We start from the raw sequence: 57,671 nt of genomic DNA, 5'->3' as shown, positions 1-57,671 counted from the left end.
GGGGGCTAACTAGCCATTATGGCTTTGATTGTGTTCGTCTTACTGATTGAACTATTTAAAGATAATAAGATTCAATTTTGGCTAGAAAATGGATATTTGGGCAAGCGAAGTTACAAAAACCCAGAAGAAGAACAAAAGCAACTAGAACTGGCCATGGCAGGGCAATATGGAATTTACTGGACAATTTACACCCTACTCAGTTAATCGACCACTCTCAGATGATGAACGCCACCGTCAACTAAAGCAAAAAGAGAAGCTAGACATAGAGATTTATCATCAACTCTCAGTTATAGAGATCAACTCAAACTGGCTGGAGGTGGTCGATAAGTATTTCTTTGACAAAGGGTCATTCACAACCGTTTGGTTAGTCCAGATGGCATTTACTACGTTTCTATTTTCGATTGGACTATACTACGGACTCTCTGCAATTTCATCAGGAAATGCAGAGGGCTGGTACGTATTCATAGTAAACCCATTGCTATTAATTCTTGTATGGCACACTTGGAAAATAGCTAAGAAAGAAATCAACCACACCCATTACCCCATCCGCTTTAATCGTAAAACCCGCATGGTGCATGTTTTTCGTCAGGATGGCACCGTATTGAGTGCGAAGTGGGACAAGGTATTCTTTACCCAGATTCCGGTTACTTATGGCATGTGGGACACGGTGGGCCATATTCTGGATGAAGATGGAGTAACCGTGCGTGAAACATTTGGCCTGCCGACATGCGGGCTGGGCAGAGAAGGGCGAGAGGTCGGAAAAGGCTATTGGGATTTTATCCGCCGCTATATGGAAGAAGGCCCGGCCAGCGTGGTGGACGTTATTAGCGGCTGCCTGCCGATCAAAGATAAAAAGGAAACACTGGCCTTCAGCTTTAAACGTATTGCAGCCGCGCTGGGCAGCTATCTGAATCCATTCATTCTTATTTTCTACATATTCTATCCTGGCCGCATGATTGCGATGCATTTCAGCAAGATTCCGCAATGGCCAGCAGAGATTGAAGCGCAATGCCCATGCATGGAAGGACATGACCCATATTTCAGGGATGCCAGCATGAATCCATAGTTTATTCAAGCTCCAGTCATTCGATATTTTGTACAATTCAAGCCAGTGAGAATAGTCACTCCAAAGAGCGAACTGGCAAACATCATAAAATGAACAATAATGATTAGAACTTACCATCACAGAGTAATATGGAATTTACTGGACTTATTACACCTTACTCAGTTAATCGACCACTCTCGGATGATGAGCACTACCACCAGCTAAAGCAAAAAGAAAAATTGAATATAGAGATGTATCATCAACTCTCAGTTATAGAGATCAACTCAAACTGGCTGGAAGTAGTGGACAAGTATTTTTTTGACAAAGGAACTTTGACATTTGGAGGGTTGATTTGCATTTCAGGTGAAATATGTTTATCCATCTTCACAATGGCAATTGGTTTAATTAACATATACAAAGGGGAGTGGGGAGCTTTTGTCGCCTTACTACTCTCTCCATTTTGTGCAGCAGCAGCATACTTATGCTGGACATGGAAAAAAAGAGAAATCAACTACACCCATTACCCCATCCGCTTTAATCGTAAAACCCGCATGGTGCATGTTTTTCGTCAGGATGGCACCGTATTGAGTGCGAAGTGGGACAAGGTATTCTTTACCCAGATTCCGGTTACTTATGGCATGTGGGACACGGTGGGCCATATTCTGGATGAAGATGGAGTAACCGTGCGTGAAACATTTGGCCTGCCGACATGCGGGCTGGGCAGAGAAGGGCGAGAGGTCGGAAAAGGCTATTGGGATTTTATCCCCCGCTATATGGAAGAAGGCCCGGCCAGCGTGGTGGACGTTATTAGCGGCTGCCTGCCGATCAAAGATAAAAAGGAAACACTGGCCTTCAGCTTTAAACGTATTGCAGCCGCGCTGGGCAGCTATCTGAATCCATTCATTCTTGTTTTCTACATATTCTATCCTGGCCGCGCCCGGCTGGTGCGTATAGGCAAATATCCCGACCGCGATGCGGTACGGGCGGCGGACAGGGAGAGGGGGAGTAATTTGGGGTGGGATGATTGAATGTGGGTAACGACAATAGCTTGCTGTAGAGCATCACGTAAAAAAAGCCACATCCCTTTTTAGGATGGGGCATGTCCGGAACTCTGTGTAAACCAGTCGTACAATAGCCATGCGACGACCGACCGCTTTCGCCGACGAACTGCCCGTTGTGAATGCACAGCATGATCCTCCGGCTCCTTCCTCCTGCATGCAGGCGTATCCGTAGAACTACGCATTCATGCCATTCAGCCTTGTTTGCACCATGCTGAAGGCATAAACTGTTGAACTTTCAACAGAATGTGATGATTCACGTCAGCCGACGTGATAGCCCGCACCATGGACTTCTCCTCCCTGCTCGCCAGCTTCGCCGCCGCCTTTTCCCAGCACCAGCGTCTGCTCACCCTGCAGCTGGATGGCGGGCAGATCGCCGCCGAGCAGTTATTGCCACACACGCTGGATGGCAGCGAGGGGGTGTCGCAAGCCTATCGCTATCAGCTCAGTTGTTTGTCGCCGGATGGCAATATCGAGCTCAAGTCGCTGCTCGGTGTGGCCGCCCGCCTGGGGGTGCTGGATGCCGATGGCAGCCAGGTGGTGCGTTGCGGGGTGGTGTCACGGGCCGAGTTGCTGGGTTCGGATGGCGGTTTTGCCAAGTACGGCCTCACCATCGAGCCGCCGTTTGCGCTGCTGCGGCTGCGTCGTACGTCGCGGGTGTTTCAGGACTTGTCGGTGCCGGACATCGTCAAGCAGATCCTGGCCGAGCATCAGGCCAATAATCCGGTGTTTGCCCAGGTACAGACGCTGGAGTTTCACACTGCCTCCGCCAACCCGCGCAGTTACTGTTTGCAATACCGCGAGAGCGATTTCGACTTCATCGTGCGCCTGCTGCACGAAGAGGGTTACGCCTGGCGTTTCGAGCATGTCGATGGTGAGCATCCGCAGGTCAAGCTGGTGGTGTTTGATGATGCGTACAGCCTGCCGCCCGCCGCCAGTGAGCGGGTGCGCTTTCACCGCAGCGATGCCACCGAGGAAGAAGACGGCCTGACGGATTGGAGCGCCGCCCGTCAGGTGGTGTCCGGTGCGGTGGCGCTGGCCAGTTTCGATTACCAGCCGGTGAGCACCCAGCACAGCGGCGATCAGAGCCGCATCCAGCAAGGCCGCAGTGGCGATGCCTTGCAATCCACCCTGCAGGATTACGACCCGCAGTCGCTGTACTACGCCAGCGATGCCGAGCAACTGAGTCAGTATGCGCAGCGGCGTCAGCAGGCGCACGATGTGCAGGCCAAGCAATTCTCTGGCAGCGGCTCAGTACGCAGCCTGCTCGCTGGCCAATGGTTCCGCCTGGATGAACATCCGCTGCACGAGGGCGACAGCAGCGAGCAGCGTGAATTCGTGGTCACCGGCCAAACCTTCCGTGCCAACAACAATCTGCCGGGTGATCTGGCCAGCAGCCTGCGCGGCTTGCTGGGAGATAGCAGCACATCAAACGACAGCCAGAACAGCAGCCCCTTCCAGACCCAGATCACCGCCCAGCGCCGCGGCATTCCGCTCACCCCGGCTTATGCCCACAGCACGCAGGCCAAGCCGACATCTAAAGGTGTACAGACCGCCACCGTGGTGGGGCCCGAGGGGGAAGAAGTCCACACCGACGAGTTGGGCCGCATCAAGGTGCAGTTCCACTGGCAGCGGCCAGACGAACACCCCGGCAGCGGCGCCAATCTGGACGACCGCTCCTCCTGCTGGCTGCGCGTGGCCATGCCCAGCGCCGGGGCCGGCTGGGGCCACCAGTTCATCCCGCGCATCGGCCAGGAAGTGCTGGTCGACTTTATCGAAGGCGATATCGACCGCCCGGTGATTGTTGGCGTGCTGTACAACGGCAGCCACGCCACCCCGGCCTTCAGCGGTGCCGGCGCTTTGCCCGCCAACAAGACCCTGTCCGGCATCAAATCCAAAGAACACCAGGGCGGCCAGTACAACGAACTGCTGTTCGACGACACGCCCGGTGAAGTCCGCGCCAAGCTCAGTAGCGAAGCGGGCAAGACCCAGCTCAACCAGGGCTACCTCACCCACCCGCGCAGCAATGGCAAAGCCCAGCCGCGCGGCGAAGGCTTCGAACTACGCACCGACCAGCACGGCGCCATCCGCGCCGGCCACGGCCTGCTCATCAGCACCGAAGCGCAAAACGGCGCATCCGGCAAACAACTGGCGCGCGAGCATGCGCAAAGCCAGCTCGACGCCGCGCTCAGCCTCAGCCAAAGCCTGGGCGACACCGCCGCCGCGCAACTGGCCGACAGCATGGAAACCGGGCCGGACGCCATCAACCCTGACAACGGCAAAGACGGCAACAAGGACAGCGGCCACCTGCAACACCACGCCGCCGCGCTCAAAGCCTGGGAAGCCGGCAGCAATACCGACAAGGACGGCAAGACGGCAAAAGACCAGGCCGGCCAACAGCCGCTGCTCATCCTGTCCGCCCCGGCCGGCATCGCCAGCCTGACCGAACAAAGCCACACAATCTCTGCCGGAACCAACCTCAACCTCATCGCCCAACGCGACAGCAACCACACCACCGGCCGCCGCTGGCTGCACAACGTCGGCCAGCACATCAGCCTGTTTGTGGCCGGGGTGAAAGACAAAGTGGCGCTGAAGCTGATTGCGGCGAAGGGCAAGGTGCAGGTGCAAGCGCAGAGTGATGCGCTGGAACTGACGGCGGATAAGGAGCTGACTGTTACCTCGGTCGAGGGCAAGGTCACCATTGCCGCCAGCCAGGAAGTGCTGCTCACCAGCGGCGGTGCTTATATCCGACTTAAAGACGGAAATATCGAAGTACATGCACCCGGTACCGTTAGCATCAAAGGTGCTAGTCATGAGTTTAGTGGTCCGGCACGCCTAACAACGCCTATAGGGCTACCTATTTTTCCAGAACATGATGAAAGTCTGACATTTATTGATGAGGTGACTAAGAAACCCTTGGCGGGTAAGCCTTATGAAGTGCATATGGTAAATGGTTGGATCTTTAAGGGAGTAACCAATGCAGAAGGCAGGACGGAGCGCATCAATACGGCCAAACCTTTAAAAATTATCAAAGCAATTATTAGAGATTAATAATTATGGCAACTGTAAAATTATCTAAAGAAGACATTAAAACAAATAAAGATAATCTCGAAAAATCAACAGTAGTTGTGCCTGTTTGCCATGATTGTGGATGTGATTATGGTGAGATTATAGGAATAGGAAAATACGGTGCGACCTATGGACCAATTTACAATGGGTCAATTCCCGTAGATCATTTTACCGGCTGGCCTGAAATGATAAAAAATGGATCAGTAACAGCAATGGAGAAAAAAATAATAATTATTATGTCAGCAAATGAAGGTAATATGGATGCAGTGCAATCATATGATGATCAGGCTCTTACGGCTGGCGCTATGCAAAAAACCGTGAATCCCACTGGTGGTGGAGAATTTGCTGCACAAGTTTCCGAATTCAAGGATGAACAACCCGACTTGTATAAGGCACTTTTTGAAAATTGTGGCTGGACCGTTGAGGGGAAAGGTGTAAATGGCGCAAAAATGTATTATCAAGATAAAGATCTAACCGAAAATAAAAAACTAACAGGTAATGCGCTAAAGAGTTTTCTCCGAAATCCTAGTAAATTCAACAAAGTTAACCGTCAGAAGAAAAAAATGCAAGAATTCCAACCTTTGGCGTCAATGATAAAAGCAATTAAGCATGAGAAATTTCTAGAAAAACAAATACGGGATTTCATTAAGCGATTGAGATTTGTAATGAATCTGGAAATTCAGGATGGTAAAAATAAGTACAAAGTTTCAGAAATTTTCAAATCCGAGCTTGGTATTGCAACAGCCTTGGATCAGCACGTTAATAAACCTGCACATGTAACTAGTGATATAAAAGCAGCAATCTATGCCTACATCGAAAAACATCCAACCATTAAGCCTGATCCCTCATCCTGGGGGTCTAGCCATGCCAAAATTGAAGCTGAAATATTAGAAATTTACGGCGTTAGTCGACGAGGAACGGACATGGCAAGTAGATTCGATAAGTTAAAGGCAAGATAAATGAAAAAAACATTATTTTTTATTGCCATCCTGGCAAAGACTGCAACTGCAACTGCAACTGCAACTGCAACTGCAACTGCAACTGCAACTGCAACTGCAACTGCAACTGCAACTGCAACTGCAACTGCAACTGCAACTGCAACTGAATCAACATTAAGCAATAATTTGTTAATAAAAAATGTAAGAATTGCCGACAAAAAAATTACTCGATTGGCCAATAGAGTATTTGATCGTCAATTATTCATCAGGAGCAATGGACGCATTAAAAATATATTGAGCCACATAAGTAAAGAATATTACACTGATGACTATTTGCAAGAAATTCTCAATCAAAAAAATAAGATCGCTGCTGTTAATATTACAACGTATGGAATGCTAAGCCAATCTAATGGAGCAAAAAACTATCACGAGGTTGCTAGTTGTGTTTTTATAAACGTTGTGACAGGATGCATAATTAGCAGGGAAAGTTCCATAGCCTGTTCAGGAAAATGGATAGGCGAAGAAATGTGGGAGACTGATCAAGGTGAAAAAATAGACATGGCTGTACTGAAAAATTCAATATTAAGCAAGACTACTGCAGATACCGATTTGCTAAAAAACGAGAACTTTGATCTGTGCAAAAAACAATTTTAACTTAAAAATATCAAATAAAATCCAGTGTGGTGTATTTTTCTTTTAATGAAGAGGGTGGGAATGAAACACCTAGACTATCTAAAATAATAAAAAGTCCACTCAATAGAAATTGCAAAGAAATTTGAAATTTAAAATACTATAAAGCAAAAAATATCTACGCTCCAAAGTAAAAAACCAGTTATTGCCGGCCCAGCCGTTATGGTGGTGCCGCCAAGATTGCAGCCTATCAAAACAAGCTCAAGGCATTACAGCAAAAGCAAGCCGCACTCAAGGCGCAAAACGAATCGCTGCGCCGACAAGTAGAAGCCGCACGCAAACCCGATGCGCCCGTGTTACCGGAAGAACGCCCAGGCTTGAAAGTGCATGTCTGCACTCTGGTCGCCCCAGACTCACCTCCACGAGTTGCTGTTGGTGTGCAGGCCAGCCCGAGTGGCCAAACCTACCCAGCCGCCAAGGTCACCAAAACGCCGGGACGTGACTGGACACCGGTTTACGTCCACGCCAAGCTGATGATCGTCAACGACACCTTTATGACGCTGGGCAGTGCCAACATCAATACCCGCAGCATGCAGGTGGATAGCGAACTGAATATTGCGCACCATCGCCCGGAAATCACCGTGCCGCTGCGCAGGCAGTTGTGGAATATGCATACCAAAGGTATGGGGGCGCAGGATAGGCCAGATGAGGCTTTTAAAATGTGGGGAAAAATAATTGTAAATAACAAAAATGCAAGAGCTGATTTGCACACCCCGATTGCCTCACTAATCGAATTCTCTCGACAAAGTGCTACCCGTACCAATAAGGATTAAGTTGTGAAATGGCTTACGCTGTTACCTTTATGCCTTTTACTTGCTGCTTGTGGCAATAAGGAAAGAACTGTGCAAAACCTTGATGAAGTAAAAGCAAATCTAGCCTTTACCTGCGTACATGAACAAGATCATCTACCCAAGCTGGATGCCGAGGCCGACCAGCTCTATCGCTATGCGCGCTATATACAGAAAAACAATCAGCTGCAAGAAGATGTCAGCGTCTATCCCGAACTGGAACGCTATTACCGCATTGCCACTGCCCATGGCCATTACAAGGCCAATCTTGAATTACGACAGATGATAGGTAAAGGACAGGCCTGGACCGCAGACCCAGTAAAGGAAACACTGGATCTGACTCAGGAACTGATTGATCGCGGCATTCCCGGTGGCTATTACGACATGGCACGCTATCTTGAAGCCGGCTATGGCGTTAAACAGGACGCAGAACTGGCCTTGCGTTATTACCGTAAGTCTGCTGACATGGGTAGCCCTGAGGGCCAATACTTAGTGGGCGATAAACTGATAAATATAGGTGGCCCGCAAAGTGAATCTTTTAAAGTTGCATTGCAAATGTGGAATTGTGCCGCTCAGCAAGTCCATGCAAAAGCTTCCTCTATGCTTGGAACGAATCTAAGAGGTGATGGAAAATATAAAGAGGCTGTTCATGCTTTTCAGTTGGCAGTCAAGGCTGGTGATGAAACAGCAGCATATGTTTTGAGTAAAGCATTTGTAGCAAAAGACAATTATGACTATCTTGCATTACATAATGACCCTGAGCGAAGCCATCGCTACAGAGAAATTAGCGACATCCTCGGACGCTACTCCTACGCCCACCCCACGGTTCCTGAACTGGATGACATCGTCCCCCTGCCACCAGCCAAACTGCCGCCCTGGGATGGCAAGATTCAATGGCTGAAAGATCACGAAGCCAATATTGCGCCACCCAAGCCCAGCGAAGCCTTGCTGGAAAAACTGGCCAAGGCCAAGGGGCTGGATCCCAAAACAGGAAGGCCGCTGGGTGCCGAGCATTCCTAAAGCGTGGCTATTGCTGTTAAGCCTGCTCGCCGCTTGCGGTGAGCAGCACAGAACACTGCCCGATCTGCCCGAGGTCAAAACCAATCTGGCTTTTACCTGCGTACATGAACAAGATCATCTACCCAAGCTGGATGCCGAGGCCGATCAGGTGTATCGCTATGCACGTTATCTACAGAAAAACAACCAGCTGCAAGAAGATGTCAGCATCTATCCCGAATTGGAACGCTATTACCGCATTGCCACTGCCCATGGCCATTACAAGGCCAATCTTGAATTACGGCAGATGATAGGTAAGGGACAAGCCTGGAGCGCAGATCCGGTAAAAGAAACGCTGGATCTGACTCAGGAACTGATTGATCGCGGCATTCCCGGTGGCTATTACGACATGGCACGCTATCTTGAAGCCGGTTATGGCGTTAAACAGGATGCGGAACTAGCTTTGCGTTATTACCGTAAGTCTGCTGACATGGGTAGTCCTGAGGGGCAGTATTTAGTAGCAAATAAGCTAGCCCCTATGGAAAATGCACCAGAGGTTGCCCGGCAGATGCGAAAGTGTGCAGCTAGACAGGGGCATGGTGATGCTGCTACGGATTTAGGCATTGATCTTAAGGATGATGTCAAAGTACTTTCTCAGGCGTGGGAAGCATTTCAGCTTGGAGTCAAAGCCGGAAATGAAAGTGCAGCTTCATTTCTTGAGCATGGTTTTCTCGCTCCTTCCAATGAGGATCCACTTTATTACATGGGCCTAGAAAAAGACCCCGAACGTAGCCGCCGCTACAAGGAAATTGGGGATATCCTGCACCGCTACTCCTACGCCCACCCCACAGTCCCCGAACTGGACGAGATCGTGCCGCTACCACCAGCCAAACTGCCGCCCTGGGATGTCAAGATTCAATGGCTGAAAGATCACGAAGCCAATATTGCACCACCCAAGCCTAGCGAAGCCTTGCTGGAAAAACTGGCCAAGGCCAAGGGGCTGGATCCCAAAACAGGAAGGCCACTGGGTGCCGAGCATTCCTAAAGCGTGGCTATTGCTGTTAAGCCTGCTCGCCGCTTGCGGTGAGCAGCACAGAACGCTGCCCGATCTGCGCGAGGTCAAAACCAATCTGGCCTTTAGCTGCGTATACGAAAAAGACCATCTGCCCAAGCTGGATGAACAGGCAGATCAGCTCTACCGCTATGCGCGCTGGTTGTATAAAAACCAGCTGGAAAAGGAAGACCCGTTACGTTACCCGGAAATGGAGCGTTATTACCGTATTGCCACTGCCTACGGTCACTACAAGGCCAATCTGGATTTGCGTGAAATGATCGGCCGCGGCACGGCGTGGAGTGCAGATCTGGTCAAAGAGACACTGGACCTGACGCAAGACTTAATCGACAGAGGTATTCCCGGTGGCTATTACGATATGGGCCGCTACCTCAAAGCTGGCTACGGCGTTAAGCAAGATGAGGAATTAGCCAATCGCTATTACCGTAAAGCTGCAGATCTGGGTAATCCAGAGGCCCAGTATCTGGTTGGAGACAAACTAACCAATCTGACAATTGCACGGCCGGGGCCATTTGCTATTGGCAATGAAATGAAAAAATGTGCCGCAGAGCAAGGGCATGGAAAAGCAGCGGTAGAATATGGTTACCACATGATTTATGAGAAAAATCTGACCGAAGCAGTCAGATTTTTTCAGCTCGCAACGAAATGGGGAGATGAATCAGCTCCCTACGGCTTACAGAATGGATTTGCTGCGGTAGCGGACCCCAGCAAGGAGCGGTTTGATCTTGGTCTGAAGCAAGATGATGAGCGTAGCCGTCGATACAAGATCATTAGCGATGTACTAAGTGACTACTCCTATGCTCATCCCTCTGTTCCTGAGGTCGATGATATCGTCCCCCTGCCGCCAGCCAAACTGCCGCCTTGGGATGGCAAGATTCAATGGCTGAAAGATCACGAAGCCAATATTGCGCCACCCAAACCCAGCGAAGCCTTGTTGGAAAAACTGGCCAAAGCCAAGGGGCTGGATCCCAAAACAGGAAGGCCGCTGGGTGCCGCGCATTCCTAAAGCATGGCCATCGTGCGCGCTGCTATAGTTGCTTTCCTCTTTCGGGAAGCAAGAGGGACGATGTAAGGCCATTCACATTGCGTGATTGTTGAGAGTGAGGCGAGTGGCACCATTGATGGCATCCTCGTTGCGTATGAGGGCCATAAAACCAGCTGTGGTCCTGTATTGATGACTGGCGCGCCCAATCAACCACCGGGAATCTGCGCTGCCCACGTTGTCCGGGACAGCCCAGAATGTCGTACTAGTGAATGGATATGGGGGCTTGCTGCTGTCTGCGCAGATCATTCGCAATCAGTCGGTTCAGGCTTCCATCCTTGCTCATGCGGGTCATGGCCTGGTCGAAGAGGGCGGCAAGCTTGGCCGCCTCCGGGCCGGGTGCGAACACCAGATAGCTGGCCACCTTTTCTATGCTGGGTCCGGTTTGTACGGCTTTATTTCCACCAGGCATTGTTTGCAGCAATTGCAGCCCTACCGCACGGCTGCAAGGCACGATGTCCACCCGGCCGGCCAGCAATTTACGCAAATTCAATTCATGGCTATCCGTGCTATCCACGGCTGCAAATAGTCCTGCTTTTAATGCCTGGTCCAGACGGGGGCTGTAGAACACATTGCGGGTGATGCCAATGCGCGCGCCTGCAATGGATTCCAATTTACCGTTGAACTGCCATGGCGAATCCTTGCGGACGAAAAATACATAGTCCTGGATGAGCAATGGTTGATTGGGATAAACCATGGTCAATTCCCGCTCCGGGGTCTTTTTTAGCGGGAATAAACCATCCACCTGGCGGTTGTTGACCAGGCTGAACGCCCGGTTCATCGGATAGAGTTTGATCTGTGCATGTTTGCCGATGCGGGCAAAGACTTCACGCACTATGTTGGTGGCTAGCCCTTGGGGGCCCTGATCGCCCTCCGTGACATAAGGTGGATAGTCGAATGTCACCAGCCGCAGCGGGGCGGCATGACAGACCTGGGAGAATAGCGGCAGCATCAGCAGCCAGTATGGGAATCGCATGCGTCGGGGTGGCGGGGCATTTAATGGCCATAATTTACGATTTGTTTATAGTAGACGCTTTTTTTATGAATTTCTCTTAGTTGTGTGTTTAAAGAAGCTGGCTATTGCTCCGCGCCCGGCCGCGGACCCAGGCCAGCTTGCCCGCCGGGGGAAGAGGCGCTGTGCAAGCATGCTGGCCCGGCTGTTGTCTGCGCCTGCTTTTGCGCCTACAGCGCGGTGGCAGCCTGCACCCGTAGTGGCTGCGGGGTGGCCTTGGTGGCCTGCCAGACTGCATTGAAGTGGTCGATCACCTGTTCGCCGCTTAAGGCAAAGGCGGGCAGGGTGGTGTGGCCATCACGGATGACCGTGACCTGAAAACCGCGTGACACCGCATTGCGCAAGGTGCTGTCCACGCAGAAGTCGGTGGCGCAGCCACCCAGCCACAGCCGGCTGACCTCCAGCGATTGCAGCAGACCGGCCAGCTCGGTGTCACAAAAGCTGTCGCCATGGCGTTTGCCAATGAAATGGTCCGCCGCCGTGGCGGGCAAGGCCGGGTGCAGTTGCCAGGCGGCGCTGCTGCGTTCCAGCCCGGCTTCTTCATGCTGCACAAAGATCACCGGAAAACCACGCTGCCTGGCCTTGGCAATGGCCAGTTGCAGACTGTCCAGTACCTGCTCCAGCCGGACGGCGGCTGGCTGTGCGGCCACCACGCCGCACTGCATGTCCACAATCAGTAAAGCGGTACCCGGCATGGTGTTCTCCCATGAGATGAAGCGGCAAGCATAGCAATTTATCCGGCGGCCATGTCAGTCGGCGTGCGCTGGTACTTAATGTTCCCCAGGCGGATTGCGCGGTACCTGCAGTCGGTCGGCAGAGGTCTGGTGGCCACGCGGCCGTTCACCTCCTGTCTGCAAGCTGGCTGCCCCAGAGATTCCATCAATACCTGTTGAATAATCATCGCTACCTCGCGCTCAAGCATCTGTCGCACCATGTTTGCCAATTCATGCCGCCACGGTGTGGATGGCAATACAAAAAGATGGAGGAGCGGGCAAATGGAAAGGAATCTGTTTATTGGCGAGGGCTTTGAAGGCGCAGGGGTCAACCTGGCACATATCAATGTGCTGGCCGGGCCGCGCACTGGCCCGGCAGGGCAGGCATTTGCGACAGCACTTGCCACGCCATCACTGGGCCATGCGCCGTTTGTGGTGATTGTGCAGCCGGGTATCCCGGCCAAACCCCTTACGCTTTATGTCAACAAGGCCCAGATCGAGAGCACTACCCATGCCAACGCAACCTGGGGCGCATCGCAGGCCGGGATTGCCAAGGCAGTTGCAGAATCGCTGGAGAGTGGCATTTTGCCGGCAGCGGCAGAGAACGATTGGGTTGTGGTGACGGCCAACTGGGTGAATGCACAGGCGGATGATCTGGATAGCGTGTTTGACAATAACTATCGTGCTTGCAAACAGGCGCTGATCGCAGCCATGGAAGGCCTGCCGCACAAGGACACGGTATTCATGGCGGCACGGCAGGTGTGCAACCCGTTTTACACACCGAAAACCAATTGACGGGAGCGACGATGGAATACCTGCGTCTTGGCCAATCCGGTTTGAAAGTGTCGCGCTTGTGTCTTGGCACCATGAATATGGGCAGTCCGGCATGGAAACCCTGGATTTTTGATGAAAGGCAAAGTGAGCCCATCGTTCGTCATGCCTTGGAGGCCGGGGTGAATTTTATCGATCTGGCTGATTTTTACTCAGCCGGTACCGGTGAAGCTGTGCTGGGTCGCATTCTCAAGCGGCTGGTGCGGCGCGATGAGGTGGTCATCACCACCAAGGTCGGTTATGACATGGCCAGTCACCCCAATGCCGGTGGACATTCGCGCAAGCACATCATGGATGGGATAGATGCTTCGCTGCAGCGTCTGGGCATGGATTATGTCGATATCTACATGCTGCATTTCTTCGATGTGAATACGCCGGTTGAAGAGACAATGTGCGCGCTGAATGACGTTGTGCAGGCAGGCAAGGCCCGCTATCTGGGGGTTTCCACCATGTATACCTGGCAGTTTGCCAAGATCATGCAAGCGTGTGAGCAGCATCACTGGCACAAGCCGATCAATATGCAGCTGCAGCTTAATGTGGCCTACCGTGAGGAAGAGCGCGAGATGATTCCTTACTGCCAGGATCAAGGCGTTGGGGTATCGGTATTCAGCCCGCTGGCCCGTGGCCTGCTGAGCGGCGATGTCCAGTCCACCCGCAACCAGACGGATTTCTTCACCGCACAGATGTATGGCGATGCCTGCTCACAACGGATTGCCGCCTCGGTTGCGCGGGTGGCGGCACGTCGGGGGGTGAGTGCCGCGCAGATTGCCCAGGCCTGGGTGTTAAACCGGCCGGGTGTGGTCAGCATGCTGGTGGGGGCGGATTCGGCGGCGCAGTTTGATAGTGCGCTGGCGGCATTGGAAACCCGGCTTGATGAGGATGAATTGCACGAATTGGAACGCAATTACACGCCCTGTGACCTGATCAATGATTACAGCGTCGGACACCGTATTGCACGAGAACCACGGCCTGCACAGGGGGTGTTTCGGCAGGCGGATACGTGATGGCAGGCTGAAAAACATCATGCGCGCGATCGGCAGCGAGGGTGGCAGATAGCAGGCCCTTGCGCCATGTACTTGCCCTCTGCAAGCGAAGGAGACAGGCATGGATATACATACTACCGGTACGTCAGCGTCAGGTTTTCCTGCCAGCCCTGCTGTCTGTGCTGGCGGCACTGGCATTATGCTGGATGACGTGCCGTTGAACCGTTTTCATATCAAGATTGCCGCGCTGACCTTTGGTGCGCATTTTACCGAAGGCTATGTGCTGGGCACCATTGCCTACGCGCTGGGTTCTCTGAACAGACAGATTCCGCTGGATGCCTTCTGGACGGGCCTGCTGGCTTCCTCCGCGCTATTGGGCATCTTCCTGGGCAGTCTGGTGTTCGGCTGGCTGGCTGACAGGCTTGGGCGTCAGAAAATCTTCTTGTGCAGCTTCCTTATCATTACCGTTGCTGCATTCCTGCAATTTTATGTCAGTGCGGCATGGATGCTGGTTGCACTGCGCGTGCTGATCGGCTTTGGCATGGGCGGCGATTTTGTCGTCGGCCATGCGATTCTGGCCGAATTTTCACCACGCAAGCATCGTGGCACCCTGCTGGGATCATTCAGCGTGATCTGGACCATTGGCTATGTGCTGGCCAATGTTTTCGGCATGTTTTACGCCGATGCCAGTCCGGATGCCTGGCGCTGGTTGCTGGCGTCGGCCGGTGTGCCTGCATTGCTGGTGCTGGTTTTGCGTATTGGTACTCCGGAGTCTCCGCGCTGGCTGCTGGGCAAAGGGCGCAAGGAAGAGGCGATGCGCATTGTACACAAGCATTTTGGGGCGCATGTCACGCTGGATGGCAACGCCGCAGGAGGGCAGACGGGACAGGCGGCTGGCTTTGCGCGCTTGTTCCAGGCCGATTTGATCCGCCGCACACTCTTTAACTGCATCTTCTTCATGTGCCTGGTGATTCCCTACTTTGCCATCTACACCTTCCTGCCCGGTATTCTTGCTGCCATCCGCATTGCTCCGGGATCCGGGGCGGATTTGCTGCTGAATGGATTTTTGGTGCTGGGGGCGCTGACCGGTATCTGGCTGACGATCAAGCTGCCACGCCGCGCATTCCTGATTGGCGCATTTGCGCTGTGCTGTGTGTCGCTCCTTGGCCTGAGCATGCTGCCACCTTCGGCCCAAGTGGTGATGATTGTCCTGTTCGGTATTTTCACGCTGACCATGTCGGCCTTTTCCAATCTGGTGGGGGTGTATCCGCCGGAGTGCTTTCCGACCGAGGTGCGGGCTTGTGGCGTGGGTTTGTCAATTGCCTGTAGCCGCCTGGGGTCGGCCATTGGCACCTTCTTGTTGCCGCTGGGCATTGAAAAGGCAGGTATCCAGCTGACGATGCTGGCTTTGGCCGCAGTATTGCTGGTCGGCATGGTGGTATCGATTGCTTGGGCTCCGGAAACCAAGTATCTGACCTTGAATCAGGCCAGTACGAGCTGATATCCGCCTGGCTGTGCGGCGGCGGCGTTGCGCAGCCAGGCGGACAGCGCAGAGATTTCCGCTTCGTGCTCATGGGCAGCCTGGATTTCCAGCCAGTATCCATAAGGTCCATGGCATTCTGTCGGCGCCAGTTGCAACAGTGCTCCCGCCCGCAGTTCATGGGAAATCATATTGCGATCCACTACCGCCAGTCCCATGCCGGCACAGGCTGCGTGAATGGCCTGATCGAGTGTCGAAAACTCGATGCCGTTGTCCGCGTATGCAAGGGGTAAACCGGCGGCATCCAGCCAGTCCGGCCACAGCGAAAGCCTTTTTTTGCCATGTAACACATGCAGCGTAGGTAGTTGCTGTAGCAGCGTCTCCACCTGCTGCCCGCGCAACTTCATTCCACCTACCAGTACGTGCTGCTCGATGAACAATAGTTCGGAGCGGCAATGGTGCTGGGGCTGATGACCGAAGCGGATGCTGCACGGTTGCGGTTCCGTGTTATCGGTCAGGATGGAGAAGTCGATGCCTGGTAGCGCTTGCAGCAGCGAACCCAAGCGCGGGGACAGCCAGCGCGTGGCAAAGGTGGGTGGTGTAATGACTGTCAGCCGTTTGCGGCGAGGGGTTTGGCGCTGGATAACTATACGGGTGGCCTGCTCGATCACATCGAATGCTTCGGCCAGGCTGGCATGTAATGCCTGTCCCTGCCGGGTGAGACGAATGCCGGTGTGATCACGGTAGAAAAGCGCTGTGCCAAGCGCATCCTCCAGCAAACGGATCTGGCGGCTGACTGCACCAGGTGTCACACACAAGGCCAATGCAGACTTGTTGAAACTCATATGCCTTGCGCTCTCTTCAAAAAAGCGTAAAGCCGTCAAGGATGGCAGGCGGCGCATGCTTGTCTCCTTATGCCGGATCAAGCGTCTGGTATTGCAGCCCGGTGGGTGTGGAGGCTGGAAAATACGCTGGCTTGTTCATTTAACAGGCTGCAGATTGGCATGAATGGCCGCACCGTACCACCGACTAAGTATCGGCTGGCTGCTAAAGGCAATGAAAAAGCCGTACTGTATTCAGGCAGTACGGCTTGCAGGCGGCTGACAAAGTCATGTGCTGCGTTTGTGTTGCACCGGGCAAAACCGGGCCTGGCGATTTAGCTATTGATTCCGCAGCCTTTCCATCTACTTCCCATCTCCCGCCCTTGCCTTGCCAATGGCAGAAGGAAGCCGCGCTTTCATTTCAGCAAGCCAGATGGCATGTCACAGTAAACTGAAAGCCGTTCCGGATTTCCTGCCTCATTGTTTGGCCTCGGCATCAATCAGCGAGCCCTTGCCGGTGTCTCGCATGAACCAGCACACCAGCAAGGTGCAGGAAATCACGGCGGTGGCATACCAGTAAAAGCCGCTTTCCAGCTGGATGGACTTAAACCACAAGGCCAGGTATTCCGCCGTGCCACCGAAGACCGAGACGGCAAAGGCGTAAGGTACGCCCACCCCGGTGGCGCGGATGCTGGCCGGGAACAGCTCGGCCTTTACCAGTGCGTTGATGGAGGTATAGCCGGACACAATCATCCAGGCGCAGGCGATCAGGCCAAAGGCTTCCCACGGCCCGCTGGCGTGGCGGATGGCGGTGAGCAGGGGCACGGTGAACAGGGTGCCCAGCAGGGCAAAGCCGATCAGCAGCGGTTTGCGGCCAATGCGGTCGGACAGCGCGCCATACAGCGGTTGCAAACACATGGCAAACAGCAGCGAGGCGGCCGATACCGCGGTGGTTTGCATGTCGGTCAGGCCCACCGACAAGCGCAGGAATTTCTGCATATAGGTGGTGTACACATAGAAGGCCAGTGTGCCGCCCATGGTGAGGCCCACCACCAGCAGCACTTCTCTGGGATGCTGGGCCAATTGCCTGAGGCCGCCCATGGTCTTGGCTTTCTTGCGTGCGGCTTCAAACGACTGGGTTTCCGGCAGGTTGTGGCGCATGCGCAAGGCCAGTACCGCCAGCGCCGCACCTACAAAAAACGGAATGCGCCAGCCCCAGGCGCGCAGCTCTTCCGCACTGAGCAGGAATTTCTGCAACACCAGCAGCAGGATCAGGGCCAGCAGTTGTCCGCCAATCAGGGTGACGTACTGAAAGCTGCTGTAGAAACCACGATGTTTGGAATCGGCCATTTCTGACAGATAAGTAGCGCTGGCACCGTATTCACCACCCAGGCTCAGGCCTTGCAGCAGGCGGGCCAGCAGCAGGATGCAGGGCGACAGGATGCCGGCGGTGGCATAGGTGGGCGCGCAGGCAATCAGCAGCGAGCCAAAGCACATCAGCAGCACCGAAGCCATCAGCGCGGTCTTGCGGCCCATGCGGTCGCCGATATGGCCAAACAGGATGCCGCCAATGGGACGGATGAAAAAGCCCAGCGCAAAAATGCCGGCGGTGGACATCAGCTGTGCGGTGGCATCCTGTGCCGGGAAGAAGGCATTGGCAAAATACAGGGCAAATGCCGAGTAACAGTAGAAGTCGAACCATTCCACCAGATTGCCGGCGGAGCCGACAATGATGGCGTGCAGACGCTTGGTGGAAATCCGTTCCTGCTGGCTGCTGCCGGCGGTGCCAACCGGCGGGGTAGTGGCGCTACGCATATGCTCTCCTTTGTCATGCGGGCTATAGCTATGTTTGTTGGTCATCCCGCTGCGATCATCCACTATCCGGTTTTGGCGCGCGAAATACATCCGCAACTTTGCCGCTATGCTCTCCGTAAAACTACGGAGAAGCGTTCCATGCCGGCCGGACTGCTGCTAAGGTCTGCGCTTGGCAATGGGCGGAGAGAGGTCATGCAAGGCAGGTTCACTGCACGCCACGGGCGCTGGTTGCTGCTGGCCGTGACTGCGCTCTGGCTGATTGTGCAATCCGGAAACTGGGCGGAGCGACACGAAATGGAAGCGCGCACCGCCGCGCTGCGCCAAGCGGCGGCGGCGCATGTGCTGGGTTTGCGCGGGCTGGTGGAGAGACATGACTTCCTGCCTTATGCCGCAGCCCGTCACCCGGATGTGCTGGCCTTGCTGCAGTCGCCGCAGGATGCCGCGCTGCGCGCACGGGTAAACCGCTACTTTGCCGACCTGCAAGCCACCACCGGTGCGGCGGCGCTGTTCTTGGTAGACCGCAATGGCCTGACCTTGTCGGCCAGCAACTGGCAGTTGCCGGCCAGCTTTGTCGGCGAATCCTATCGCCAGCGCCCTTATTTTGAAGATGCCATCCAGGGGCGGCGCGGCTTCTTTTACGGCCTGGGGCTGACCACCGGCCAGTCCGGCATGTTCATCGCCGAACCGGTGCGCGGGGCGGACGGCATCCTGGGGGTGGCCGTGGTCAAGGTGAGCCTGGAGCCTTTACAGAATGCGTGGATGCGCGGCACCGACCCGGTGCTGCTGCGTGACAGCCGCGGCGTGGTGTTTCTCAGCGCGGTGCCCGACTGGCTGTTTCATGCCGCCAGTCCGGTGTCGGCGGCGGATCTGCACTGGATCAGCGCGCACCGGCAATATGGGGCGCGCAACAATTTCCCCCTGCTGCCCTGGCGCGTCCAGTCCCCGGCTGCGGACGGGCATATCGTACACACGCTGCTGCAAGGCCGGCCCAGAACCCTGTATGCACTGGATACCGCGCTGCCGGAACTGGGCTGGACCCTGACCGTGACCACCGATATGAAAGAAGTGGCCCAGGCGCGCCAACTGGCGCTGATTCTCAGTTCCACGCTGCTGGCGCTGCTGCTGCTGGCCATTCTGTACTGGCGCTTGCGTGAAAAACGTTTTGTCGAGCAACGCACTGCCAGGCTGGAGCTGGAGCGCCGGGTGGAAGCCCGCACCCGCGACCTGGAAGAGGCGCACGCCTTCCGCAAGGCGATGGAGGACTCGCTGCTGGTGGGCATGCGCGCGCGCGATCCCGCCGGGCGCATCATCTACGTCAATCCGGCGTTTTGCCGCATGGTGGGCTACAGTGCCGATGAGTTGCTTGGCTGCCTGCCGCCCTATCCCTATTGGCATCCGGACGAACTGGAAAAACAGGCCAAGGTAAGCGACGACGTGTTGCAAGGCCGGGTGGTGCCGCATGGCTATGAGTCGCGCATCCGTCACAAGGACGGACATGACGTGATCACCATGATTTACACCGCCGCCCTGGTGGATGCGCGCGGCGTGCATCGCGGCTGGATGAGTTCGGTGGTGGACATCACCGCCCAGAAACAGGCCGAAGCCCGCCAGCGCGATCAGGAACTGCGACTGGAGCGTAGCGCACGGCTGGCCAGCGTGGGGGAAATGGCCTCCACCCTGGCACATGAACTGAATCAGCCGCTGATGGCCCTGTCCAATTTTGCCCTGGCCGCACGGGCGCTGGCAGAGCAGGGGGCAGGCAGCCTGTTGACCGATACCCTGAATGACATCATCGCCCAGTCGCGCCGGGCCAGCGAAATCGTCAAGCGGGTGCGGGTGTTTATCAATCCGCAGCGCGCCCAGTATGAGAACCTGATGCTGGCAGAAGTCATCACCCATGCCGTCAGCCTGCTGCAGCCAGAGCTACAGCGCCACCATGCCCGCCTGCAACTGCAGTTGGAGGAAAGCAGCCCGCCAGTGCGCGGCGACCGGGTATTGCTGGAGCAAGTGCTGATGAACCTGATTCACAACGCCTTGCATGCCATGCAGTCCCAGCCGGAAGGGCAGCGCAGCATCATGCTGTCTAGCCTGCGGCAGGAGCAGGGCGTGTGCGTGACCGTGGCCGACACCGGGCCGGGCATTCCCCCCGCCCAACTGGAGCAGGTGTTTGCGCCCTTTTTTACTTCCAAGCCCGATGGACTCGGCCTGGGCCTGAATATCTGCCGCACCATCATCGAAGCCCACGGCGGCCACCTGAGCGTGCAGAACCGCGCTGCTGGCGGTGCCGCCTTTACCTTTACACTACCGATCGCCCCATGAAAGAAATGCCGCTCACCCTGTTTGTCGTCGACGACGACGAGGCCCTGCGCCGTTCCCTGCTGCTGCTACTGCTGTCACAAGGGCTGGCAGTGCAGGCGTTTGATTCCGGCGAAGCCTTTCTCAGCGCCATTGACCTGCGCCAGCCTGGCTGCCTGATTCTGGACCTGCGGCTAGGTGGCATCAGCGGTCTGTCGGTGTTTGAACAGTTGCTGACGGCACACAGCCCGCTGGTGACGCTGTTTTTATCGGCGCATGGCGATATTCCCACTGCGCTGGAAGCGGTACGGCGCGGTGCGTTTGACTGGGTGGAAAAACCAGACACCCATCAACTGCTGGACAAGCTGCCCGCTGCCATCGCCCTGGCGCGCGCGCGGGCGCAGGCGCTACGGCAGTGGGCAGAGCTTACCCCGCGTGAACGCGAAGTGGCGCGGCTGGTTGGCTTGGGACAGGCCAACAAGGAGATTGCCCGTATGCTGGTACCGCCCTGCGGACACCGCTCGGTGGAAACCCACCGTGCCAATATCTTCAGCAAACTGCAGTGCGCCAACGATAACGAGCTGGGCCGCTGGTTGGCGGCGCATCCCTGGCTGGATTGAGCAGCCGGCCGCCACCCCAGGTGGTGGCCCTTAGAACGCCTGGTGTTCAGCCCGCCTGGCCTGGCGCTTGCCTGATGGCGCACCTGCTCCCGCTGCTTTTCCGTCCGTGCCGGCCAGTCATATGGACTGCATTGGCCGGCTTTATAATGCCATATGCATTTAATTTTCTTGCATCGCATCCGGTTGCTGCTGCCACCGGCAGCATGACCCGTCCTTGCCTGCCACAGGCAGCCAGCACGCGGCCAGTCTGGCGTGTTACGCCTGGCATGCGCGCCGCGGCACGACCTGCCTTTAAATATTAGCATTCTATTTAATATCAATATCTTAACTGTTGGGCCAACGGCTGCTGCTTGTCATTGCGCCGCAGCGTCCAGGCCTGTTTCTGGCTGTAGCACGGCATGCCCATGTTGCAGAAATGCGTTTCCCGCGACAGCAAACAACAGTTTTGTCCGTGATTTTTCCAAATTTTGATGATTGTCAAATTTGATGACAATCAGATTTGAAATACTCGCACATCCAAAATTAGCCAATTTTAAACAAAAATTTAACCACTTTTAAAAAGTGTAGTTTTTTGAAACTGAAATCATGAATTTACTCAATAAAAAGCAAGTAGTTGTCAATCACGGCGAGATTTTTGCCTGTCTTGTGTCCTGCAAAAGGCGGAAATTCGATGGTTAAACTATTGCGAAGAGCCAGCTTATCCGACCTGCCGGTCAATAAACCACTCGAGTGGTCCATTTACGATGCCAATAACAATCTCATCCTGCGCAAGGGCATCGTCATTTCCATGCCGGGGGTGGCCGAGAAAATCGTCAATCGTGGTTATTTTCTCGGTGAACCCAACCCGGCAGACACCAAGAATAATGAGCAGCCAAATGAAGACGAGCGTGACGATATTGCCTTGCGCGAGCCAGTCTTTGTGTTGGCTACCGAACTGATCACCTCGATCTCCCGTATTCACAAGATTGTGCTCAGTCCGCCCAGTACGCTGTCCCGTATCGAGGACCTGGTATTGCAGCGGGCGCGGCAACTGATTCAACTGCTCAAGCGCAACAGCGATGCGGTGCTGGCCGCGCTCTATCTGAATCAGAGCAACCGCGAAACCAGGCCGGTAAAGCATGTGCTGGGTGCGGCCATTGCCTACCTGATTGCCATGCAGTCTTGCGATGACGAAGCGCAGTTATTGCCATTGATTTGCGCGGCGCTGACTCGTGATATCAGCCTTTACCATTTTGATCATACGTCCAGTCATATCGACATCATTTCGGACCATGAATACAGCCGTATCAAGGAGCATACGGTGACGGCGGTGCGCATGCTGCGCAAGCACGGCATCCAGGACGAGGCATGGCTGCGCTATGTTTACGAGCACCACGAAAAACCCGATGGCAGCGGTTATCCGCATGGCAAGAAAAACCATGAGCTGCATGAGTTTTCCATGATTCTGAGCCTGGCGGATACCTATGCCGGCATGGTGGTGGCCAATCAGCGGCGCAGTGGCATCCTGCCCGGTAATTCCCTCAAGGAAATTTTTGTCAGCAAGGGTAGCCTGTGCCTGGAAAAACATATTGCGGTATTAATCAAGAAAATCGGCATTTTCCCGCCTGGCTCGCTGGTGCAGCTGAATAATGGCGAAGTGGGCGTGGTGAAAAGCTATTGCCAGAACAAGAAAAATCCGGAGGTGTACGTGGTGTCGGATATCAAGGGTTTTCCCAAGGCCGAGCCGGTATTGCGGGATATCAAACAGCCAGAATTTGCCATCCAGAGCAGTATTTCCCTGGGCAAGTGCAAAGTGGCCATGTTCTCAATCAAAAAGATTTGGCAGGATCTGTAATGATAAATTCAAAAGACGATTTGATTGTTGTGGATGCAGTCAGAGAAACTTCGGCCATTGTTTCCAAAACAGATTTGTGCGGCATGATTACGTATGCCAATGATGCTTTTGTGCGTATCAGCGGCTATACGCGGGAAGAACTGATTGGCCAGCCACATAATATCGTGCGCCATCCGGATATGCCGGCGTGGGCATTTGCTGATTTGTGGGGCAGGCTGGAAGCCGGTGATTTGTGGCGCGGCATTGTGAAAAACCTGGCCAAAGATGGCGGCAGCTACTGGGTGGAAGCCACCGTGGTGCCGATTCGCAAGGCCGGCAAGACCATCGGTTATATGTCGGTGCGCACCATGGCGACCGAGCAGCAGATCCAGGCCGCTGAAAAGCTGTACCGGGGCGCGCTGCCCAAGCAGAAAACGGGCCTGAAGCTCAACCGCATGCTGTCGATTCATTCCGGTTATCTGCTCGGTTCGCTGTTTGTCATGCTGCTGCTGGTGGTCGGTGGCTATCTGGGCATTGGCGGCATTCGCCAGGGCGGCGCACAACTGGTGTATCAGAACCAGCAGGTGCTGCACAACGTTGTGGTGCTGGGTGATCTGAACAGTGAGGTGGAAAACCTGAAGAGAAACACCGGCACTGTGGCTCCGGTACTCAAGAGCGTGGATGAAAACATGGCCCGGCTGAACGGCCTGGCTGCGGATGAGAATTACCGCGCCAGTGTGGAAGAGATCAAGAAAGACCTGGTCAAGTTGAGCACCCTGCAGGGCCTCTCGCATGCCGGTGATGCCACGGCCATGGCACATGCCAGTGCCGTGGCCGGAAAGCTGCAGTCGGAGATTTCCGCTTTGCGCCGCACGATAGTGGCATCCGCCTCGCGCCAGGTCAGTCAGCATCTGCAACGGAACGAACTGATCGAAAACATTTCCCTTACCGGCATTTTCCTGGGCATTTCGCTGGTATTGCTGTTTGGCTGGTATTTCATGCGCAGCATTGTGCGGCCGCTGGAAATGGCCATCGATAATTTCGACAAGATGGCCGAGGGCGACCTGACCGGGGAAGTCCAACTGACCGGTGCCGGGGAAACCGGGCATCTGATCCGCTCCAGTGCCACCATGCAGATGCATCTGAAGGTGGTGATGGATGAGTTGCTGCTGATGGCGGAACATATCGATCAGCATTGCCTGGCACTGAATACCGCGCTGTTCGAGATCAGTGACCATCTGGACTGCCAGCATGACAAGCTGATCGAAGCGAAATCGCTGTTTGAAATGAATACCACGGTGGAAATCAAGGACAAGCTGGACCATGTCCGCGCCGCCATTCAGGCTTTGCTGCAGGTTTCCGGTGGGGATATGGCGATGCAAGATGAAATCCGCAACGATATGGATGAAATCCTGTGCCTGGAACAGCTACGCAGCCACACCTTCAATGACTTCCTGGAGAAAATCCAGCAACTGAGCGATCTGGTGGTGGATAACCGCATGGAAACGCATGAGGCGTATTCCATGTCAGCCCAGCTACACACCATTTCCACCCAGCTTAAACAGATGGTGAGCTATTTCGAAGTGGTACCCGGTACACGCAATGGCTGAATACATCAAGAAGATAAATATCGACCAGCTGCGTCTGGGGATGTATATCGCTGATCTTGATTGTGGCTGGATGTCCCATCCTTTCTGGCTGACGCGCTTCCGGGTGGAGCGGGAGGAGCAGATCAGCCAGTTGCGGGACGCCGGCATCATGGCGTTCTACATCGACACCCGCAAGGGCATTGATGTGAGTGATGCGCAACTGAAGTCGGAAGTGGACCAGTCCATCGACAATGCCTTGCTCGACCTCCTGGTGGAAAAGCCGGGCCAGGTGGTGACGGCCGAGCTGGGCACGGAGTTGCCGCGGGCCAAGGCCATTCTGGATCGCGCCCATGAAACCATTCACCACATCCTGCTGGATGCCAAGCTGGGCAAAAAGCTCAATCTGGGACCGGTACGTGATGTGGCACAGGAACTGGCCGATTCGGTGCGCAGAAATGCGGATGCGCTGAATATCCTGGCGCGGATCAAGGAAAAAGACAGCTACATCTTCCATCATTCCATCAGCGTGGGGGTGCTGCTGATGATTCTGCAGCATGACAGCGGCCTGAGTAGCGAAGAAGTGATGGATGCCGGCATCGGCGGCATGTTGCATGATATCGGCAAGATTTATGTCGATTCACAGATACTCAACAAGCCGGGCAAGCTGAGCCATATCGAATTCGAGGCAATGCGCAAGCATGTGGGTTATGGCGTGTCCGTACTCAAGCAATATCCCGAATTGTCCAGCGATGTGATCCTGCCGGCACTGGAGCATCATGAACGCTATGACGGCACGGGCTATCCCTTTGGCAAGAAGGGTGAGCAGATCAGCAGCCTGGGGCAGAAGGCTGCCATCATCGATGTCTATGACGCGCTGACTTCGGATCGCTGCTACCACCGCGGCATGACGCCGCCCATGGCCATCCGCAAGATTTTCGAATGGAGCAAGCACCATTTCAATCCGCAGCAGGTGAAGGACTTTGTCAAAAGCATAGGTATCTATCCGGTGGGTACGCTGGTGTCACTGGAAAGCGGCAAGCTGGCGGTGGTGGTGGAACATAATTACGACGATCTCACCAGTCCCAAGGTGCTGGCTTTTTTCAATATGCAGAACAAGCTGCATATCAAGCCGCAGCTGATTGATCTGGCCCGGCATTTCGGTTTTGGCGGAGGAGACCGGGTGTTGCGCTACGAGGATGAGCGTAAATGGGGGCTGGACCCCTATCATTATCTGCAGCAGTGGATGACATGGAATTGAAGCGGCGTGCCTGCCGTGGGGGCTGACAGGGCCAATCCGTCTGGATTGGCCCTGTGTTGTGGAGCCTGGCTTACAGGTGTTCTGCCAGGAACTGCAGGCTGCGGCCAGTGGCCAGCGCCGCGGCAGTCTGGTTGTATACCGCACGGCGGCCCCAGCAATTGAAGCCGTGGCCCGCCGCGGGGTAGTCAAAGAACACGGCATTGTCCTGCCCGGCAAAGGCGGCTTTCACCGCGGCGACGGCAGTTTGCGGGATATGCTGGTCATTGCCGGCGTAATGGAACAGGATGGGCTGGGTGATTTGCCCGGCCAGCGCCAGGTGCTGGTCGATGCCGCCACCATAGAAGCAGACCGCGGCATCCGCCTGGCTGAGCGCAGCCGCGCGGAAGGCCAGTTGGCCACCCAGGCAGAAGCCCAGCGTAGCCACTTTGCCGCTTACTTCCGGGCGCTGACGCAGCAGGGCCACGGCAGCGGCAACGTCGGCTGCCGCCTGGGCGGTATCCACGGTTTGGTAGTAGCCAAAAGCCTGCTGGGTGCCGGCTGCATCGTAATCCAGATCCACGCGGGGACTCAGACGCCAGAATACGTCCGGTGCCAGCACCACATAGCCAGCCAGCGCGTACAGGTCTGCCACGGCGCGGATATGTTCGTTTACCCCCCAGATTTCCTGCACCAGCACGATGCCGGGACCATGGCCGGTGGGTGGCAGCGACAGATAGCCGCCAAAGTGCTGACCGTCAGGGGTGGGAATGTCGATCCAGCTTGCGTTCACGGGAAACTCCTCGGGTACGGGATTGCATCGGATGGCAGGCAGGGGCCTGCCGCAGGGTGCCTTAGCATAGTCAAAAAACCGGCTTGGGCGCAGCAATTTTCAGCACCGCCACCGGTCTTTAGCACCGCCCGCCGGTGCGGTGTTTCCAGGCGGGCTGGCAGTAAACCGGGATAAGGCAGGAGCAGAGTGCTAACATGAAACACGGCATTCACACTTTTTCATTATTTTTCATCCCATGATGCAGCGCGCGCAACGCATTTCCATTGTGTTCTTCCTGCTGTTGGTCATGGCGACGGCAGCACTGATCGCTTTCCTGCTGGGAACGGCCTATGTGGAAAAACAGCATCAGGCCGAAGTGAATGTCAGCAATGTGGTGAGTGTGCTGGAGACCCGGCTGGAAGCCACTTTACGCCGCAGCCAGGCCACCCTTGAGGAGCTGGCCCGCACCACCTCTCCTGCGCTGATGTCGCTGGCGGTGCGTGCGCAGCATGCGCCTGCCATACAGCGCGAACTGGCCTTGCGCGCCAGCCATTTCCCCGAGATTGTCGGCCTGCGGCTGATTGATGCCCATGGCAATGTCTTGTATGCCTCGGATTTTCTGCTGCCGCAGTCCTCCGTGCATGACCGCAGCTATTTCAAGGTGTTGCAGCAGCATCCGCAACAGACGCTGTTTTTTTCCGAGGTGGCCACCGGCCGGCTCAGCCATACCCGGCAGCTTTTTATCGCCGTGCCCATCCGCGACAGCCGTGGCAGCTTTGCCGGCGTGGCCATGGCCCCGCTGGACATTGCCTACTTCCAGAAACTGTTTGCCGCAGTGGACCTTGGGCCGCATGGGGTGATCACCCTGCGGCGCAGCGATGATGGCCGGCTGGTGTTGCGTCTGCCGGAGCTGGCCGATACCGTCAACCGCAGTTTGCATTACAACCCGATGCAAGAGCGCATTGCCTCCGGCGCTACGCAGGGTACGTTGCGCTATTACTCCGATGTCGATCATGTCGAGCGCATCTATGCCTTCCGCCGGATTGGCGATTATCCCTTCTATGTGGGGGCCGGGATTGCCAGTCGCGATTTCCTGGCCTCCTGGCATGCCACCTTGCTGGGGACGGTAATGGCCAGCGTGATGGTCTTGCTGGCACTGGGGTGGCTGCTGTACCGCCTGCAGCGCTCCGAAGTACGTCAGCAGGATGCCACGGCGGATTTGCAGGCCAGCGAAGACCGGTTCCAGTTGCTGATCAACTCGGTAGGAGAGGGCATTTGCGGCATGGATCGCGATGGCCGCTGCATCTTTTCCAACCCGGCCGCCCGCCGCCTGCTGGGCTATCCGGCAGAGCGCGCCTTGCTGGGGCAGGATCTGCTGTCGCTGATCCACCGTCATGCGCCGGACGGTCAGCCTTTGCCGGCGGCACACTGCCCCATTCGCCAGGCATTGCGCCATGGGCGTAGCTGCCATGCCGACGACGATGTCTTCACCTGCGCGGACGGCGGGTTGCTGACGGTACGTTACGATGCCTATCCGCTGGTCAAGGACGGGCGCGACATCGGTGCCGTGCTGTTATTCCAGGATATTGGCGAGGGCAAGCGCCAGCAGCAGCAGATTGCTTTTCTGGCGCACCATGATGCCCTTACCGGCCTGCCCAACCGCATGCTGGCCGAAGATCACTTCCGTCAGTTGGCCGGCCTGGCCCAGCGGCAAGGCAGCATGCTGGCCATGTTGTTTCTGGACCTGGATGGCTTCAAGACCATCAATGATTCACTGGGCCACGATGTGGGCGATGAAATGCTGCAGGCGGTGGCCCGGCGTCTGAGCAGCCTGCTGCGCGAGCACGATACGGCCTGCCGCCTGGGGGGCGACGAGTTTCTGTTGCTGTTGCCGGGCATTGCCAGTGCCGAGGCGTTGTTGCCGGTGATCGGACGCATCCTGCACGGGCTGGAAGCCCCGTTCACGCTGCGCAATCACCAGTTGTCCACCTCGGCCTCCATTGGCGCGGCGCTGTATCCGTCCGATGGCATGGATTTCACCACCCTGATGAAAAAGGCGGATACCGCCATGTATCACGCCAAGGATGCCGGGCGGAATACCTGCCGCCTGTTTGATGAGGCGATGCATGTGGAGGCACAGGAAATGCTGCGCTTGCGCAGCCAGTTCCTGACTGCCCTGGAACAGGGCCGGTTTGTGCTGCACTTCCAGCCGCAGCTGCGCCTGGGGGATGGGCGGGTGTTGGGCGTGGAAGCGCTGGTGCGCTGGCAGGATGGCGACAGCCTGATTCCGCCGGCCCAGTTCATTCCCATGGCGGAGAGCAGCGGGCTGATCGTGCCGCTGGGCGAATGGGTGTTGCATGAAGCCTGTCGGCAGGCAATGTCCTGGCAATCCTGTTACGACAGCCCGGTGGTGGTGGCAGTCAATCTGTCGGCAGTGCAGTTCAAGCGTGGCAATCTGGAACAGGCGGTGGCCTCGGCACTGGCCGGCAGCGGGCTGGCACCGCAGCTCTTGGAACTGGAACTGACCGAAACCACCTTGCTGCACCAGACCGAGGCGGTGCTGTCCACCCTGCGTCGGCTCAGCCAACTGGGTGTGCGGCTGGCAATCGATGACTTCGGTACCGGCTATTCCAGCCTGGCCTATCTGAAGCGGCTGGCAGTCAACACCCTGAAGATCGACCAGTCCTTCATCCGCAATCTCAGTGGCGATCCGGATGATGCCAACATCGTCTGTGCCATCATCGAAATGGCCCACAAGCTGCAGTTGCAGACCCTGGCCGAGGGGGTGGAAAGCGCGCAGATTGCCGACCTGCTGCGTCAGATGGGCTGTGACCAGGCGCAGGGGTATTACTATTCGCGGCCACTGCCGATTGCACAGTTGCATGCCTATCTGCGCCGCCAGCAAGCCGGTGAGCGGACTCAGCCGGGCGGCAGGTAGGACGGGTGTCCGGGCGGAATCAAGTCGGTGACCAGAAAGTCGATGAAAGCCCGGATGGCCGGTGACAGACCGCGCCGCGAAGTAAATGCGGCATGCAGAATGCCCCAGGGACTGTCGAAGGCCGGCAGCAGTCTGACCAGCCGGCCTTGCTGCACGGCTTCGTCGCACACCATGAGGGGGAGCGCGGCCACTCCCAGTCCGGCAATCGCCGCTTCCAGCAGTACCAGCAGGTCGTCGGTCATCAGGCGCGGGTTGTCGATATGCAGGCTGTAGGTGTGGCCGGCCTGATCCAGCAACTGCCATTGGCCGCGTCCATCCGGCCGGCTCATGGTGAGCGCGGGCAGCCCGGCCAGTTCGGCTGGTGATTGCGGCATCGGGTGCTGGCGCATGAAGTCGGGGCTGGCCACCAGAATCACCTGGCTCACCGCCAACTGGCGCACCACCAGATTGGCACTATTGTCTATGCTGTTGCGCACCCGCAGTGCCACATCGATATTGTCCTCGATCAGATCCACCCGCCGGTTGGAGGCTTCCAGTGCCACGCGCACCTGCGGATAGCGCTGCATGAAGCGGGGCAGCACCGGGGCCAGCAAGGTCTTGGCCAGCAGTTCCGGACAGCTTACCCGTACCAGGCCGCGTGGCTCCGCCGTGATGCGGGCAATGGCATCGTCGGCGGCTTCCGCCTCCGCCAGCATGGCCTGGCAATGCTGGTAATAGCTGCTGCCCACCTCGGTCAGCGCCAGCCGGCGGGTGGTGCGTTGCAGCAGCCGCACCCCCAAGCGTTCTTCCAGTTCGGCCACCCGTCGCGATAGCCGCGATTTGGGGATGCCCAGCATGCGGCTGGCCGCCATGAAGCCACCAAACTCCACCACCTTGGCAAAGTAGAGCAGGTCGTTGAGATCTTGCATCTTAATTGTCCTATCAGTGGAACAATGTTTCCGTTTTTGACAGTCTAGTCATCATTGGCAACAAAAACTACCATTCAGCCATACCCACTGCACATAAAGGAAGTCCACCATGAAACTGTTGCACCTTGATTCCAGCATCCTCGGTCAGAACTCCGTTTCCCGTCAGCTGACTGCTGCCGTGGTGGATGTAGTCCGCCAGAAACATGCCGCCGTCCATGTCAGCTACCGTGACCTGGCTAGCCAGCCGATTGCCCATCTGTCCGGCGAAATCATCGGTGCCAATTTCACCGCCGAGGCGGACTGGACGCAAACCCAGCGCCAGGAAAGCGCGCTGAGCAATGCGCTGATTGAAGAATTCCTGGCCAGCGACGTGCTGGTGATTGGCGCACCGATGTACAACTTCTCCATCCCTTCGCAGCTCAAGAGCTGGGTTGACCGTGTTGCCGCTGCCGGCCGCACCTTCAAGTACACCGAGAATGGCCCGCAAGGTCTGGCCGGTGGCAAAAAAGTGGTGATCGTGTCCAGCCGTGGTGGTGTTTATTCCACCGAACAAGGCCAGCTGATGGACTTCCAGGAAGACTACCTGCGCACCGTGCTGGGTTTCCTGGGCATTACCGACATCGCTTTCATCCGTGCTGAAGCGGTCAATATGGGTGAAGACAAGCGCGCCACCGCGATTCACGCCGCCAAAGAGGCCATTGCCAAGCTGGCTATCTGATATTTGGCAGTTGCCAACACGGGCCCGGATGGGCCCGTTTTTTATTTCCAGGCCCTGCTGCGGCATGCCCGGCTTTGCGATTATTTTGACCGCGCTAGCTTGTCAACATATATAAAGTACGGTTTTATGCTGACTAGGATGATGCGGGTGAGTGGGCAAGATGCGCAGGATGTGGTTGGGGGAAATGGTACTGGATCATCAGCCTGCCTTTCGGTGCGGTCTGGCGCTGCTGATCATGCTGTTGGTGGCATCCAATGCCTGGTATGTCTATTCCCGCTCGCTCAACCTGGCCGACCAGTACGCCCATCATGCGGTGGAGGGGATCAATCAGCACTTCGCCCGTATCTTCGGCGTTATCGATACCATCCAGTCCGAAACCGTCAGTGAGCTGCAATGGGGCAGGCCGCACCAGGATGCGGAATGGCTGTCCACCGCCCTGCACAATCCGCCCGGCCAGGCTTTCTATGCGCTAGACACCCCGCCGCCGCCGTTCAGCCATGCCGAGCTTGGCAATCTTACCGGCCTGGGACAAGCGACCGCGCTGGATGCGGCGCACCGCCGCGAAATTGCCGTGGCACTGGGGCTGGCACCCATGCTGGCTGCGGCTTACCGCCATCTGGATGCACAGGGCGTGGCCTGGGTGTACTACGTTTCCAGCCTGCAGTTCATCTATCTGTACCCGTTTACTCCCTCGTCCAGCTATCACTACAGTCCGTTTACGCCTGGCGGCCAGTTCTGGCGCATGGCGGAGCCGACGGCCAATCCCGACGGGCTGCGGGTGATCACCCCGGTATATGTCGATCAGGCAGGCAAGGGCCCCTTGCTGACCATCAGCCAGCCGATCTGGGTACATGGCAAGTTTCACGGTGTATTGTGCGTCGATGTCAGCGTGAACATGCTCAAGCGCTTGCTGGGCAGTGTTGCAGAGCCCTTGGGCAGCCTGTATCTGCTCAATGCCCAGAACCAGGTGGTGGCGGCCAGCCAGGAGCAAGCGCTGCCGCAGGAAAATCTGCAGCAATTGCCGGTGATGGCACGGTATGCGGCAGGCGGGCAGGCACATGTACGGGTATTGGCCGTAGGCAACACCGGCATGCGCGTGCTGCACTATCTGCCCAACCACTGGCTGGCGCTGGAAATTGCCAAGGGGTGCGCGCCCGGACTGGTGGCGGCGTTGCTGCTGTGGCTGGCCTTGCTGCTGTTGTCGCGCACCTGGAAGCTCAATCGCGAACTACGCCGCCTGTCCGAACATGATGCGCTCACCGGGGCGCTCAACCATCGTGCTTTCCAGGCCCTGCTGCTCCGGCTGTATCAGGACTATCAGGCGCACGGCACGGTGTTTTCGCTGGTGATGGTGGATCTGGATCACTTCAAGAAGGTAAACGATACCTTTGGACATGCCGTGGGTGACGAGGTGTTGAAGGTGCTGGTGAGGCTGGCACGCCGTCTGCTGCGTAGCGAGGACAAGGTGGCGCGGCTGGGGGGCGAGGAGTTTGTGCTGGTGCTGCCTGGCACCGATCTGCACGATGCCATGAAAGCTGCGGTACGGCTGCGCCTGCAACTGGAGCGGCTGCATTGGCACAAGCTGGGTTTGCCGGACAAGGTGACTGCCAGCATGGGCTGTGCCGTGGTGCTGGCCAGCGACTGTCATGCCGGTGCGGTACTGAAGCGGGCGGACGATGCCATGTACCGCGCCAAGCAAGAGGGACGCAACCGGGTGTGCCTGGACTTCCATGGCCAGCCACCCGGCGTGCAGTAAGCGCGCTGCTTACACCCAGTCGCGCGCCGGCAGGAAGCGTTCGTACAGCAGGGCTTCCGCACTGCCGGGTTGCGGCTGGTAGCCGTATTCCCAGCGCACCAGCGGCGGCATGGACATCAGGATGGATTCGGTGCGGCCACCGGTTTGCAGGCCAAACAGGGTGCCGCGATCCCATACCAGGTTGAATTCCACGTAGCGGCCACGGCGATACAGCTGGAACTGGCGCTGCGAATCGGTCCATGGGGTGGCCTTGCGCTTGTCCACGATGGGGACATAAGCCTCGACAAAACCCTGACCCACCGCCTGCAGGAAGGCAAAGCTGCGCTCGAAGCCCCAGGCGTTCAGATCGTCAAAAAACAGCCCGCCCACGCCACGCGCTTCGTTGCGATGCTTGAGGAAGAAGTATTCGTCACACCACTTTTTGTAATCAGCATACACGTTGGCGCCAAAGGGCTGGCACAGATCGCGCGCCACGGTATGCCAGTGGATCACGTCCTCTTCCACCGGGTAGAAGGGGGTCAGATCAAAGCCGCCGCCAAACCACCACACTGGCTCGGCACCGTCTTTCTCGGCAATGAAAAAGCGCACATTGGCATGACTGGTGGGCACATGCGGGTTTTCCGGGTGAATCACCAGCGACACACCCATGGCTTCAAAGCGGCGGCCTGCCAGTTCCGGACGATGCGCCGTTGCCGATGCCGGCAGCGCATCGCCGCTGACATGCGAGAAATTCACCCCGGCCTGCTCGAACACCGCGCCTTTGGCCAGCACCCGGCTGCGCCCGCCACCGCCAGCCGGGCGTTGCCAGGCATCTTCCACAAAACGGCCCTGGCCATCGGCCTGTTCCAGTGCGGCACAGATCTGGTCTTGCAACTGCAGCAAAAAGGCTTTCACCTCGTTGGCGTGGGGATGACTCATCGCAATATCCTGGGTGGTGGTGTGGCAGGCATTGTAGCAGAGGGTATTACGGCTGCTGCACCGGCATGGGCGCGGGTGCCGCGACAAAAAAAGAACCCGCCGAGGAGGCGGGTTGCACATCGTCACACAAAGGACAGAGGAGTACAGGTCTGTTGCCAGACCCTTACAGATACACAGCAAGAGGCTTGTCACAGGCTCGGGGGTGTCTGTGGCAAGGCTGTTTGCATGGAAGACAGTGTGCCAGAAGCCCGGCCCGTCACTGTGCGGCTAGCGTCCTGCCTGTGTAGCGGCGCTGTGCCGGCTTGATGACAGAGGATGACAAAGCGCCGGATTATGTTGCGAATGATGAAGCCATGGAACTTCCCGCGCCGGCAAGGCAACAGGGCCGCCACGTGGTGACGTGGCGGCCCTGTGTGCAGGGGAAGATCGGCTTCAGGCGGTAACGGCAGCCACCGGCCATTGGCTGGCGGCGGCACTGCTGCCGTGCTTGCGTGTTGCCGGACGGGCCTGAAAAAAGTCCACGCTGCGTGCCAGTACCGCCATGCGTTCGTTATCCACCAGAATCATGTGATAGCTGTCCGACAGCGGCATGAAGTCCACTTTGCCGCCCAGATGGGCCTGCAGATGGCGGGCCGAACGCGGGCTGGTGATGTCGTCTTCGTCGGCATGCACAATCAGCGTCGGGCAGGTAATTTGCCCCAGGCGCGGCATGAGCTGGCGGCGCAGCTTGTCCACTTCGCGGATACAGGCCAGCGGGACATAAGGATAGTGAAAGCGCTCGCCGCGCTCAAAGCGTTGCTGGATCAGCTTGCGGATGCGCGGGTTCTTGATGCCGAAGGGTTCGGCTTCCGGAATGCGCATGCGGCGTGCCATGCCCGGCAGCAGGTAGCCCAGTGGGCGCAGCCAGGTCAGCCGCGGCAGGCTCCAGCCATCCAGAAACAGCGGCGGGGCGTACAGTGCCAGCTTGTCCTGGTGGTTTTCCAGCCGCGCCACTTCCAGTGCCACCAGTGCGCCCAGGCAAACGCCAGCCAGATGCACCACGCCATGGCGTTGTTTCAGTGCGCGGTATTCGGCACGCATGCTGTCTATCCAGTCGGTCCAGCGGATAGCCAGCAGATCGGCCGGTTCGGTGCCATGGCCCGGCAGCAGCGGTGCATGGGTGACGATGCCGACATCTTCCAGCGTGCGGCCCAGCGAGCCAAGATCGTAGACAGTTCCACCAAGCCCGTGAATCAGCAGGGCAGCAGGTCGGGGTGAGGGCATGGAAGATTCCGGGCAGGAGAATGAACAGCCTGCAGTATGGGCAAGATAAGGCAGCCAGTCTGTCAGTTTCCTGTCACAGGATTGTGACAGGCTGTGACCTTGGCATGGCGGACGAGCTTGCGGGCAGCCCCCGCTGGCAAGGTGCAAGGCCGCCGCCGGTCTTTGGCTGGCGGCGCATGTCAACTGAGGGCAATGCGCAGCGTCAGCCGGGCGCCGCCCAGTGGGCTGGCACCGGCAAAGGCGCTGCCGCCGTGATGTTCGGCAATCAGGCGGACATAGGACAAACCAAGGCCATAGCCGCCGGTGGCGCGGTCACGGCTGCGGTCCAGTCGGCGGAAGGGTTCGAAAATGCGTTCCCGGTCGGCCTCCGGAATGCCATGGCCGTCATCATCCACCTGGATTTCCAGCATATTGCCCTGGCGTTCCACAATCAGGTGAACCTGATGCTGCGCATACTTGAAGGCGTTCAGCAGCAGGTTGCGGCTGGCGACGTATATCAGCTTGCGGTCAAAGGCGGCTTCGCCGCGTGCGCAATCCATGGTGAGGCTGATGCCCGCCGGCTTGAGCGGCTGGACCAGGTCTATCAGGTCGTCAAACCATTCATACAGATCCACCTGTTCGCGCTGCAAGATGGCCTCGCCCCGGTTGAGCTTGGCGTATTCCATGCTGGCGGTAATCAGTTCTTCCAGCTCCTGCATATCGCGTTCCATGCCGTCGCTGTAGCGGCGGCGCTCATCTTCGTTGTCTTCTTCTTCCAGCATGGTCAGGCCAAAACGCAGCCGGGCAATCGGGGTGCGGATTTCATGCGCCACCGCATGGCTCATGGCCTGATGCATTTCCAGCAAGCGTTCCAGCCGGGCGGCCATGCTGTTGAGCGCGGTGGACAGCGGGGCAAACAGCCGGCTGTGGGCCTGTGGGGTGCGCACGTGAAAGTCACCATTGGCAAACAGCTCGGCGGCATCGCGCACCGAGACCAGGTCGCGCCACATCGGCCGCAGATAGAAGTACATCAGCAGGCCCAGCGTGCTGCCGGTAAACACGATCCACAGCAGCAGCACCTCGATGTCTTCGGTAATCCAGCCACTGTCATTGCTGTTGGGGGTGGCGTCCAGCGGGCCGAGCAGCAGCATGCGCTTGTCGTCCGGCAGCGGGATGTACAGCAGGTTGTTGTCAAAATCCAGATAGGTTTTGCCGCTGGCAAAGTTCTGCCGGCTTTCCGGGTCCAGGTCGGGCGGCAGGGTGGTAATCAGTTTGACCGGATAGCTGAAGTGGCGGGTGAGCTGCGGCAGTGCTTGCTCGCGCGCCGCCACCGGTAAGCGTTGCAGTTCCTGCACCAGCAGCGAGGCCGGGCCGTCCAGCATGCGCCGGGCGTTTTCGCTGTCGCTGTTCTGGTACAGCTTGCCCAGCATGAAGGCGAAACCGATGATGATGGCCAGTTCCGCCGCCATGGCAATGATGAAATAGCGGGCAAACAGGGTGGCCAGCGAGGCTTTGGATGCTTTGCCAGGGCGCGGTTTCTTGTCCGCTCGCAACAGGGGCCGCTTCATCATTCCCAGTCGCTACGCGAGAACAGATAACCCTTGCCGCGCACGGTTTTGATGCGGGTGGGTGAATCCGGGCTGTCGCCCAGCTTTTTGCGCAGCCGCGAGATGCGGGCGTCGATGGAACGGTCCAGCCCGTCAAAGCCGATGCCACGCAATTCGTTCATGATGTCGTCGCGCGACAACACCTGTCCGGCATGGCTGGCCAGCAGCCACAGCAGGTCGAATTCGGCGGTGGTGAGTTCCATTTCCTCGCCGGACAGATAGGCGGCGCGGGTGCCCTGGCTGATGCTGAACTGGCCGAAGACCAGTTCGTCGCTGTCTCCCGCCTCGTTGCTGCCCTCATCTGCTGCGCCACGGCGCAGCAGCGCACGGACCCGCGCCAGCAGGCGGCGCGGCTCCACCGGCTTGGCCAGATAGTCGTCTGCACCCAGCTCCAGGCCAAGGATTTCGTCCACGTCTTCATCGCGCGCCGTCATGATCAGGATGCGGCCGTGGTAGCGCAGCCGCACTTCGCGGCAGACATCGAAGCCTTCCTTGCCGGGCAGCATCACGTCGAGAATGACCAGGTCGGGTCGGGTATCCAGAATGACATCGGCGGCGGTATCGCCACGACCATGCTGGCTGACCTGATAGCCATGCTTGGTGAGGTAGGCGGCAATCAGCTGGGAGAGGTGGATGTCATCTTCGATGATGAGAATATGCGGTGCCATGCGGTATCTGCCAGAAACAATGGGAGAAATAGTATCACCATACGGGCAGATGGCTTGTATTTCCGAATCCATGCGAACAGAATGAAACGCGCGTTTTCCCAACGCACTCAAGCCGGCCTCGATGCCGGCCCATGATTAATTCAAGGACAGAGAAAATCACATGCAACGCTTAAAGGAATGGGCAATCTGGATTGCCGTCGCCCTGGCGGGCGCCATCGCCTTTGCCGTGGTGGCATTGAATCGAGGAGAGCCGGTCAATGCCATCTGGCTGGTAGTCGCCGCGGTGTCGGTGTACTCCATTGCCTACCGCTTCTATAGCCGCTTCATCGCCAATAAGGTGCTGGAGCTGGACCCCAAACGACTGACTCCCGCCGAAAAGCATAATGACGGGCTGGACTACGTGCCGACCAACAAATGGGTGGTGTTCGGCCACCACTTTGCCGCCATTGCCGGTGCCGGTCCGCTGGTCGGCCCGGTGCTGGCCGCGCAGATGGGTTATCTGCCGGGGACATTGTGGATTCTCATCGGCGTGATGCTGGCCGGCGCGGTACAGGACTTCCTGGTACTGTTCCTGTCCATGCGCCGCGATGGCAAGTCGCTGGGCGAAATCATCCGCCTGGAGCTGGGCCCCATTCCCGGTGTGATTGCCTCCATCGGCATCCTGATGATCATGATCATCCTGCTGGCGGTACTGGCGCTGGTGGTGGTCAAGGCCCTGGCCGGCAGCCCGTGGGGCACCTTCACCATTGCCTGCACCATTCCGATTGCCCTGTTCATGGGGGTGTATACCCGCTTCATCCGTCCGGGCAAGATTGGCGAGATTTCAGTCATCGGCTTCATCCTGCTGATGCTGGCCATTGTCTACGGTGGCGATGTGGCACACAGCCCGACGCTGGCACCGCTGTTCACCTTCCAGGGCACCACGCTGGCGTGGATCCTGATCGGTTACGGCTTCATTGCCTCGGTACTGCCGGTATGGCTGCTGCTGGCCCCGCGTGACTATCTGTCCACCTTCCTCAAGATCGGCACCATTGTCGGTCTGGCCATCGGCATCCTGGTGGTGGCACCCAACCTGCACATGCCGGCGCTGACCAAGTTCATTGACGGCAGCGGCCCGGTATTCGCCGGCAATCTGTTCCCCTTCCTGTTCATCACCATTGCCTGCGGTGCCGTGTCCGGCTTCCATGCGCTGGTGGCTTCCGGCACCACGCCCAAGCTGATCGAGAACGAAACCCACGCCCGCGCCATCGGCTACGGTGCCATGCTGATGGAAAGCTTTGTCGCCATCATGGCGCTGATTGCCGCCTGCGTGCTGGATCCGGGCGTGTACTTCGCCATGAACAGCCCGGCCGCCGTCATCGGCAAGACCGCGGTGGAGGCAGCGCAGGTGATTTCCGGCTGGGGCTTTGTCATCACGCCGGATGTGCTGACGCAAATGGCCAAGGACGTGGGCGAGTCCACCATCCTGTCGCGTGCCGGTGGCGCACCGACGCTGGCGGTGGGCATGGCGCACATCCTGTCCGGCGTGATCGGCGGCAAGACCATGATGGCCTTCTGGTACCACTTTGCCATCCTGTTTGAAGCGCTGTTCATCCTCACCACCATCGACGCCGGTACCCGCGTGCTGCGTTTCATGATCCAGGACCTGCTGGGCATCTTCATCAAGCCGATGGCCAATACCGAATCCTGGGGGGCCAACCTGGTGGCCACCGGTCTGGCCGTGGCCGGCTGGGGTTACTTCCTGTATCAGGGCGTGGTGGATCCGCTGGGCGGCATCAACACCTTGTGGCCGCTGTTTGGCATTGCCAACCAGATGCTGGCCGGCATTGCGCTGATCCTGGCCACCGTGGTGCTGATCAAGATGCAGAAACTGCGCTATGTGTGGGTGACTGCCCTGCCTACCCTGTGGCTGCTGATCGTTACCCTGGTGGCCGGCTGGCAGAAGCTGTTCCATGCCAGCCCCAAGATCAGCTTCCTCGCCCATGCCGACAAATTCTCGGCGGCTGCGGCCAAGGGTGAGTCGCTGGCACCGGCGAAAAACCTGGCACAGATGCACCAGATCATCTTCAATGATTATGTGGATGCCACGCTGACCGCCATGTTCATTGCCGTGGTGGTGGCCATGCTGGTGTTCTCCGTCAATGTCATCCGCAAGGCGCTGGCCGTGAAGTGGGTCACCACCAAGGAAGTGCCGGCGGCTTATCGTCAGGGAGAAAGCAATGTCTGAGTGGTTGCGGCAACTGACCGAAGCAGCGCGGCTGATGGTGGGGGTGAAGGATTACGACAAATATGTCGCCAGTCGCCGCCGTTTCAGCCCCAACGCGCCGGTGATGAGTCGCGAGGCCTTTTTTGCCCATTGCCAGTCCGAGCGTTACGGTGGCAAGTCGATGAAAAAGTGCCCCTGCTGATTTCCCGTCTGCCATAGAAAAACCGCCCGGTCCGGGCGGTTTTTCGATTCTCCCTCTCGCTGCCTGCCAGGAAAGCGAGGCTCTCTTTCAGGGAAAGGGCGAGGGGATAGGGAATAGATGGGAAGGCTGCGAAATCGATGATTTAGCCGGAAGGCCCGGCTTTGCCGGGGCCAGTACAATCGCAGCAAATAACGTTGTCAGCAGCCTGAAAAACCGCCCGATTCCGGGCGGTTTTTTATTACACGTAGTGTTTCAGAGCTGGTGTAGCAGATAGCTGATGCCGCTGTTGATCAGCGTGCCACCGACCAGCAGCCAGCCAAACAGCGCGCTGGCCAGCAGCATCGGCTTGGTTCCGGCGCGGCGGATGGCGGAAAAGTGGGTGGTGAGGCCCAGTGCGCCCATCGCCATGGCCAGCAGCAGATTATCCAGTGCAATCAGCCTGCTCACCCAGGCTTGCGGCAGCCAGTGCAGCGAGTTGAAACCGGCCATGGCGAGAAACCCCAAGGCAAACCACGGAATGTTGATGCGGCGGGTCTCACCGCTGCCGGCCTGCTGGCGGCGGCCCAGCCAGGTCGACAGCAACAGCAGAAACGGTGCCAGCATCATCACGCGGATCATCTTGGTAATCACCGCGCTATTGGCCGCCAGCTCGCTCACCGCCCGCCCGGCCGCCACGGCCTGGGCTACCTCGTGTACGGTGGAGCCGGTAAACACGCCGTAGGCAAATTCGGACACGCCCAAAGCCTGCGTCAGCGCAAACAGCAGCGGGTAAAGAAACATCGCCAGCGTGCCAAACACCACCACGGTGGCCACCGCCACCGCCACTTTTTCGGCATGGGCCTTTACCACCGGCTCGGTGGCCAGAATGGCTGCCGCACCGCAAATCGAGCTGCCCGCGCCAATCAGGATGACGCTTTGCTCGTCCAGCCCCAGCTTGCGCCGCCCCAGCCAATACGCCAGCGCAAAGGTGGAGGTCAGCACACAGGCATCGATCAGGATGCCGCTGATGCCCACCGCGGCAATGTCCTGAAACGTCAGCTTGAAACCGAACAGGATGATGCCCAGCCGCAGGATCTGCCCCTTGGCAAAGCTGACGCCCTGGTGGCCATGTGTGGCCAGCCGCGGATACAGCGTATTGCCCAGCAGCATGCCGCCGACAATGGCAATGGTCAGAGCCGACAGGCCCAATTGGCTGAACCAGGGCAGGGTGGCGGCATGGAGTGAACCCAAAGCCAGGACCAGCACCAGCAGCAGGCCGGGGGTGTGCTGACGTAGTGTGTTCATGATGAGCTACCTGCAAGAAGTGAGGGCGCTTGGCCCCGATGCCTGCACGATACGCCGCCGCATTAAAGTTGAAAAACGGATAAAATATCTAGAAATAATTAGAAAAAATAATATATTGGGCGGCATGCAATCCGGCGGCTCGTCCTGCCCGGTGGCGGCTTACAACAGGAGCAGCAGATGGCATTGCGTTTGAGCTTGCGTGAACTGGAAGTGTTTGTGGCCGTGACTGAGCAGGGCACGGTCACGGCTGCGGCCCAGCAGGTGGCGCTGACCCAGTCAGCCGCCAGCCAGGCACTGGCGGCACTGGAGGCTGGGTTGGCTGCTCCCTTGTTCGACCGGGTGGGACGGCGGCTGGTACTGAACGAGCATGGCCGGCTGCTGCTGCCCCGCGCCCGCGCCATGCTGGATGCGGCACAGGACATGCAGAACCTGTTCCTGGACCACACCAGGCTGCATCTGCGACTGGGGGCCAGTACCACCATCGGTAACTACCTGCTGCCGGAGCAGATTGCCCGCTTCCGCCAGGCACAGCCACAGGCTCAGGTAGAGCTGATGGTGGCCAATACGGCGGATATTGTCGATGCGGTGGCCGGTTTCAAGGTGGACATGGGCTTTATCGAAGGGCCGTGTCATCACCCGGATTTGCTGGTGGAGCCTTGGCGTGACGATACCCTGCTGGTGTTTGCCGCCGCCAGCCATCCGCTGGCACAGGGGGCTGTCAGCCTGTCCCGTCTGGCGCAGGCCCAATGGGTGTTGCGCGAAAGCGGTTCCGGCACGCGGGAGGAGGTGGAGCGCCTGCTGCTGCCGCATCTGGGCAGCTTTGGCGAGGTGATGGAAATGGGGCACTCGGAAGCCATCAAGCGTGCAGTCGCCGCCGGGCTGGGAGTGAGCTGCCTGTCCTTGCATGTGGTGCAGGAGTTGCTGGACAGCGGGCAGATTGTGGCGGTGCTGGCACCGCTGCCTGCCTTGCACCGCACCCTGTATCGCATCACCCACAAGGACAAGGGGCAGACGCGCGGCATGCTGTTGTTCGATCAGGGCTAAGAGCGGCTAAACCGCTGCTGCTGCGTGGCACCTTCTGGCCGCAGAGACCTGACGCTCTGCTTAGCCACGCCAGGCCGGAATGCAAAACAGGCTGCATGCAGCAGCCTGTCAGGATGTCGCAATCAGCCGGCTTACAGCCAGAAATCGCTGCGCTGGCGATGGGCTTCCACCAGACGCTGGAACACCTTGGGGTCCTTGGTGTAGGTCAGTTCGCCTGCCATCGGCTGGTACAGGTCCAGCAGGCGCGAAGTCCAGAAGCGCAGTGCTGCCGCGCGCAGCATCACCGGCCAGGCCTTTTGCTCTTCCGCCGTCAGCACCCGTACCGACTGGTAGCCGGCCAGAAAGGCGCTGGCCCGTTGCGGACAGATGCTGCCATCTTCCAGCCGGGTCCAGTCATTGAAGGCAATGGCCACGTCGTACAACAGGATGTCGTTGCAGGCGTAGTAAAAGTCGATGAAGCCGGCAATCTTGTCGCCGTCCATCAGCACATTGTCCTTGAACAGATCAGCGTGAATCACACCGCTGGGCAGGTGGTCAAAGCGATGCTGGTCCTGGAACTGGATTTCCTGACGCAGGCTGGCCGCATCAGCTTCATCCATGAAGCCATACATGGCACTGGCGGTTTCGCTCCACCAGCGCGGGCCGCGCGGATTGCGCATCTTGCGCGGGAAGGTGGCACTGGCCACATGCATCTGTGCCAGCATTTCGCCCACTGCATGGCACTGGATGGGGCTGGGCTGGCTGATATCGGTGCCGGACAGGCAGCTCACCAGACAGGCCGGCTTACCGGCCAAGAGCGAGGCAAACTGGTCGGTATTGTCGGCCACCGGTGCCGGGCAGGCCACGCCGTGACGCGCCAGATGGCTCATCAGCGTCAGGTAGTAGGGCAGTTCTTCCAGCTTCAGGGTTTCGAAGATGGTAAGAACGTAACGGCCATGCGTGGTGGTGACAAAGTAATTGGTATTGGTGACGCCAGCGGCGATGCCCTTGAGTTCGACCAGCTGGCCGAGCGCATAGCGGCTCAGCCAGCTTTGCATCATGTCATCGCTGACGGTGGTGTAAACCGACATGCCTGTTCCTCAGAAGCGCTTGAGAACCCATTGCGGGATGATGATGCGGCGATTGGGGTCTACCTGCTTCATGCTGCCATTGCCCTCTTCATCCATCAGGTAATAAGGAAAGCCCACATTCGGGGTGACCTTGACCATATAGAGCTGACCGTTGAGGCGGTATTCCTCGATCTTTTCATCACCGCGCTGGATGATGCGCACTTCCGGCTCTGCCGTGGCGGCAGCATCCTGCGAAATGGTGGGCGGAGGCGGTACCGTGGCCGGGGCGGGCGGTGTGGCGGCCCAGGCTGCCGACAGCGGCAGCAAGGCGAGCAGGGCAAGGAAGCGGCGCATGAGGATGGGTCCTTGGTGAAGTTATAGATTGAGCAGTTTTTCGCGTTCTTCCGGCAAGGCCTCGAAGCCGCGGGTCTCGTAGTGCTTGAAGATGGTTTCCACGATCTGGCCGGGTTCGTCGATCAGCTGGATCAGGTTGACGTCGTCAGGGTTGATCATACCTTCTTTTACCAGATGATTTTTCACCCAGTCGATCAGACCGCTCCAGAACTCGCTGCAACACAGGATGATGGGGATGGGACGGGACTTGCCGGTCTGGATCAGCGTCAGTGCCTCGAACATCTCGTCCAGCGTGCCAAAGCCGCCCGGCATCACCACATAGGCGATGGCATGCTTGACAAACATCACCTTGCGGCTGAAAAAGTGGTTGAACTTGATCGACAGATCCTGGTATTCGTTGGGCTTCTGTTCGTGCGGCAGCACGATATTGAGTGCCACCGACGGGCTTTTGCCATAAAAAGCGCCCTTGTTGGCGGCTTCCATGATGCCGGGGCCGCCACCGGAAATCACCGAAAAGCCGGAATCAGAAAGAAGCCGGGCTACTTCCTCGGTAAGCTTATAATAGCGATGGTCGCGCGGAGTGCGGGCGCTGCCGAAGATGCTGACTGCCGGCGTGATACCTTGCAGTTCTTCGGCTGAGTCGACAAACTCCGACATGATCTTCATCACGTGCCACGCCTCGCGCGAGCGGAAGCGCTGCATCATGTCGTACCGATCACTGGTCTGCGGCAATTTATCGGACAAGCTCATCATTCGCCCCTTTTTCTATGAAAACATTGTTATTGATCGACGGCTCTTCCTACCTGTATCGCGCCTTCCACGCGATGCCCGATTTGCGTTCTCCGGATGGCCGGCCCACCGGGGCGGTATACGGCATGGTCAACATGCTGCGCCGGCTGGAGAAAGAGGTGCAGTTCGATTATAGCGCCTGCGTTTTCGACGCCAAAGGCAAGACTTTCCGCGATGAGTTGTACCCGGAATACAAGGCCAACCGGCCTTCCATGCCGGAAGAGCTAGCCGCACAGATTAAGCCGGTACACGAGGTGGTGCAAGCTTCGGGCTGGCCGATGCTGATGGTGGACGGGGTGGAAGCGGACGATGTCATCGGCACGCTGGCACGCATGGGCGAGGCGGCCGGCTTCAAGGTGATCATCTCCACCGGCGACAAGGACATGGCCCAACTGGTGACGCCCATGGTGTCGCTGGTGAACACCATGACCAATGAAAACCTGGACCAGGCCGGGGTGAAAGAGAAGTTCGGCGTGCCGCCGGAACGCATCATCGACTACCTCACCCTGATAGGCGACAAGGTGGACAACGTCCCCGGCGTGGACAAGTGCGGCCCCAAAACCGCCGTCAAGTGGCTGGAAGAATACGGCACGCTGGACAATATCATCGCCAATGCCGACAAGGTGGGTGGCAAGGTGGGCGAAAACCTGCGCGCCGCGCTGGACTGGCTGCCGCGCGGTCATCAGCTGATCACCATCAAGTGTGATGTCGATTTGCAGCAGGACATGCCCTACGGCCTCAACAGCCTGCAGCACGGCGTGAAAGACCGTCCGCGCCTAGCCGAGCTGTTCAAGGACCACGGCTTCCGCACCTTCTACCGCGAAGTGACCGAAGGCGAAGATGCGCCGGTCAGCAGCCCGGCCCCGGTTGATGCGCCTGCCGCCAGCCTTGGCCAGACTGATGATATGTTCGCCATGGCCGATGCAGTATCCGCTCCAGCACCAGTCGCCCCGTCAGTGAGCGCCATCAGCCGCCATTACCACACCATTCTGGATGAGGCCGCACTGCAAGGCTGGCTGGACAAGCTAAATAGCGGTGCGCTGGTGTCGCTGGACACTGAAACCACCAGCCTGGACCAGATGCAGGCCCGGCTGGTGGGCATCAGCTTTGCCCTGCAAGCCGGCGAAGCCGCCTACCTGCCGCTGGGTCACCACTATGCCGGTGCGCCGCAGCAACTGGCGCTGGATGAGGTCCTGGCCCGGCTCAAGCCCTGGCTGGAAGACGCCAGCAAGCCCAAATGCGGTCAGAACCTGAAATACGACCGCCATGTGTTTGCCAACCACGGCATTAGCCTGGCCGGTGTGGTGGATGACACCATGCTGGCCTCCTATGTGCTGGAAAGCCACCAGCGCCACAATATGGACGACCTGGCCGCACGCCACCTGGGTGAAACCACGGTCAGCTATGAAGACATCTGCGGCAAGGGAGCGAAGCAGATCGGCTTTGGCGAGGTGGATATCGAGATTGCCGCCAATTACGCGGCGGAAGATGCCGACATCACGCTGCGGCTGAACCAGCACTTTGCCCCGCAGCTGACCGGCCGCCTGGGCGAAATCTACCGCGACATCGAACTGCCGGTGGCCGAAGTGCTGTTCCGCATGGAGCGCAACGGCGTGCTGATCGACCGCGAACAACTGGCGGCGCAGAGCCATCAGTTGGGCACGCAGATGCTGCAACTGGAAAGCCAGGCCTATGAACTGGCCGGTCAGCCGTTCAATCTGAATTCGCCCAAACAGTTGCAGGAAATCCTGTTCGGCAAGCTGGGCATTCCCACCAAGGGCATCAAGAAAACGCCGTCTGGTGGTTTCTCTACCGACGAGTCGGTACTGGAAGCGCTGGCGCTGGATTACCCGCTGCCCAAATGCATCCTGCAATACCGCAGCCTGACCAAGCTCAAGTCCACCTATACCGACAAGCTGCCCACGCTGATCAACCCGGACACCGGCCGGGTGCATACCAATTACTCACAGGCAGTAGCCATTACCGGGCGCTTGGCCAGTTCCGACCCGAACCTGCAAAACATCCCGGTACGCACCGCCGAAGGCCGCCGCGTGCGCGAGGCCTTCATCGCCAAGCCGGGCCACAGCATTGTCAGTGCCGACTATTCGCAGATCGAACTGCGCATCATGGCGCATCTGTCCGACGACGCAGGCATGCTGGCCGCCTTTGCCAGTGGCGAGGACATTCACAAGGCCACCGCTGCCGAGGTGTTCGGCGTGACGCTGGAACAGGTGACGAGCGATCAGCGCCGCGCCGCCAAGGCCATCAACTTCGGCCTGATCTACGGCATGAGCGCCTTTGGCCTGGCTGCCCAGCTCGACATCGAACGCAGCGCCGCCCAGCAATACATCGACCGCTACTTCATGCGCTACCCCGGCGTGGCCGACTACATGCAGCGCACCCGCGAAACCGCGCGCGAGCAAGGCTATGTGGAAACCGTATTCGGCCGCCGCCTGTATCTGCCGGAAATCAAGCTGGCCAACCCGGCCCGCCGCGCCGGGGCCGAACGTGCCGCCATCAATGCACCGATGCAAGGCACCGCCGCCGACCTGATCAAGCTGGCGATGATTGCCGTGCAGCACTGGCTGGACGCACAAAAGCTGTCCAGCCTGCTGATCATGCAGGTACACGATGAACTGGTGCTGGAAGTGCCGGATAGCGAGCTGGAACTGGTGAAACAGCAGCTGCCGCAAATCATGGCAGGCGTGGCGCAACTCAAGGTGCCGCTGCTGGCGGAAGTGGGTGCCGGTAGCAGTTGGGAAGCCGCCCACTAAGCTTCAGCACTTCATCCTCTTCAATCCTTCAGCCAAAGCCACCCATGCCGGTGGCTTTTTCTTTGCCTTTGTCATGGCAAAGCCAGGGGCATGGCCAGACTATTCAAATGTAATACCAGAGCCCGCTGGCAGCCTGCCGTGGCAATCCTCGCGACCATGTGCTGATGCTACCGCCATGGCATATAAGCGTCCTAGCGTCACAGGTAGTGTGTGAAGAAATAAGGCGCTCTTGCCAAGGCAACAAAGCAAGAAGACCGAGAAATTTTTAAATAAATAAGGACTCAGTATGTACAACTTCATGCAAGAAGAACTCAGTCAAATGTCGGAAAACGCACGTGCCGAAATTGAAAAACAAATGCAGGCGTATGCCGAAGAGCAAAAAAAGCCGATTATCGCGCAGTTTTTTTATATCACCGACGGAGCCAAATCCCGAGATGGTGGAACGGTGGTCGCAAAAGATCGTGGCGTTTTCTGCGCAGGGCGGTTTATTGCAGCGGTTGGCGACAAAGTCGTTTACACCGATGGACGCGAGGCGGAAATTATTTCAGGGGCCGGACGCGCAATGAGTTTGAAAAATAAAGACGGTTCTTATTCAAGTGTCGCCATCCTGGGCAGCCGACTTAGCAATGGCGATGTCGTTATTAGCACACCGCACGCCGTGATGTCATGTGTCATTCGGGAAGGTGGAAAAATACCAGAAGGGCTTCTGGTTGATTATTTCAAGGCGGATTAAAAATGCCACAGATCCGATATGTGTGCCTACAAGGCGACCCCATCACCGGCGGTGGACAAGTCCGGGAAGGTATCGGCCATGATAAAGCCTATATTGACGGTAAAGAACCTACCGCCAATGGGTTAAAGGGGTGGTGTAATGTGTGCAAGTCGATGGGCGTTATTCGATGTGTCGGCCCTAGGCCTAGTCATGCCCCGGATAATATTCATGGATATAAGCTGGCTTTAAATGGTGATTATTTAATATGCCAGTGCCCGAAGCCGCAAAAGCTAATGAATACATCAACGGCTTGGGAGGTGATTATTGATGATGCATATATTGTGGGGTGGAATAAAGTATCACGCGTGGTTGATGCAACAACTAGTAGTAGTGCGGGAAAATACGATATCGTTTTTAAAGTTGTTGGTGATGTGTTTGGGCATAGACAAGAAAATGTACCATACAAAATAACTTTGGAAGATGGTCGGGAATACACTGGAGTTACCGATAAGAGCGGCTTGACTATAAAAGTAAGTGCATTAACACCTATGAAAGCAACTTTAGAGGTGCCCTATTATGACGAGAACAACAATCACATTGACTCCGACAACGGATCAGACCCCTGCTGTTGTGAGGATTTCTGAGCGACGGTTGAGTGGGCCCGATTGGGTAAATTCATTTCCAGGTAGTAGTTCTATCTCTGACCTCGATGATGAATTTGGATTGAGTGTGTCAAATTTTATTAGTGCGATAAAAAATGCCGGAGGGTATGTGAGTATAGCTGCAACATATAGGCCTCCTGAGAGAGCATATTTAATGCACTGGAGCTGGATGATTAGTCATGAGAAAGTAAAGGCGGATGAAGTACCTCCAATGATGGGCGTCCATATAGAATGGGATCATGGCGATGACAATAAATCTAAACGGGCGGCGGCCGGAATGGTCAGTGCTTATGGTATGGGTGCTTTAAAAATCGCACCCGCTCTTAGAAGTAGACATACTGAAAGGAAAGCAATAGATATGAATATAGGATGGAGAGGTACTTTAAAGATAATTGACGCGAATGGGGATGAAGTTGAAATAAGAAGTAGTCCATCGAGTGGGATGAACTCTGATTTGCATAAGGTGGGTAAGTCGTATGGAGTGATTAAATTTTGGAAAGGTGCGAAAGATAAGCCGCACTGGTCAACGGATGGGCGATAATGAAATTAATTCAGGTTTTGGTAATTTTTATAATTTTCCCGTCATTCTCATTCGGCAGTGGGTTGAGGCGTGACATTGCAGATTTTAAAAAAAATGCGGAGATGTGCGAGCACTTTGCAGGAGAGTGGGATTCTGATTTGTCAGAGGGTCAAAAGAAAGAAATAGAACGTCAAGTCGATAAATATTGCAAGAAAGCAAAAATGCAAAGAAAGAATTTGTTGGTTAAATATAGGAATGATGAGAAAGTTAAGGTCATTGCTGATAGCTATGATTCAGTAACAACGTATGATGATGGAAGTGAAAACTAAAAAATTCAGAACTCTAAACTAATCTAATTAATAGATTGTTGAAATGCTGGCGTATTGAGCGTCGATCAGAGGCTATATGGAAAAACTCAACATGGGAGGTTGCAAGGTGCGTAGAAAGGACGGTTGTAACGACGTCTTGTTCGCCACAATCTGGCTTGAGGGATTTGTTCTTATCAGCGATTGGCGGTAAGCGCAATTAATCACTTTCATGCAAAAACAGATTCTAAATATCTGTGTCCAATACGCTTAATTGATGATGAAAGTCGCTATATATCTCCGCATGATGAGGCAGCGTTTATTGAATACGAAAAAGAGCAGCATGTCAGTGAGATGCCGATAATCTATCTTAGGAGAATTATTGAAGCTTGGGGGAGGTATTTTAACTTTGGTGATGACGTTGATATGAGCTCTATATATGTTCCTGCATTGGAAGAAAGAAAGTTTTTGTAATGAATACAACAAGAGAAGTCGGCTATTGGCGTCAAGTTGCTTCGCTTAATTTAATCTCTTGCTTGTCACAGATCGTTCAGTTTGGAATTGGTTTTGTTGTTTTGCCAATTTGGCTTGCTGCTATTGGTGTATCAGCAAAAGAAATTGGTATTTTCTCTGGTTTGCAATGGTTTGCAATGTTGGTGGCAATTGTATTTGCCCCAAGAGTTATTAATCGTATTGGATTTGGATGCTCTGTTTTTTTTGGATTGATTCTGTCAGTATTTTCTTACTTGCTGCTACAGTTACCATTTTTAATTATTTATTATATTGCTGCTATTTTTTCAGGTGCAGGTGTTGGTTTTAGATGGATAGCAAATGAAACTTGGTTGTTTCAAATGGTTCCTAAGGAGTCAAGCGGGAGGTATGTTGGGTTTCATGAGACATTAATTGCAATTTCAGGAGTTGCAGGGCCTGCACTAAGTTCATATTTGGGCGCTACTAGCATTGTCATATTTATGTCAGGTTTGTTGATATGTTTGGCGGCTATGTTGCCACTTTTGATTATAAACAATACTGTTTCACTTGAAAGTGATTTTTATAGAGTGAGTCAAGCTGACAGTGAAGTTAATAAATGGGGAGTTATTTTTCTGGTTGGTATGTGTTCCGCAATAATAGGTGGTTTTGGAGATGGTACATTTTATTCATTGTTTTCGGTGTTTTCAATATCAAAAGGGCTCGGTGTAGATGCAATTAGTAGTATGCTAATTTTATTTGGCTTGGGTGCGATTGTAATGCAATTACCAATTGGTTGGCTTGCTGATAAAATAGGATTGCATTTGACGGCGATTCTGAGTGGTTTGTTTGGTGTGATAGCGGCAATTCTTATTTATTTTTATTTTGCTAATAATAATTTTCTATATTTATTAATATTGCTTCTTGGTGGTGTTAATTCAGCCTTTTTAACTTTAGCTGTGTATGCTGCTGCTAATGAAAAATTTGGAACAATGGCCGAACGTATGAAATTGGTTTCTGTTGTATTTACCGCTAGCTCGGCAATAGGCCCTTTCTTTTCAGGGTTTTTGTTTGATTTTTATGACTCAGGAATTTTTTTTGGAGTTTGTGATTATATATATGATTTTTGTACTATTTGTGATGATTGTTGCGATGAGGAAACAGCATAATAATATTTGAGATTTTTATATTGAAAAATGCGCTGGATGCACAAAAACTGTCCAGCCTGCTGATCATGCAGGTACACGATGAACTGGTGCTGGAAGTGCCGGATACCGAGCTGGAACTGGTGAAACAGCAGCTGCCGCAAATCATGGCCGGTGTGGCGCAACTCAAGGTGCCGCTGCTGGCGGAAGTGGGTGCCGGTAGCAACTGGGAAGCCGCTCACTGATTACCGTACTGCGCTCGCATTCATTCTCAAAGCCATCCATCCGGGTGGCTTTTTCTTTGCCTTTGTCATGGCAAAGCCAAGGTTAAGTCCAGACTATTCCGGTGTAATATCAGAGCCCGCTGGCAGCCTGCCGTAGCAATCCTGGCCACCATGCATGTTCTGACGCCGCAGCGCTGGCGCGGACGGTGACATCCCGCAGTCACTGCTATTGCTCCAACCATTGCCCGGAGGTGGCACTATGTCGCAAGCCGACCCGCGTGATTGCCCGCATGCTGGCTTTACTCTGTTTGAAATATTGGTGGTGATGGTGGTCAGCATGATTCTGCTGGTCCAGGGACTGCCTGCACTGCAAAGCGTGATGGCCAGCCTGCAACTGCAGGCGCGTAGCCAGTTATTGCATGCCAGCCTGATGCTGGCGCGTAGCGAGGCCATCCGCGGCAATCGTCCTGTGTGGGTGTGTGCCCTCAATAGCAAGGTCAATCTGGAGATCCAGGGCTGCCAGCCGGCAGGCAAGGATAGCGTGCCGGACTGGAGCGAAGGCGTGCTGGTGTTTGCCGACGACGCGCAACAAGCCAATGGCCGCTACGACAGCGGCGAGCGGCTGCACCATGCGCTGTTTTCTGCCAGTACCATTCGGGTTAGTGCCAGTCAGCATGCCTTTGCCTTCTCCGCAAGCGGCAGGCTGGAGGCCGGCCCCTTGCCGCGCTTCGAATTGCGTAGCAGCCAGGGGCAGTGTCACCGCCTGCAACTGCAGCCTGGCGGACGGGTGCAATGGTGCCGCCAGGAGGGCTGCTGTGCCTGAGCCGTGTCGTGTGTCTGATGGCTTCAGCTTGCTGGAGGTGTTGCTCACCCTGTTCATCCTGTCCTGTGCCTTGTTACCGCTGTCCGCCATGGTGGCCAACAGCCTGCAATATGTGCGCGATGGCGATGCTGCCAGCCGCCTGCTGCTGGCGGCCAGCAATCTGGCTGAGGCACGACAGTTGGAAACCGTCCGCAATGGCAAGGCCGGGCCGTTGGAGGCAGCCAGCACGGAGGCCTTGCAGCATACGGTACAAACCTTGTGGCCGGATCAATCCCCCTTGCTGGCCCTGACATGCCGTGAACCCGGAGGGCTTCCCGCTACGGCTGCTGACTGTGCTGCTCCTGCACAATTGTGGTTGCATCTGACCCTTGCCTCCGGGCCGAGCTGGCAGTTGCCCGTGGATTAGTCCCATGAGCGTGATGCGGGGATTTTCCTTGCTGGAACTGCTACTGAGCATGACGCTGGGCCTGCTGATATGCGCCTTGCTGCTGCCAGTGCTGCAAGAGAGTTTGCACAGCCAACGCTTTGCGCTGCTGCGGCTGGATGCCCAGCAGGAAGCCCGCTTTGTGTTGCAGCAACTGGGGCGGGATGTGCGCATGGCAGGCAGTTTTGCTTGTGCCGGTCCGGCCCAGTGGCCTGCCGGGCAGGAGCCTGCCATGCCACTGCCAGAGAACGGCAGCCTGACGCTGCGCTATGCCGACGCGGGTGTGGCGGTCCTACCTGTTGGTGCAGAGCAGGGCCGGCCCGCTCTGCGCCTGCTGCAAGCGCCTCCGCCATGGGAGCCGGGACAGATGTTGCTGCTGAGCAGTTGCCACCATATCGACCGGCTGGTGCTGGGGGAGCAGGCCTGGCTGGAAACCGAGGGCGAAACGGTATGGCTGCGCCTGCAGCCACATCACCCGGTGTGGCAAAGCCTGAAACGCCACCACCTGTTGTCGCTGGAACTGCAGCCCCTGCGGCAGTTGCGCTATTACTGGCAAGCGCCCGGCAGCCTGTGGTGGCAGTTGGACGATCAGGCAGCACAGCGCCTGAGCGATGGCATTGCCAGCCTGACGGTGCAGGCGAGGCCAGCCACTGACTGTGCCTTCGGGCAGCAGCGCTGGTGGTGGACGGTAAGGCTGGTGATGCAGGACGGCATCTTGCCGGCATACGAGATGCAACTGGCCAGCCGCATGGGGACAGCATGTTGAGCCAACTGAATGCCGCTGCACGTGGCGTGGTGCTATTGAGCGCACTGCTATGGCTGATGCTGCTTACCGTCGTCGTGCTCGGTGTTGGTCGCTTATTGCGGAATGAGCAGCGCATAGGCAGCAATCTGGATGATGCACAACTGGCTTTCCGCTTGGCGGAAACCGCCTTGCAAGAGGGGGAGGCCGCCTTGCCAAGCCTGCCGCAGTTGGCAGGGCTGGGTGCAATGCCAGCGGTGGAACTGCGCGGGCCGACTTCTCCCTTTACCCTGACTTGCCGCCAGCCGCGCAATCCTCCGCCCTGGCAGCAGGGCCTGTGTCTGTCTGCCGCCCTGGCTGGGCAGGCGTATCCTGTGCCGTGGCAACAGCGTGATGCTAGCGGCCTTGCACTGCTGCATCCCTGTGGCGCAGCCCGGCGCGTGCCATTACAGCCGGTATCCAGTGGCAACTACTGCCCTGGCGTGGCACCTGGGCCATGGTATTGGGCCGATCCGCACTATCTGATCGAGTTGCTTGACCCGCGTTATCCCACCCCTGATGGCAGCGGGCTGTTATTCCGGGTGAGCGCGCGCGGCTGGGGAAGGCAGGCCGGCAGCGTGGCCACGCTGCAAAGCCATGTCCTGCTGCGGCCAGAGGGCAGTCAGGGCCGCCAGTGGCAGCGGCTGTCATGGCGGCTATTGCCATGAGCCGGCGCGCGCAGGGTTTCAGCCTGATCGAGTTGCTGATGGCGTTGGCGCTATTATCGCTGCTGCTGGGACTGGTCATCCCGCCAATGCGCAGCCATGTGGTGAAAGTGCGGCAGGCCGAAGCCCGCGTGGCCTTGCTGCAGGCCAGTCATTTCATGGCGCAATGGCGCAGCCAGCATGGGCGTTACACCCAGGGTTCTGGCCATTGGCCCTCACTGCCCGTCAGCGAAACCACCCATTACCAGTTGGCCTTCGGCGCGCAGGACGGCAATGCCCGTGCCGACAGCTATCAGCTACGTGCCATCCCCAAGCCGGATTTCCTCTGGCTGGGCCCGGAAATGCTGGTGTTGGATCAGGACGGCAATATCAAGCTGTGCGCCAACAATGCCGACGGCAAATTGCGCTGTCGGGTGGATTAGCGCCCTCAACACCCCCCCTGCTGCGGCCTTGCGCCAGGGAAACTAGCTTATTTAGTTAGCGCGCTTGGTGCGCACAAGCCAGGCAATACATTGTTTCATGCGAGTATATGGCTTGTTATCTACAATAAATCCGCAGGCCAAATCAATTTCTCTTCCAGAATTTTCCTCATTATTCTTCCTGCTTTCAATTTGCGATATTGCCGGATGATCTTCGTTTAATAATTTTTAACAGCACAGCAAAATTATATCATTTGCCAAATGATTCTGACGTATGTAGAAGTTTAGACAGTATAGACCTAGGAGGAATTATGTTCTCAATACATAAGATATATTTTTTATGGGCAGCATGGCTGGTGTCAATATTCTTTTGCATGCCAGTCATGGCGGAAAGGAAATTGACAGTAGGTGCAATATATCTTGATACGCAAGGGTATTATGCTGGCGTCAAGAAAGGAATTCAGGATGCCGCAAAACAGTCAGGCGTGACCATTCAGTTGATAGAGACAAATGTTCAAGGGGATATTGCAAAAGAAGGCGGGTTTATTGACACCTTGATTGCCAGAAAAGTGGATGCCGTTATTCTGTCTGCCGTCTCTGAGGGCGGTAGTGCCAAGAATATAAGCCGTGCTGCTGCAGCCAATATTCCTGTTATTTGTTATAACACCTGCCTGAGTAAAAAGAATATTGATAAATACGTGGCGTCTTATCTGGTAGGCGATCCCTTTGCCTTTGGCGCGCAGCTTGGGAATATTGCGGCTGATTATTTTGTGGCAAATAAAATTTCTACGCCAAAGATTGCCATTATTAACTGCGAGGCGTTTGAGGTGTGCAAGCAAAGGCGGCGCGGTTTTGAAAGTGTCTTGTTGAAGAGGCTGCCGAAAGCGCAAGTAGTAGCAAACCAAGAGGGTACGTCATTAGATAAATCAATTTCGGTGGCTGAGAGAATTATCATTGCCAATAAAGACATTGATGCATTCATGGGCGAATCTGGTGGCGCAACCTTGGGTGCGGTCAAGGCAGTTCGTAATCAAAGAATGATTGGGAAAGTTGTAGTGTTTGGCGCAGATATGACAACGGAGATTGCGCAGGCATTGCAAGAAAATAAAGTGCTAAAAGGAATTGTTGATATTTCGGGAAAGAAAATGGGAGCCGCGGTGTTTACGCAAACCATTGCCGTCATCAATGGTAAGCGCAGCGGTGAAAAAATAATTCCAATGCCTATTGATAGCTACCGTAACGCAAATGATGCAAGTCAATGGTTACGCACACATGTAGATGGTTTGCCATAAAGAAAAGCAAATTTCTCACATAGGAAATCGAGTCTAATTCATGAAAAATTCATCAGTTGCCAGTGTAGTCAATGGTTGTAAACATTACTCTGGCGTTGTGGCATTGGATAATGTGAATTTTAATATTGAGAAAGGAGAGATTCGTGCCTTGCTGGGGAAAAATGGTGCAGGAAAATCAACGCTCATCAAAATGCTGACGGGCAGCGAAACGCTGGATAGTGGGCAAGTATACCTAGGAGGAAAACAACTAAAAGGAAGCAGCGCCACATTAACCCGCCATGCCGCCATGATGGGTGTCGGTGTTGTCTATCAAGAACTTAGTCTGATCAATGAATTGACTGTTGCAGAAAATTTGTACCTTGGCACGTGGCCCAAACAATACGGGCTGGTAAGTCATGCTGTCATGGTGAAGAGGGCAAAACAAGACATGGCCGGATTAGGCATCATGCTTGATCCTAATGCGCTGGTTTCGACATTAAGTGTCGCGCAGAAACAGTTGGTTGAGATTGTCAGAATCATGAAGGGTATGCCAAAGCTGGTGATATTAGATGAACCAACTAGCTCTTTATCTAGCGCTGAGGTGGAGCTGGTTATCAATGCCGTAAGGAAAATTGCTGCCCTTGGCACTGCTGTTATTTATGTTAGTCACCGCATGGAGGAAATCCGTCGTCTAGCACATTCGGCCACCATCATGCGGGATGGCAGAATTATTCGTGATGTAGATATCAACAATGCCTCTACAGCGCAAATCGTTGCTTATATGTTGGGTCATCAGAATCAGCTTGCCTTGTCAGCTTCATCAGGATCGAGTGGTAAGCCTGTTTTGGAGGTGAAAAATTTACAGCAGGGCGCTTTGTTACGGAATATCAACTTTACCCTGCATCAGGGTGAGGTGATCGGTATTGCCGGCCTGCTTGGGGCTGGTCGTAGTGAATTACTGCAAAGTATTGTCGGTTTGCGGCCGATTGATGCCGGTACGATCAAGCTGAATGGCAGGGAGTATACGCAACCGACGTATAAAAAAATGCTGAGAAATGGAATTGGCTATACGCCGGAGAATAGAAAAGAAGAAGGCATTGTGCCCATGCTTGGTATCGATGAAAACATTATTTTGACCAATTTTAGTCTGGTCAGTTGTTATGGGATCTTGCAATGGCAGCGTATCAAGGCTGCCGTGACTTCCGTCATGCAGTCGATGTCTGTCAAAGCTAAGAATAGTTATGAATGTATTCAGAATTTATCTGGCGGTAATCAACAAAAGGTTGTGATCGGTCGTTGGATTTATGCGGATAGCCAGATATTGCTTTTGGATGAGCCGACGCGTGGTGTGGATGTTGAAGCCAAAAATCAGATTTATCAGATAATTAGAAATCTGGCCAAGGGCGGTAAAAGTATTATTGCGGTTTCCAGTGAGGTGGAGGAGTTGAGCCTGATGTGTGATCGTATTTTGTTATTGCAAGGCGGAATGATTCGTAGGGAATTTACTGCCCCCATTAATGAAGAGCAGCTATTGGCGGAGATGTTGTCTTCACCGCATGAAGGGAAGGGTTGAATTATGTCTATATCTTCACTTGAGTCTGCTGCAAACGATAACAGGGTGTTGAGTGATCTCATTAGGCGATATATAAATGAAATTGGCCTGATTTTGGTGATTGCATTGCTGTATTTCATATTTTCATTTAATGCCCCTGGCTTCAATTCCTTGGGAAATCAAATGAATATATTGCGTGATGCTGCCATGGTGGGTATTGCAGCATGGGCAATGACACTCGTCATTATTGCGGGTGAGATTGATGTCAGTGTCGGACCTATGGTGGCTTTCAGTTCTGTTTGTTTGGCGTATTTATTGCAATTGGAGATTTCATTTGCGCTGTCCGCGCTGTTGATCTTGTTGCTGGGGTTTGGTTTGGGCAGCGTGGCGGGCATGCTGCGTGGCGTGTTTGGCATTCCCAGCTTTGTGGCGACGCTGGGGTTATGGAGTATCTTGCGTGGCCTGGGTTTATTCATGACGGATGCTTTACCCGTTCCGGTTGAGGACAGCAATGTTCTCGACTGGATTGCTGGGGAAATCGGTGTCTTCCCAATTTCTGCCGCGGCC

51 protein-coding genes and 1 pseudogene (1 of these 52 only partly in view) are annotated in these 57,671 nt (G+C 56.1%); 38 read left to right on the top strand and 14 right to left on the bottom strand.

The annotated features are described in order from the left end of the window. The first annotated feature begins 166 nt into the window (after positions 1 to 166). The 9 genes from DLM_RS23185 (at position 167) to DLM_RS18290 (ending at position 10,662) form a co-directional block, all read left to right on the top strand. Complete coding sequence (locus tag DLM_RS23185; protein ID WP_145985893.1) at positions 167 to 1,066, top strand: DUF6708 domain-containing protein; 900 nt, start codon at positions 167 to 169, stop codon at positions 1,064 to 1,066. Between the two features lie 128 nt (positions 1,067 to 1,194). Then, positions 1,195 to 2,073 (top strand): DUF6708 domain-containing protein, encoded by an 879-nt coding sequence (locus tag DLM_RS18320; protein ID WP_089084118.1) that lies wholly within the window; start codon positions 1,195 to 1,197, stop codon positions 2,071 to 2,073. A 315-nt stretch (positions 2,074 to 2,388) separates the two neighbouring features. Continuing rightward, positions 2,389 to 5,154, top strand: coding sequence for a type VI secretion system Vgr family protein (locus DLM_RS18315; protein WP_119313271.1), 2,766 nt, complete (start codon positions 2,389 to 2,391; stop codon positions 5,152 to 5,154). A gap of 5 nt (positions 5,155 to 5,159) precedes the next feature. Then, the gene (locus DLM_RS23180; protein ID WP_145985892.1) at positions 5,160 to 6,131 is read left to right on the top strand and encodes a calcium-binding protein; all 972 of its coding nucleotides are present in this window, start codon (positions 5,160 to 5,162) and stop codon (positions 6,129 to 6,131) included. Continuing rightward, a complete protein-coding gene (locus tag DLM_RS23175; RefSeq protein ID WP_167467012.1) occupies positions 6,132 to 6,764 on the top strand; it encodes a hypothetical protein in 633 nt (210 codons plus the stop codon). It abuts the gene before it with no gap. A 359-nt stretch (positions 6,765 to 7,123) separates the two neighbouring features. Further along, entirely contained in the window at positions 7,124 to 7,573 is a 450-nt protein-coding gene (locus DLM_RS18305; protein WP_231960277.1) for a phospholipase D-like domain-containing protein, read from the top strand. Between the two features lie 69 nt (positions 7,574 to 7,642). After that, positions 7,643 to 8,608: a sel1 repeat family protein gene (locus DLM_RS18300; RefSeq protein WP_145985889.1), complete on the top strand. Its 966-nt coding sequence runs from the start codon at positions 7,643 to 7,645 to the stop codon at positions 8,606 to 8,608. Beyond that, on the top strand, positions 8,592 to 9,629 hold the full coding sequence (locus DLM_RS18295; protein ID WP_197715449.1) for a sel1 repeat family protein: 1,038 nt from the start codon (positions 8,592 to 8,594) through the stop codon (positions 9,627 to 9,629). Before DLM_RS18300 ends, DLM_RS18295 begins: the two co-directional genes overlap by 17 nt. Next, the gene (locus tag DLM_RS18290) at positions 9,613 to 10,662 is read left to right on the top strand and encodes a sel1 repeat family protein (RefSeq protein ID WP_145985888.1); all 1,050 of its coding nucleotides are present in this window, start codon (positions 9,613 to 9,615) and stop codon (positions 10,660 to 10,662) included. Before DLM_RS18295 ends, DLM_RS18290 begins: the two co-directional genes overlap by 17 nt. 241 nt (positions 10,663 to 10,903) lie before the next feature. On the opposite strand, the gene DLM_RS18285 is transcribed toward DLM_RS18290, so the two are convergent. Then, positions 10,904 to 11,650, bottom strand: a complete 747-nt coding sequence (locus tag DLM_RS18285) for a substrate-binding periplasmic protein (RefSeq protein ID WP_167467161.1) — start codon at positions 11,648 to 11,650, stop codon at positions 10,904 to 10,906. Between the two features lie 230 nt (positions 11,651 to 11,880). Next, positions 11,881 to 12,405 carry an isochorismatase family protein gene (locus DLM_RS18280; RefSeq protein ID WP_089083671.1) on the bottom strand — a complete coding sequence of 175 codons (525 nt, stop codon included), beginning with the start codon at positions 12,403 to 12,405 and terminating at the stop codon, positions 11,881 to 11,883. A 300-nt stretch (positions 12,406 to 12,705) separates the two neighbouring features. On the opposite strand from DLM_RS18280, the gene fae reads away from it, so the two are divergent. The 3 genes from fae (at position 12,706) to DLM_RS18260 (ending at position 15,738) form a co-directional block, all read left to right on the top strand. Beyond that, positions 12,706 to 13,218 carry a formaldehyde-activating enzyme gene (fae, locus tag DLM_RS18270; RefSeq protein ID WP_089083669.1) on the top strand — a complete coding sequence of 171 codons (513 nt, stop codon included), beginning with the start codon at positions 12,706 to 12,708 and terminating at the stop codon, positions 13,216 to 13,218. Between the two features lie 11 nt (positions 13,219 to 13,229). Then, positions 13,230 to 14,258, top strand: coding sequence for an aldo/keto reductase (locus tag DLM_RS18265; RefSeq protein WP_089083668.1), 1,029 nt, complete (start codon positions 13,230 to 13,232; stop codon positions 14,256 to 14,258). Between the two features lie 100 nt (positions 14,259 to 14,358). Then, on the top strand, positions 14,359 to 15,738 hold the full coding sequence (locus DLM_RS18260) for an MFS transporter (RefSeq protein ID WP_089083667.1): 1,380 nt from the start codon (positions 14,359 to 14,361) through the stop codon (positions 15,736 to 15,738). Here the strand turns inward: DLM_RS18260 and DLM_RS18255 are convergent. Both DLM_RS18255 and DLM_RS18250 read right to left on the bottom strand, forming a co-directional pair. Next, on the bottom strand, positions 15,720 to 16,619 hold the full coding sequence (locus DLM_RS18255; RefSeq protein ID WP_089083666.1) for a LysR substrate-binding domain-containing protein: 900 nt from the start codon (positions 16,617 to 16,619) through the stop codon (positions 15,720 to 15,722). The two genes, DLM_RS18260 and DLM_RS18255, sit on opposite strands and share 19 nt — an antisense overlap. A 396-nt stretch (positions 16,620 to 17,015) precedes the next feature. Further along, positions 17,016 to 18,353, bottom strand: coding sequence for an MFS transporter (locus tag DLM_RS18250; RefSeq protein ID WP_089083684.1), 1,338 nt, complete (start codon positions 18,351 to 18,353; stop codon positions 17,016 to 17,018). Positions 18,354 to 18,545: 192 nt separating this feature from the next. Here DLM_RS18250 and DLM_RS18245 point away from each other — a divergent pair, with 192 nt between their 5' ends. From DLM_RS18245 to DLM_RS18225, 5 genes are all read left to right on the top strand, one after another. Beyond that, positions 18,546 to 20,672, top strand: coding sequence for an ATP-binding protein (locus DLM_RS18245; protein ID WP_089083665.1), 2,127 nt, complete (start codon positions 18,546 to 18,548; stop codon positions 20,670 to 20,672). Continuing rightward, positions 20,669 to 21,268 carry a response regulator transcription factor gene (locus DLM_RS18240; protein ID WP_089083664.1) on the top strand — a complete coding sequence of 200 codons (600 nt, stop codon included), beginning with the start codon at positions 20,669 to 20,671 and terminating at the stop codon, positions 21,266 to 21,268. Before DLM_RS18245 ends, DLM_RS18240 begins: the two co-directional genes overlap by 4 nt. 670 nt (positions 21,269 to 21,938) lie before the next feature. Continuing rightward, the gene (locus tag DLM_RS18235; RefSeq protein ID WP_089083663.1) at positions 21,939 to 23,102 is read left to right on the top strand and encodes an HD-GYP domain-containing protein; all 1,164 of its coding nucleotides are present in this window, start codon (positions 21,939 to 21,941) and stop codon (positions 23,100 to 23,102) included. Positions 23,103 to 23,185: 83 nt separating this feature from the next. Next, the gene (locus tag DLM_RS18230) at positions 23,186 to 24,691 is read left to right on the top strand and encodes a PAS domain-containing methyl-accepting chemotaxis protein (protein WP_167467160.1); all 1,506 of its coding nucleotides are present in this window, start codon (positions 23,186 to 23,188) and stop codon (positions 24,689 to 24,691) included. Further along, positions 24,684 to 25,928 (top strand): HD-GYP domain-containing protein, encoded by a 1,245-nt coding sequence (locus tag DLM_RS18225; protein ID WP_089083661.1) that lies wholly within the window; start codon positions 24,684 to 24,686, stop codon positions 25,926 to 25,928. Before DLM_RS18230 ends, DLM_RS18225 begins: the two co-directional genes overlap by 8 nt. Positions 25,929 to 25,998: 70 nt before the next feature. On the opposite strand, the gene DLM_RS18220 is transcribed toward DLM_RS18225, so the two are convergent. Next, a complete protein-coding gene (locus DLM_RS18220; protein ID WP_089083660.1) occupies positions 25,999 to 26,697 on the bottom strand; it encodes a dienelactone hydrolase family protein in 699 nt (232 codons plus the stop codon). A gap of 235 nt (positions 26,698 to 26,932) precedes the next feature. On the opposite strand from DLM_RS18220, the gene DLM_RS18215 reads away from it, so the two are divergent. Continuing rightward, positions 26,933 to 29,614 carry an EAL domain-containing protein gene (locus tag DLM_RS18215; protein WP_089083659.1) on the top strand — a complete coding sequence of 894 codons (2,682 nt, stop codon included), beginning with the start codon at positions 26,933 to 26,935 and terminating at the stop codon, positions 29,612 to 29,614. Here DLM_RS18215 and DLM_RS18210 read toward each other — a convergent pair. Then, positions 29,596 to 30,522 (bottom strand): LysR substrate-binding domain-containing protein, encoded by a 927-nt coding sequence (locus DLM_RS18210; RefSeq protein ID WP_089083658.1) that lies wholly within the window; start codon positions 30,520 to 30,522, stop codon positions 29,596 to 29,598. The genes DLM_RS18215 and DLM_RS18210 overlap by 19 nt on opposite strands. A gap of 109 nt (positions 30,523 to 30,631) precedes the next feature. On the opposite strand from DLM_RS18210, the gene DLM_RS18205 reads away from it, so the two are divergent. Next, positions 30,632 to 31,240: an FMN-dependent NADH-azoreductase gene (locus DLM_RS18205; protein WP_089083657.1), complete on the top strand. Its 609-nt coding sequence runs from the start codon at positions 30,632 to 30,634 to the stop codon at positions 31,238 to 31,240. Positions 31,241 to 31,409: 169 nt separating this feature from the next. Next, entirely contained in the window at positions 31,410 to 32,996 is a 1,587-nt protein-coding gene (locus DLM_RS18200; RefSeq protein ID WP_167467159.1) for a sensor domain-containing diguanylate cyclase, read from the top strand. Between the two features lie 9 nt (positions 32,997 to 33,005). On the opposite strand, the gene hemF is transcribed toward DLM_RS18200, so the two are convergent. The 4 genes from hemF to DLM_RS18180 form a co-directional block, all read right to left on the bottom strand. Next, complete coding sequence (gene hemF / locus DLM_RS18195; protein ID WP_089083655.1) at positions 33,006 to 33,914, bottom strand: oxygen-dependent coproporphyrinogen oxidase; 909 nt, start codon at positions 33,912 to 33,914, stop codon at positions 33,006 to 33,008. Positions 33,915 to 34,346: 432 nt separating this feature from the next. Beyond that, positions 34,347 to 35,177 carry an alpha/beta hydrolase gene (locus DLM_RS18190; protein WP_089083654.1) on the bottom strand — a complete coding sequence of 277 codons (831 nt, stop codon included), beginning with the start codon at positions 35,175 to 35,177 and terminating at the stop codon, positions 34,347 to 34,349. Positions 35,178 to 35,356: 179 nt separating this feature from the next. Beyond that, a complete protein-coding gene (locus DLM_RS18185; RefSeq protein ID WP_231959896.1) occupies positions 35,357 to 36,727 on the bottom strand; it encodes an ATP-binding protein in 1,371 nt (456 codons plus the stop codon). Next, positions 36,724 to 37,431, bottom strand: coding sequence for a winged helix-turn-helix domain-containing protein (locus DLM_RS18180; protein ID WP_089083652.1), 708 nt, complete (start codon positions 37,429 to 37,431; stop codon positions 36,724 to 36,726). Before DLM_RS18180 ends, DLM_RS18185 begins: the two co-directional genes overlap by 4 nt. 160 nt (positions 37,432 to 37,591) lie before the next feature. Here DLM_RS18180 and DLM_RS18175 point away from each other — a divergent pair, with 160 nt between their 5' ends. Both DLM_RS18175 and DLM_RS18170 read left to right on the top strand, forming a co-directional pair. Continuing rightward, positions 37,592 to 39,658: a carbon starvation CstA family protein gene (locus DLM_RS18175; RefSeq protein ID WP_089083651.1), complete on the top strand. Its 2,067-nt coding sequence runs from the start codon at positions 37,592 to 37,594 to the stop codon at positions 39,656 to 39,658. Next, complete coding sequence (locus tag DLM_RS18170; protein ID WP_089083650.1) at positions 39,651 to 39,839, top strand: YbdD/YjiX family protein; 189 nt, start codon at positions 39,651 to 39,653, stop codon at positions 39,837 to 39,839. Before DLM_RS18175 ends, DLM_RS18170 begins: the two co-directional genes overlap by 8 nt. A gap of 252 nt (positions 39,840 to 40,091) precedes the next feature. Here the strand turns inward: DLM_RS18170 and DLM_RS18165 are convergent, their stop codons facing one another. Further along, entirely contained in the window at positions 40,092 to 41,123 is a 1,032-nt protein-coding gene (locus tag DLM_RS18165; protein ID WP_089083649.1) for a YeiH family protein, read from the bottom strand. A gap of 177 nt (positions 41,124 to 41,300) precedes the next feature. Here DLM_RS18165 and DLM_RS18160 point away from each other — a divergent pair, with 177 nt between their 5' ends. Next, positions 41,301 to 42,167 carry a LysR family transcriptional regulator gene (locus DLM_RS18160; RefSeq protein ID WP_089083648.1) on the top strand — a complete coding sequence of 289 codons (867 nt, stop codon included), beginning with the start codon at positions 41,301 to 41,303 and terminating at the stop codon, positions 42,165 to 42,167. A 131-nt stretch (positions 42,168 to 42,298) separates the two neighbouring features. Here DLM_RS18160 and thrB read toward each other — a convergent pair whose 3' ends face one another. Genes thrB through DLM_RS18145 form a run of 3 tightly spaced genes read right to left on the bottom strand, consistent with a single transcriptional unit; the run spans position 42,299 to position 44,320 of the window. Continuing rightward, positions 42,299 to 43,237, bottom strand: coding sequence for a homoserine kinase (gene thrB / locus DLM_RS18155; RefSeq protein ID WP_089083647.1), 939 nt, complete (start codon positions 43,235 to 43,237; stop codon positions 42,299 to 42,301). A 9-nt stretch (positions 43,238 to 43,246) separates the two neighbouring features. Then, complete coding sequence (locus DLM_RS18150) at positions 43,247 to 43,570, bottom strand: DUF2782 domain-containing protein (protein WP_089083646.1); 324 nt, start codon at positions 43,568 to 43,570, stop codon at positions 43,247 to 43,249. 21 nt (positions 43,571 to 43,591) lie between these two features. Then, entirely contained in the window at positions 43,592 to 44,320 is a 729-nt protein-coding gene (locus tag DLM_RS18145) for a TIGR00730 family Rossman fold protein (protein WP_089083683.1), read from the bottom strand. 17 nt (positions 44,321 to 44,337) lie between these two features. On the opposite strand from DLM_RS18145, the gene polA reads away from it, so the two are divergent. The 15 genes and pseudogenes from polA to DLM_RS18075 form a co-directional block, all read left to right on the top strand. Continuing rightward, positions 44,338 to 47,133, top strand: a complete 2,796-nt coding sequence (gene polA / locus DLM_RS18140; RefSeq protein WP_089083645.1) for a DNA polymerase I — start codon at positions 44,338 to 44,340, stop codon at positions 47,131 to 47,133. A 286-nt stretch (positions 47,134 to 47,419) separates the two neighbouring features. Next, the gene (locus DLM_RS18135; protein WP_089083644.1) at positions 47,420 to 47,866 is read left to right on the top strand and encodes a PAAR domain-containing protein; all 447 of its coding nucleotides are present in this window, start codon (positions 47,420 to 47,422) and stop codon (positions 47,864 to 47,866) included. 2 nt (positions 47,867 to 47,868) lie between these two features. After that, positions 47,869 to 48,489 (top strand): PAAR domain-containing protein, encoded by a 621-nt coding sequence (locus DLM_RS23170; protein ID WP_145985887.1) that lies wholly within the window; start codon positions 47,869 to 47,871, stop codon positions 48,487 to 48,489. An 85-nt stretch (positions 48,490 to 48,574) separates the two neighbouring features. Continuing rightward, positions 48,575 to 49,048, top strand: coding sequence for a hypothetical protein (locus DLM_RS18130; RefSeq protein WP_197715448.1), 474 nt, complete (start codon positions 48,575 to 48,577; stop codon positions 49,046 to 49,048). Then, positions 49,048 to 49,356: a hypothetical protein gene (locus tag DLM_RS18125; RefSeq protein WP_089083643.1), complete on the top strand. Its 309-nt coding sequence runs from the start codon at positions 49,048 to 49,050 to the stop codon at positions 49,354 to 49,356. Before DLM_RS18130 ends, DLM_RS18125 begins: the two co-directional genes overlap by 1 nt. Positions 49,357 to 49,805: 449 nt before the next feature. Next, positions 49,806 to 50,969, top strand: coding sequence for an MFS transporter (locus tag DLM_RS18120; RefSeq protein ID WP_089083642.1), 1,164 nt, complete (start codon positions 49,806 to 49,808; stop codon positions 50,967 to 50,969). A 47-nt stretch (positions 50,970 to 51,016) separates the two neighbouring features. Continuing rightward, positions 51,017 to 51,190: pseudogene (locus DLM_RS18115) on the top strand (DNA polymerase); the annotation flags it as partial. Between the two features lie 238 nt (positions 51,191 to 51,428). Continuing rightward, positions 51,429 to 51,992: a GspH/FimT family pseudopilin gene (locus tag DLM_RS18110; protein WP_089083640.1), complete on the top strand. Its 564-nt coding sequence runs from the start codon at positions 51,429 to 51,431 to the stop codon at positions 51,990 to 51,992. Then, positions 51,985 to 52,398, top strand: coding sequence for a type IV pilus modification PilV family protein (locus tag DLM_RS18105; RefSeq protein WP_145985886.1), 414 nt, complete (start codon positions 51,985 to 51,987; stop codon positions 52,396 to 52,398). Before DLM_RS18110 ends, DLM_RS18105 begins: the two co-directional genes overlap by 8 nt. Before the next feature lie 4 nt (positions 52,399 to 52,402). Further along, entirely contained in the window at positions 52,403 to 53,182 is a 780-nt protein-coding gene (locus DLM_RS18100) for a hypothetical protein (RefSeq protein WP_089083638.1), read from the top strand. Continuing rightward, complete coding sequence (locus DLM_RS18095) at positions 53,176 to 53,865, top strand: pilus assembly PilX family protein (protein WP_089083637.1); 690 nt, start codon at positions 53,176 to 53,178, stop codon at positions 53,863 to 53,865. Before DLM_RS18100 ends, DLM_RS18095 begins: the two co-directional genes overlap by 7 nt. Next, positions 53,862 to 54,284, top strand: coding sequence for a type IV pilin protein (locus tag DLM_RS18090; RefSeq protein WP_167467158.1), 423 nt, complete (start codon positions 53,862 to 53,864; stop codon positions 54,282 to 54,284). Before DLM_RS18095 ends, DLM_RS18090 begins: the two co-directional genes overlap by 4 nt. Before the next feature lie 308 nt (positions 54,285 to 54,592). Beyond that, a complete protein-coding gene (locus DLM_RS18085) occupies positions 54,593 to 55,573 on the top strand; it encodes a substrate-binding domain-containing protein (protein WP_089083635.1) in 981 nt (326 codons plus the stop codon). 40 nt (positions 55,574 to 55,613) lie between these two features. Beyond that, on the top strand, positions 55,614 to 57,125 hold the full coding sequence (locus tag DLM_RS18080; protein ID WP_089083634.1) for a sugar ABC transporter ATP-binding protein: 1,512 nt from the start codon (positions 55,614 to 55,616) through the stop codon (positions 57,123 to 57,125). A 3-nt stretch (positions 57,126 to 57,128) separates the two neighbouring features. Continuing rightward, positions 57,129 to 57,671, top strand: partial view of an ABC transporter permease gene (locus DLM_RS18075; RefSeq protein ID WP_089083633.1) — the 5' portion only. It continues 450 nt past the right edge of the window; 543 of the gene's 993 nt are visible here — the first part of the coding sequence; it begins with the start codon at positions 57,129 to 57,131; its stop codon lies beyond the right edge, outside the window.

Source organism: Aquitalea magnusonii (assembly GCF_002217795.2).
Lineage (GTDB): Bacteria > Pseudomonadota > Gammaproteobacteria > Burkholderiales > Chromobacteriaceae > Aquitalea > Aquitalea magnusonii_B.
The sequence above is the reverse complement of the archived record's forward strand: the minus strand, read 5'-3'. Positions and strand labels throughout refer to the sequence as shown.

Coding starts and splice junctions, on each gene's coding strand:
- DLM_RS18245 (WP_089083665.1), top strand. CDS start 18,546: ATGCAAGGCAGGTTCACTGCACGCCACGGGCGCTGGTTGCTGCTGGCC.
- DLM_RS18100 (WP_089083638.1), top strand. CDS start 52,403: ATGAGCGTGATGCGGGGATTTTCCTTGCTGGAACTGCTACTGAGCATG.
- DLM_RS18165 (WP_089083649.1), bottom strand. CDS start 41,123: ATGAACACACTACGTCAGCACACCCCCGGCCTGCTGCTGGTGCTGGTC.
- DLM_RS23170 (WP_145985887.1), top strand. CDS start 47,869: ATGCCACAGATCCGATATGTGTGCCTACAAGGCGACCCCATCACCGGC.
- DLM_RS18250 (WP_089083684.1), bottom strand. CDS start 18,353: ATGCGTAGCGCCACTACCCCGCCGGTTGGCACCGCCGGCAGCAGCCAG.
- thrB (WP_089083647.1), bottom strand. CDS start 43,237: ATGTCGGTTTACACCACCGTCAGCGATGACATGATGCAAAGCTGGCTG.
- DLM_RS18180 (WP_089083652.1), bottom strand. CDS start 37,431: ATGGCACCGCATATTCTCATCATCGAAGATGACATCCACCTCTCCCAG.
- DLM_RS18090 (WP_167467158.1), top strand. CDS start 53,862: ATGAGCCGGCGCGCGCAGGGTTTCAGCCTGATCGAGTTGCTGATGGCG.
- DLM_RS18175 (WP_089083651.1), top strand. CDS start 37,592: ATGCAACGCTTAAAGGAATGGGCAATCTGGATTGCCGTCGCCCTGGCG.
- DLM_RS18230 (WP_167467160.1), top strand. CDS start 23,186: ATGATTACGTATGCCAATGATGCTTTTGTGCGTATCAGCGGCTATACG.
- DLM_RS18265 (WP_089083668.1), top strand. CDS start 13,230: ATGGAATACCTGCGTCTTGGCCAATCCGGTTTGAAAGTGTCGCGCTTG.
- DLM_RS18135 (WP_089083644.1), top strand. CDS start 47,420: ATGTACAACTTCATGCAAGAAGAACTCAGTCAAATGTCGGAAAACGCA.
- DLM_RS18145 (WP_089083683.1), bottom strand. CDS start 44,320: ATGAGCTTGTCCGATAAATTGCCGCAGACCAGTGATCGGTACGACATG.
- DLM_RS18190 (WP_089083654.1), bottom strand. CDS start 35,177: ATGCCCTCACCCCGACCTGCTGCCCTGCTGATTCACGGGCTTGGTGGA.
- DLM_RS23175 (WP_167467012.1), top strand. CDS start 6,132: ATGAAAAAAACATTATTTTTTATTGCCATCCTGGCAAAGACTGCAACT.
- DLM_RS18280 (WP_089083671.1), bottom strand. CDS start 12,405: ATGCCGGGTACCGCTTTACTGATTGTGGACATGCAGTGCGGCGTGGTG.
- DLM_RS18170 (WP_089083650.1), top strand. CDS start 39,651: ATGTCTGAGTGGTTGCGGCAACTGACCGAAGCAGCGCGGCTGATGGTG.
- hemF (WP_089083655.1), bottom strand. CDS start 33,914: ATGAGTCATCCCCACGCCAACGAGGTGAAAGCCTTTTTGCTGCAGTTG.
- DLM_RS18315 (WP_119313271.1), top strand. CDS start 2,389: ATGGACTTCTCCTCCCTGCTCGCCAGCTTCGCCGCCGCCTTTTCCCAG.
- DLM_RS18185 (WP_231959896.1), bottom strand. CDS start 36,727: ATGATGAAGCGGCCCCTGTTGCGAGCGGACAAGAAACCGCGCCCTGGC.
- DLM_RS18255 (WP_089083666.1), bottom strand. CDS start 16,619: ATGCGCCGCCTGCCATCCTTGACGGCTTTACGCTTTTTTGAAGAGAGC.
- DLM_RS18095 (WP_089083637.1), top strand. CDS start 53,176: ATGTTGAGCCAACTGAATGCCGCTGCACGTGGCGTGGTGCTATTGAGC.
- DLM_RS18240 (WP_089083664.1), top strand. CDS start 20,669: ATGAAAGAAATGCCGCTCACCCTGTTTGTCGTCGACGACGACGAGGCC.
- DLM_RS18110 (WP_089083640.1), top strand. CDS start 51,429: ATGTCGCAAGCCGACCCGCGTGATTGCCCGCATGCTGGCTTTACTCTG.
- DLM_RS18235 (WP_089083663.1), top strand. CDS start 21,939: ATGGTTAAACTATTGCGAAGAGCCAGCTTATCCGACCTGCCGGTCAAT.
- DLM_RS18205 (WP_089083657.1), top strand. CDS start 30,632: ATGAAACTGTTGCACCTTGATTCCAGCATCCTCGGTCAGAACTCCGTT.
- DLM_RS18125 (WP_089083643.1), top strand. CDS start 49,048: ATGAAATTAATTCAGGTTTTGGTAATTTTTATAATTTTCCCGTCATTC.
- DLM_RS18160 (WP_089083648.1), top strand. CDS start 41,301: ATGGCATTGCGTTTGAGCTTGCGTGAACTGGAAGTGTTTGTGGCCGTG.
- fae (WP_089083669.1), top strand. CDS start 12,706: ATGGAAAGGAATCTGTTTATTGGCGAGGGCTTTGAAGGCGCAGGGGTC.
- DLM_RS18260 (WP_089083667.1), top strand. CDS start 14,359: ATGGATATACATACTACCGGTACGTCAGCGTCAGGTTTTCCTGCCAGC.
- DLM_RS18285 (WP_167467161.1), bottom strand. CDS start 11,650: ATGCTGCCGCTATTCTCCCAGGTCTGTCATGCCGCCCCGCTGCGGCTG.
- DLM_RS23185 (WP_145985893.1), top strand. CDS start 167: ATGGAATTTACTGGACAATTTACACCCTACTCAGTTAATCGACCACTC.
- DLM_RS18215 (WP_089083659.1), top strand. CDS start 26,933: ATGATGCAGCGCGCGCAACGCATTTCCATTGTGTTCTTCCTGCTGTTG.
- DLM_RS18150 (WP_089083646.1), bottom strand. CDS start 43,570: ATGCGCCGCTTCCTTGCCCTGCTCGCCTTGCTGCCGCTGTCGGCAGCC.
- DLM_RS18225 (WP_089083661.1), top strand. CDS start 24,684: ATGGCTGAATACATCAAGAAGATAAATATCGACCAGCTGCGTCTGGGG.
- DLM_RS18080 (WP_089083634.1), top strand. CDS start 55,614: ATGAAAAATTCATCAGTTGCCAGTGTAGTCAATGGTTGTAAACATTAC.
- DLM_RS18320 (WP_089084118.1), top strand. CDS start 1,195: ATGGAATTTACTGGACTTATTACACCTTACTCAGTTAATCGACCACTC.
- DLM_RS18200 (WP_167467159.1), top strand. CDS start 31,410: ATGTGGTTGGGGGAAATGGTACTGGATCATCAGCCTGCCTTTCGGTGC.
- DLM_RS18120 (WP_089083642.1), top strand. CDS start 49,806: ATGAATACAACAAGAGAAGTCGGCTATTGGCGTCAAGTTGCTTCGCTT.
- polA (WP_089083645.1), top strand. CDS start 44,338: ATGAAAACATTGTTATTGATCGACGGCTCTTCCTACCTGTATCGCGCC.
- DLM_RS23180 (WP_145985892.1), top strand. CDS start 5,160: ATGGCAACTGTAAAATTATCTAAAGAAGACATTAAAACAAATAAAGAT.
- DLM_RS18085 (WP_089083635.1), top strand. CDS start 54,593: ATGTTCTCAATACATAAGATATATTTTTTATGGGCAGCATGGCTGGTG.
- DLM_RS18210 (WP_089083658.1), bottom strand. CDS start 30,522: ATGCAAGATCTCAACGACCTGCTCTACTTTGCCAAGGTGGTGGAGTTT.